Origin of the sequence: Pedobacter sp. MR2016-24, from assembly GCF_026239655.1 — a bacterium.
Classification (GTDB): Bacteria; Bacteroidota; Bacteroidia; order Sphingobacteriales; family Sphingobacteriaceae; genus Pedobacter.
On sequence record NZ_JAPIVO010000004.1, the window covers coordinates 57,672 to 115,342 of the forward strand.

General features: G+C 40.6%; 54 protein-coding genes (2 of these 54 cut by a window edge). 27 read left to right on the forward strand and 27 right to left on the reverse strand.

The features are described 5' to 3' along the window. From OQX62_RS11430 to OQX62_RS11445, 4 genes are all read right to left on the reverse strand, one after another. A protein-coding gene (locus tag OQX62_RS11430) for an aromatic amino acid hydroxylase (protein WP_265831667.1) crosses the window boundary here: on the reverse strand, positions 1 to 1,636 show its 5' portion. The gene continues 149 nt to the left of window position 1, outside the view; the window shows 1,636 of its 1,785 coding nt (coding positions 1-1,636); it begins with the start codon at positions 1,634 to 1,636; its stop codon lies beyond the left edge, outside the window. An 86-nt stretch (positions 1,637 to 1,722) separates the two neighbouring features. Further along, complete coding sequence (locus OQX62_RS11435) at positions 1,723 to 2,202, reverse strand: GtrA family protein (RefSeq protein WP_265831668.1); 480 nt, start codon at positions 2,200 to 2,202, stop codon at positions 1,723 to 1,725. A gap of 67 nt (positions 2,203 to 2,269) precedes the next feature. After that, on the reverse strand, positions 2,270 to 2,956 hold the full coding sequence (locus tag OQX62_RS11440; RefSeq protein WP_265831669.1) for a CAP domain-containing protein: 687 nt from the start codon (positions 2,954 to 2,956) through the stop codon (positions 2,270 to 2,272). A gap of 874 nt (positions 2,957 to 3,830) precedes the next feature. Beyond that, complete coding sequence (locus tag OQX62_RS11445) at positions 3,831 to 5,309, reverse strand: glycine--tRNA ligase (RefSeq protein ID WP_265831670.1); 1,479 nt, start codon at positions 5,307 to 5,309, stop codon at positions 3,831 to 3,833. 83 nt (positions 5,310 to 5,392) lie between these two features. On the opposite strand from OQX62_RS11445, the gene OQX62_RS11450 reads away from it, so the two are divergent. Together OQX62_RS11450 and OQX62_RS11455 are read left to right on the forward strand one after the other, a co-directional pair. Next, entirely contained in the window at positions 5,393 to 6,100 is a 708-nt protein-coding gene (locus OQX62_RS11450; protein WP_265832172.1) for an ATP-binding cassette domain-containing protein, read from the forward strand. A gap of 95 nt (positions 6,101 to 6,195) precedes the next feature. Next, a complete protein-coding gene (locus tag OQX62_RS11455) occupies positions 6,196 to 6,738 on the forward strand; it encodes an outer membrane beta-barrel protein (protein WP_265831671.1) in 543 nt (180 codons plus the stop codon). Between the two features lie 53 nt (positions 6,739 to 6,791). Here OQX62_RS11455 and OQX62_RS11460 read toward each other — a convergent pair whose 3' ends face one another. After that, positions 6,792 to 7,595 (reverse strand): M91 family zinc metallopeptidase, encoded by an 804-nt coding sequence (locus OQX62_RS11460; RefSeq protein ID WP_265831672.1) that lies wholly within the window; start codon positions 7,593 to 7,595, stop codon positions 6,792 to 6,794. Positions 7,596 to 7,824: 229 nt separating this feature from the next. Here OQX62_RS11460 and gldF point away from each other — a divergent pair, with 229 nt between their 5' ends. The 4 genes from gldF to OQX62_RS11480 all read left to right on the forward strand — a co-directional run bounded on the left by gldF (position 7,825) and on the right by OQX62_RS11480 (position 12,129). After that, a complete protein-coding gene (gene gldF / locus OQX62_RS11465) occupies positions 7,825 to 8,553 on the forward strand; it encodes a gliding motility-associated ABC transporter permease subunit GldF (RefSeq protein WP_265831673.1) in 729 nt (242 codons plus the stop codon). After that, positions 8,547 to 10,232, forward strand: coding sequence for a gliding motility-associated ABC transporter substrate-binding protein GldG (gene gldG, locus OQX62_RS11470; protein WP_265831674.1), 1,686 nt, complete (start codon positions 8,547 to 8,549; stop codon positions 10,230 to 10,232). Before gldF ends, gldG begins: the two co-directional genes overlap by 7 nt. A gap of 34 nt (positions 10,233 to 10,266) precedes the next feature. Then, the gene (dnaN, locus tag OQX62_RS11475; protein WP_265831675.1) at positions 10,267 to 11,391 is read left to right on the forward strand and encodes a DNA polymerase III subunit beta; all 1,125 of its coding nucleotides are present in this window, start codon (positions 10,267 to 10,269) and stop codon (positions 11,389 to 11,391) included. A 78-nt stretch (positions 11,392 to 11,469) separates the two neighbouring features. After that, positions 11,470 to 12,129 (forward strand): VTT domain-containing protein, encoded by a 660-nt coding sequence (locus OQX62_RS11480; protein ID WP_265831676.1) that lies wholly within the window; start codon positions 11,470 to 11,472, stop codon positions 12,127 to 12,129. Here OQX62_RS11480 and OQX62_RS11485 read toward each other — a convergent pair. From OQX62_RS11485 to OQX62_RS11495, 3 genes are read right to left on the reverse strand one after another with little or no spacing between them, the layout of a single operon-like run. Next, on the reverse strand, positions 12,126 to 13,082 hold the full coding sequence (locus tag OQX62_RS11485; protein WP_265831677.1) for a zinc dependent phospholipase C family protein: 957 nt from the start codon (positions 13,080 to 13,082) through the stop codon (positions 12,126 to 12,128). The two genes, OQX62_RS11480 and OQX62_RS11485, sit on opposite strands and share 4 nt — an antisense overlap. A 33-nt stretch (positions 13,083 to 13,115) precedes the next feature. Further along, positions 13,116 to 14,213 (reverse strand): DUF3810 domain-containing protein, encoded by a 1,098-nt coding sequence (locus OQX62_RS11490; protein WP_265831678.1) that lies wholly within the window; start codon positions 14,211 to 14,213, stop codon positions 13,116 to 13,118. Between the two features lie 13 nt (positions 14,214 to 14,226). Further along, the gene (locus OQX62_RS11495; RefSeq protein ID WP_265831679.1) at positions 14,227 to 15,561 is read right to left on the reverse strand and encodes a dihydroorotase; all 1,335 of its coding nucleotides are present in this window, start codon (positions 15,559 to 15,561) and stop codon (positions 14,227 to 14,229) included. 194 nt (positions 15,562 to 15,755) lie between these two features. Here OQX62_RS11495 and OQX62_RS11500 point away from each other — a divergent pair, with 194 nt between their 5' ends. The 14 genes from OQX62_RS11500 (at position 15,756) to OQX62_RS11565 (ending at position 27,966) form a co-directional block, all read left to right on the forward strand. Then, positions 15,756 to 17,093 (forward strand): DEAD/DEAH box helicase, encoded by a 1,338-nt coding sequence (locus OQX62_RS11500; protein ID WP_265831680.1) that lies wholly within the window; start codon positions 15,756 to 15,758, stop codon positions 17,091 to 17,093. A 295-nt stretch (positions 17,094 to 17,388) separates the two neighbouring features. Beyond that, entirely contained in the window at positions 17,389 to 17,724 is a 336-nt protein-coding gene (gldC, locus tag OQX62_RS11505) for a gliding motility protein GldC (RefSeq protein ID WP_265831681.1), read from the forward strand. A 171-nt stretch (positions 17,725 to 17,895) separates the two neighbouring features. Beyond that, complete coding sequence (locus OQX62_RS11510; protein ID WP_265831682.1) at positions 17,896 to 18,303, forward strand: hypothetical protein; 408 nt, start codon at positions 17,896 to 17,898, stop codon at positions 18,301 to 18,303. Next, entirely contained in the window at positions 18,281 to 18,940 is a 660-nt protein-coding gene (locus OQX62_RS11515; RefSeq protein ID WP_265831683.1) for a heme exporter protein CcmB, read from the forward strand. The genes OQX62_RS11510 and OQX62_RS11515 overlap by 23 nt, the downstream gene beginning before the upstream one ends. A gap of 107 nt (positions 18,941 to 19,047) precedes the next feature. Further along, a complete protein-coding gene (ccsA, locus tag OQX62_RS11520; RefSeq protein WP_265831684.1) occupies positions 19,048 to 19,704 on the forward strand; it encodes a cytochrome c biogenesis protein CcsA in 657 nt (218 codons plus the stop codon). Positions 19,705 to 19,851: 147 nt separating this feature from the next. Then, positions 19,852 to 20,031 (forward strand): CcmD family protein, encoded by a 180-nt coding sequence (locus tag OQX62_RS25100; RefSeq protein WP_265832173.1) that lies wholly within the window; start codon positions 19,852 to 19,854, stop codon positions 20,029 to 20,031. Between the two features lie 164 nt (positions 20,032 to 20,195). After that, positions 20,196 to 21,617 carry a Glu/Leu/Phe/Val family dehydrogenase gene (locus tag OQX62_RS11530; protein ID WP_265831685.1) on the forward strand — a complete coding sequence of 474 codons (1,422 nt, stop codon included), beginning with the start codon at positions 20,196 to 20,198 and terminating at the stop codon, positions 21,615 to 21,617. Positions 21,618 to 21,742: 125 nt separating this feature from the next. Continuing rightward, positions 21,743 to 22,417, forward strand: a complete 675-nt coding sequence (gene msrA / locus OQX62_RS11535; RefSeq protein WP_265831686.1) for a peptide-methionine (S)-S-oxide reductase MsrA — start codon at positions 21,743 to 21,745, stop codon at positions 22,415 to 22,417. Positions 22,418 to 22,571: 154 nt separating this feature from the next. Then, positions 22,572 to 22,982: a cytochrome c maturation protein CcmE gene (locus OQX62_RS11540; protein WP_265831687.1), complete on the forward strand. Its 411-nt coding sequence runs from the start codon at positions 22,572 to 22,574 to the stop codon at positions 22,980 to 22,982. A gap of 5 nt (positions 22,983 to 22,987) precedes the next feature. After that, on the forward strand, positions 22,988 to 25,459 hold the full coding sequence (locus OQX62_RS11545) for a heme lyase CcmF/NrfE family subunit (protein ID WP_265831688.1): 2,472 nt from the start codon (positions 22,988 to 22,990) through the stop codon (positions 25,457 to 25,459). Then, the gene (locus OQX62_RS11550; RefSeq protein ID WP_265831689.1) at positions 25,460 to 26,224 is read left to right on the forward strand and encodes a Rossmann-like and DUF2520 domain-containing protein; all 765 of its coding nucleotides are present in this window, start codon (positions 25,460 to 25,462) and stop codon (positions 26,222 to 26,224) included. An 84-nt stretch (positions 26,225 to 26,308) separates the two neighbouring features. Then, a complete protein-coding gene (locus tag OQX62_RS11555; RefSeq protein ID WP_265831690.1) occupies positions 26,309 to 26,836 on the forward strand; it encodes a KdsC family phosphatase in 528 nt (175 codons plus the stop codon). 89 nt (positions 26,837 to 26,925) lie between these two features. Further along, entirely contained in the window at positions 26,926 to 27,324 is a 399-nt protein-coding gene (locus OQX62_RS11560; protein ID WP_265831691.1) for a hypothetical protein, read from the forward strand. A 72-nt stretch (positions 27,325 to 27,396) separates the two neighbouring features. Further along, positions 27,397 to 27,966, forward strand: a complete 570-nt coding sequence (locus OQX62_RS11565; RefSeq protein WP_265831692.1) for a Maf family protein — start codon at positions 27,397 to 27,399, stop codon at positions 27,964 to 27,966. Here OQX62_RS11565 and OQX62_RS11570 read toward each other — a convergent pair. The 9 genes from OQX62_RS11570 to OQX62_RS11610 all read right to left on the reverse strand — a co-directional run bounded on the left by OQX62_RS11570 (position 27,942) and on the right by OQX62_RS11610 (position 36,380). Continuing rightward, positions 27,942 to 28,871, reverse strand: coding sequence for an exopolyphosphatase (locus OQX62_RS11570; protein WP_265831693.1), 930 nt, complete (start codon positions 28,869 to 28,871; stop codon positions 27,942 to 27,944). The two genes, OQX62_RS11565 and OQX62_RS11570, sit on opposite strands and share 25 nt — an antisense overlap. Before the next feature lie 24 nt (positions 28,872 to 28,895). Beyond that, the gene (locus OQX62_RS11575; protein ID WP_265831694.1) at positions 28,896 to 30,221 is read right to left on the reverse strand and encodes an ABC transporter permease; all 1,326 of its coding nucleotides are present in this window, start codon (positions 30,219 to 30,221) and stop codon (positions 28,896 to 28,898) included. Between the two features lie 4 nt (positions 30,222 to 30,225). Next, positions 30,226 to 31,131, reverse strand: a complete 906-nt coding sequence (locus OQX62_RS11580) for an ABC transporter ATP-binding protein (RefSeq protein ID WP_265831695.1) — start codon at positions 31,129 to 31,131, stop codon at positions 30,226 to 30,228. A gap of 175 nt (positions 31,132 to 31,306) precedes the next feature. Continuing rightward, positions 31,307 to 32,398 (reverse strand): AI-2E family transporter, encoded by a 1,092-nt coding sequence (locus OQX62_RS11585; protein WP_265831696.1) that lies wholly within the window; start codon positions 32,396 to 32,398, stop codon positions 31,307 to 31,309. Positions 32,399 to 32,511: 113 nt separating this feature from the next. Continuing rightward, entirely contained in the window at positions 32,512 to 33,690 is a 1,179-nt protein-coding gene (gene dnaJ, locus OQX62_RS11590; RefSeq protein WP_265831697.1) for a molecular chaperone DnaJ, read from the reverse strand. Between the two features lie 2 nt (positions 33,691 to 33,692). After that, positions 33,693 to 34,277: a nucleotide exchange factor GrpE gene (locus OQX62_RS11595; protein ID WP_265831698.1), complete on the reverse strand. Its 585-nt coding sequence runs from the start codon at positions 34,275 to 34,277 to the stop codon at positions 33,693 to 33,695. Positions 34,278 to 34,397: 120 nt separating this feature from the next. Continuing rightward, positions 34,398 to 35,081 (reverse strand): cell division ATP-binding protein FtsE, encoded by a 684-nt coding sequence (locus OQX62_RS11600; protein WP_265831699.1) that lies wholly within the window; start codon positions 35,079 to 35,081, stop codon positions 34,398 to 34,400. Positions 35,082 to 35,084: 3 nt separating this feature from the next. Continuing rightward, complete coding sequence (locus tag OQX62_RS11605) at positions 35,085 to 35,288, reverse strand: fructose-6-phosphate aldolase (protein ID WP_265831700.1); 204 nt, start codon at positions 35,286 to 35,288, stop codon at positions 35,085 to 35,087. Between the two features lie 72 nt (positions 35,289 to 35,360). Then, positions 35,361 to 36,380, reverse strand: coding sequence for an acyl-CoA reductase (locus tag OQX62_RS11610; RefSeq protein WP_265831701.1), 1,020 nt, complete (start codon positions 36,378 to 36,380; stop codon positions 35,361 to 35,363). Between the two features lie 77 nt (positions 36,381 to 36,457). On the opposite strand from OQX62_RS11610, the gene OQX62_RS11615 reads away from it, so the two are divergent. Then, entirely contained in the window at positions 36,458 to 36,808 is a 351-nt protein-coding gene (locus OQX62_RS11615) for a 4Fe-4S dicluster domain-containing protein (protein ID WP_265831702.1), read from the forward strand. A gap of 61 nt (positions 36,809 to 36,869) precedes the next feature. On the opposite strand, the gene OQX62_RS11620 is transcribed toward OQX62_RS11615, so the two are convergent. After that, the gene (locus tag OQX62_RS11620) at positions 36,870 to 37,319 is read right to left on the reverse strand and encodes a universal stress protein (protein WP_265831703.1); all 450 of its coding nucleotides are present in this window, start codon (positions 37,317 to 37,319) and stop codon (positions 36,870 to 36,872) included. 325 nt (positions 37,320 to 37,644) lie between these two features. Between OQX62_RS11620 and OQX62_RS11625 the strand changes: the two genes are divergently transcribed. Further along, positions 37,645 to 38,421: a C40 family peptidase gene (locus OQX62_RS11625; protein WP_265831704.1), complete on the forward strand. Its 777-nt coding sequence runs from the start codon at positions 37,645 to 37,647 to the stop codon at positions 38,419 to 38,421. 37 nt (positions 38,422 to 38,458) lie between these two features. After that, on the forward strand, positions 38,459 to 44,164 hold the full coding sequence (locus tag OQX62_RS11630) for an alpha-2-macroglobulin family protein (protein ID WP_265831705.1): 5,706 nt from the start codon (positions 38,459 to 38,461) through the stop codon (positions 44,162 to 44,164). Position 44,165: 1 nt separating this feature from the next. On the opposite strand, the gene OQX62_RS11635 is transcribed toward OQX62_RS11630, so the two are convergent. From OQX62_RS11635 to hisG, 9 genes are all read right to left on the reverse strand, one after another. Continuing rightward, complete coding sequence (locus OQX62_RS11635) at positions 44,166 to 45,062, reverse strand: WD40 repeat domain-containing protein (RefSeq protein WP_265831706.1); 897 nt, start codon at positions 45,060 to 45,062, stop codon at positions 44,166 to 44,168. 9 nt (positions 45,063 to 45,071) lie between these two features. Beyond that, positions 45,072 to 45,659, reverse strand: a complete 588-nt coding sequence (gene hisIE, locus OQX62_RS11640) for a bifunctional phosphoribosyl-AMP cyclohydrolase/phosphoribosyl-ATP diphosphatase HisIE (protein ID WP_265831707.1) — start codon at positions 45,657 to 45,659, stop codon at positions 45,072 to 45,074. Then, complete coding sequence (gene hisF, locus OQX62_RS11645) at positions 45,656 to 46,411, reverse strand: imidazole glycerol phosphate synthase subunit HisF (RefSeq protein WP_265831708.1); 756 nt, start codon at positions 46,409 to 46,411, stop codon at positions 45,656 to 45,658. Before hisF ends, hisIE begins: the two co-directional genes overlap by 4 nt. 3 nt (positions 46,412 to 46,414) lie before the next feature. Then, complete coding sequence (gene hisA / locus OQX62_RS11650; RefSeq protein WP_265831709.1) at positions 46,415 to 47,164, reverse strand: 1-(5-phosphoribosyl)-5-[(5-phosphoribosylamino)methylideneamino]imidazole-4-carboxamide isomerase; 750 nt, start codon at positions 47,162 to 47,164, stop codon at positions 46,415 to 46,417. A 4-nt stretch (positions 47,165 to 47,168) separates the two neighbouring features. Next, positions 47,169 to 47,759: an imidazole glycerol phosphate synthase subunit HisH gene (gene hisH / locus OQX62_RS11655; protein ID WP_265831710.1), complete on the reverse strand. Its 591-nt coding sequence runs from the start codon at positions 47,757 to 47,759 to the stop codon at positions 47,169 to 47,171. A gap of 2 nt (positions 47,760 to 47,761) precedes the next feature. Next, positions 47,762 to 48,895, reverse strand: coding sequence for a bifunctional histidinol-phosphatase/imidazoleglycerol-phosphate dehydratase HisB (gene hisB, locus OQX62_RS11660; protein WP_265831711.1), 1,134 nt, complete (start codon positions 48,893 to 48,895; stop codon positions 47,762 to 47,764). Then, positions 48,895 to 49,941 (reverse strand): histidinol-phosphate transaminase, encoded by a 1,047-nt coding sequence (gene hisC / locus OQX62_RS11665; protein WP_265831712.1) that lies wholly within the window; start codon positions 49,939 to 49,941, stop codon positions 48,895 to 48,897. The genes hisB and hisC overlap by 1 nt, the downstream gene beginning before the upstream one ends. After that, positions 49,931 to 51,229, reverse strand: coding sequence for a histidinol dehydrogenase (gene hisD, locus OQX62_RS11670; RefSeq protein WP_265831713.1), 1,299 nt, complete (start codon positions 51,227 to 51,229; stop codon positions 49,931 to 49,933). The genes hisC and hisD overlap by 11 nt, the downstream gene beginning before the upstream one ends. 90 nt (positions 51,230 to 51,319) lie before the next feature. Next, positions 51,320 to 52,171 carry an ATP phosphoribosyltransferase gene (gene hisG / locus OQX62_RS11675; protein ID WP_265831714.1) on the reverse strand — a complete coding sequence of 284 codons (852 nt, stop codon included), beginning with the start codon at positions 52,169 to 52,171 and terminating at the stop codon, positions 51,320 to 51,322. 285 nt (positions 52,172 to 52,456) lie between these two features. Here hisG and OQX62_RS11680 point away from each other — a divergent pair, with 285 nt between their 5' ends. The 4 genes in view from OQX62_RS11680 to OQX62_RS11695 are tightly spaced (at most 19 nt apart) and all read left to right on the forward strand, a layout consistent with a single transcriptional unit that may run on beyond the window. Beyond that, complete coding sequence (locus OQX62_RS11680; protein ID WP_265831715.1) at positions 52,457 to 54,034, forward strand: L,D-transpeptidase family protein; 1,578 nt, start codon at positions 52,457 to 52,459, stop codon at positions 54,032 to 54,034. A 19-nt stretch (positions 54,035 to 54,053) separates the two neighbouring features. Beyond that, positions 54,054 to 56,093 (forward strand): BatA domain-containing protein, encoded by a 2,040-nt coding sequence (locus OQX62_RS11685; RefSeq protein WP_265831716.1) that lies wholly within the window; start codon positions 54,054 to 54,056, stop codon positions 56,091 to 56,093. Continuing rightward, positions 56,090 to 57,355 (forward strand): dihydroorotase, encoded by a 1,266-nt coding sequence (locus OQX62_RS11690; protein WP_265831717.1) that lies wholly within the window; start codon positions 56,090 to 56,092, stop codon positions 57,353 to 57,355. Before OQX62_RS11685 ends, OQX62_RS11690 begins: the two co-directional genes overlap by 4 nt. Next, positions 57,345 to 57,671 carry the start of a hypothetical protein gene (locus tag OQX62_RS11695; RefSeq protein WP_265831718.1) on the forward strand. 348 nt of this gene lie beyond the right edge of the window, so 327 of the gene's 675 nt are visible here — the first part of the coding sequence; its start codon is at positions 57,345 to 57,347; its stop codon lies off the right edge, out of view. Before OQX62_RS11690 ends, OQX62_RS11695 begins: the two co-directional genes overlap by 11 nt.

Here is a 57,671-nt window from a genome sequence, read left to right on the forward strand (position 1 = left end):
GCTGTAATATTTCGAGTATCTCCATTGCACACAGCCAGTCCTGACGATAATCTGTTTTTAGTGTTTCGAACAGCGTTGGTAACTGGCCGTAAGAATGTCCATTTTCTCTGATGAGGCGAATGCTTTTGTAAATTCTATGCAGACGCTCTGTATGATTATCATAGGTTAATTTTTCAGTTTTCTTGGTACTCATGTGTGTAATTTCCTCATAAGCTTCCTTGTCAGCCGCACCATTGAAAACTGAAATAATCTGCTCACCAACAGCCATATCGTAAGTTCCCCATTCGGGTTGGAATAATATGTTTCCGTTATCCCCTTTGACGGTACAGTTTTCCAAAGTGAGCAATACTATTTTGTCTGCGTTGCGCGTAACATGAGTTAAAGTCCCTTTTACAGAGATACCACTTTCCAAAAGAAGATCCGCATTTTGTCCTTCCTGAAGTCCGTATACTGCCAGATCTTCAGCTGAGAAATCTTCCAGAGATTTGTTACTGTTCCTCAACCTGCCTACCGGTGAGGAGAATCCATCTTTATGATAAGATTTTCCGTGTCCTTCTATTTGTTTGCCATTGATAGCCAGGGCAGAAGGGCCGGTTGTTTTGATAAAAGTGAGCTCATCTGAGGAATTAACCCCCATATCACTGAATATACCCGTCACCTGTAATCCCGAGCTGTATACCGCTGTAGCCGGGTTTTTAGAGTCGATCGCTTTCATGATACTTGCTGATCCACCCGTTCTAAAGGCCATCGTATCTGCATATTGCTCCAAAACGTCAATCAGATTCTGAAAAGTTTCCGTTACAAAAAGCTGTGGTTGAGTTTTAGTGATATCGTAGGCATATGTGATCGTGTCTATAGTATAGGGGATCTTTTTTACGGTATCCATCATACAGCTTGCACTTTCTCCAATAGATGAAAGCAGGCCGGCACCATATATTTTTGGATCATCCAGGCTTCCTATCAGTCCATATTCAACCGTCCACCAGTGCAGTCTGCTCAGCAATGCCATTTCTGATGGTTCGCCCATATTTTCGGCAATTCTGTTCAGATGTTGTTCTGCTTTCACTATATCATGTTCGGGCGCATCAACTGCTTCTTTCAATATGGAAAGTTCACGGATAGCTTCATACAATTCAAAATCTTTAGCAGAAAACATTGCTTTCGCACCAATAGACCCGATGTAACTTAGATAATTATTGTAATCAGCATCTGCAATAATTGGTGCATGGCCGGCAGATTCATGGATGATATCCGGTGCTGGTGTATATTCAATATGATTGATCTGGCGTATATCTGCTGCAATTACCAATACCCGGTAAGCCTGATACTCCATAAAGGCTGCGGGAGGAATGAATCCATCGACAGTAACAGCACCCCAGCCCAGCTTGCCCAGGTTATCATTCATGGTTTGCAGGTCAGGAATATACTCTATGCTCAGTCCGGCACGCTGCAATCCTTTGATATATGGATAGTAAGCTACGTCTTTTAAATAACTATAATTCTGACGCATTACATAGCGCCATACTGCCTGATCTACAGGTGTATATTTTTCGTAGTTCTGATCTACAATAAACTGCCTTAAATGCCTGGGTAGATTGGCTACCTGAGGGTTATTAAAATCATTAAAATCACTCATTACATTTTTATATTTGGAATCTGCCTAATATAAGGTGATCCATCACATTTATCAAGTAAATAATATTGGTTTTACCCCACAATGATTTACTTCTTTACACGGAATGAGAAGTGCGTTTGTATAAAATAGCTCATCACGGCCAGCAATATAGTCGTAATAAACTTGGATATAGTCGGATAAAAATTGAAGGTCTCTACCAGTAACTTAATCAGCGCGAAATTGAGTAATAAGTTTGTCCCTACTACAATGGCATACCGAAAGAGCTGGATTCTGCCTTTGAGATCTGATTTTGTAAATACCAGATATTTATTCAGCGTAAAACCGATGATAAAAGTAAGCGGTGCTTCAATAATTAATGTGGCTACAGGTGCTGTGATCATTCCAGGACGGAAGGGGAGTATGACATCCTGCTGTTGAAGTACGTAATTATAGATCAGAAAATAGAGTATAATTCCACTTGCCGTGTTGGTTCCGCCAGATACGATATACCTGAAAGTATGAATAGGTATCCAACGTGAAAATGGGGGGTAAAAAAAATCTATAAACTTAAGAAGGGCTTTACGCATATTAAAAACAGATGGTACCTTAAAGAGGGCAAGTTAGGAATAGATTCCCATTTACGGAAATCAGATCTTAACGGCTTACTGCGGGTGCCGAAATATAGTCTACAACCGCACAATAGCGATATCCGGGATGTTTCCTGATGTTTACACCAACAAGGCTCAGGTTATAGCTGGTGCCTAATATTGTTTTTCGATGACCAAGATCAGGCACATTTTTGTCCAGTAACAACATACATACATTAGCTAGGCCTTTGGAGAAGCCGAATGCAAGATTCTCGGAAATAGCGCGACCAGGATAGTATTTATAGATCCTGTCCTTAACCGTTCTGCCATCAAATGAATTATGCCCGGCAATATTGTTCTTGCTCAAATCTTTGGCATGCTGCTGCGCAATATAAGTCAGCGTTTCATCCGGACTAAATAACGTTAATCCTTTAATCTCCTGCAGATCTTCTTTCAGACCCCTGTAGTACTTGTCTTTCCTGTTTACGCGCAGGTCATCATAATTGCTGTATTGCCTCATATCGGCATTATAGGCATCCACAAAATCCTGGAAATAAGTATTGAAAAACTTTTCGCCATCTGTGCGTGCTAGGTTCATATAGAACACTATCTTTTTTTCTTCTTCATTCAGGTAAGGGGTGTTTTTAGCAGTATTCGCATTATCAAGCTCTTGCTTAGTCCACATATATGATTGTGCATGTAATCCGGGACTAAGCATGAAGAAAAATAAAAAGACTGCAGCGATAGATTTCATGTTCCTTAAACGTTGATGTGTATGTTTTTGTACAGAATAGACAAAAATACTCAGGAAAGGTTTAAGAAAACATCAATTGCCCCCTCGCGCTTAATAAATACACAGATCCTGGATTTCATTTTTAACTCTAAAGTATCGCTAAAGTTCATTGTGATTTTAAATGAATTAAATTATATTTGTTTTATTGTAATATTGGGGGGCTTACCGTTGCATATTTGCCTGGGGCACCTCATCAGGTGATTTTATTGTACAAAAAATATGAAAAAGTAACTCATAGAAGAGTTATTTGTCCGCCTGGAACAGGTAAAATATGAAAAAGATTTAATAGAGCACTGGAGTGCTCTTGATCCGCAACAAATTCTGAAATATGCCAAATGGCGTAATTTTATGAAGGTGATTAATAACGCGAAGACTGCATGCGAAAACAGCGCTGTAGCTATTCTGGATCATTTTGTTGACGTCAACAAAATGATCCCATTGGGCAAAGGAGGCACTAGACAAGTGGAAGATATTGCATGAACAAGGTATGCTTGCTACCTGATTGCACAAAATGGAGACGCTTCAAATAGCCAGATTGCATTTGCGCAGACCTATTTTGCTGTTCAGACCAGAAAACAGGAAATCATTGAACAGCGGTTACTGGATGTTGATCGTTTAAATGCAAGGACTAAACTGACACGTTCTGAGAAAAAACTATCTGGTGTATTGTATGAGCGAGGTGTAGATGAAAAGGCTTTGCTTTGATCAGAACTGCCGGGGATCAGATGAAAAAGGAAAAACGACATCCTTGTATGATGCTGTCATTTTTGCAATGCAAAGACAGGTTTCAGAACAGGGATGTCGCTTTTATAACAAATTAGGAATTAAATCGCTTTTATCTTAATAAGTTCTTCCAGCTCACTTTACTTGCGATCAGCGAATCAAGATCTTTGATATCAATTCTTTGCTGCTCCATGCTGTCACGGTGACGGATAGTTACACTGTCATCTTCCAGTGTCTGATGATCTACAGTAATACAGAAGGGTGTACCGATAGCATCTTGTCTGCGATAACGTTTACCAATAGAATCTTTCTCTTCAAAGACAACGTTATAATCCAGTTTTAAAGCGTCCATAATCTCCCTGGCTTTTTCCGGCAGACCATCTTTCTTCGTCAATGGTAAAATAGCAGCTTTTATAGGTGCCAGACAAGGATGCAGGTGTAATACTGTACGGCTATCCTGTTTTTCACCTTCACTTAAATCCTGCTCTTCAAAAGCATTGATCATAGTTAGCAAAAACATCCTGTCTAAACCAATAGATGTTTCAATAACGTAAGGAACATAATTCCCATAAGGTTTACCTTCTTCATTCAAGTCGTTATCGAAGTATTGCATTTTTTTGCCGGAAAACTCCTGGTGCTGTGTTAAATCGAAATCTGTACGGCTATGGATACCTTCCACTTCTTTGAATCCGAACGGGAATTCAAACTCAATATCTACGGCTGCATTGGCATAATGAGCTAATTTAGCATGATCGTGGTAACGGTATTTAGCTGCGTCAGTTCCTAAAGCAGTATGCCATTTTAGTCTTGCTTCTTTCCAGTAGGCGTACCATTTCATTTCCTCACCCGGACGAACAAAGAATTGCATTTCCATTTGTTCGAATTCACGCATACGCATAATAAACTGGCGTGCGATTACTTCATTTCTGAAAGCCTTACCGATCTGCGCAATTCCAAAAGGAATCTTCATCCTTCCGGATTTCTGTACGTTAAGGAAGTTTACGAAGATACCTTGTGCCGTTTCAGGACGGAGATATACTTCTTCAGCACCTTCTGCCATTGCACCAAACTGGGTGCTGAACATCAGATTAAACTGACGTACATCAGTCCAGTTTTTCGTTCCGCTAACAGGGCAGGCGATTTCATGCTCTTCTATCAATACTTTTAACTGCTGCAGATTTTCCGCTTTTAGCGCATCATCCATATCAGCCTGCAGTTTTGCAGCTTTATCTGTTTTGCCGTCTTTCTCATAACGCGCAATCTTATCTTCTAATAACTGGTCGGCACGGTAACGTTTTTTTGAATCTTTATTATCGATCATCGGGTCACTAAAACCATCAACGTGTCCGCTTGCTTTCCATACTTTAGGGTGCATAAATATTGCAGAATCAATCCCTACAATATTATCATGCATTTGAACCATTGATTTCCACCAATAGGTTTTTATATTATTTTTTAATTCTGCACCTAGCTGACCGTAATCATATACGGCACTTAATCCATCATAAATTTCGCTGCTTTGAAATACAAAACCATATTCCTTGGCGTGTGAGATCACATTCTTAAATTGTTCGTCGTTTGTTTTGGCCATAATATTGCAAAGATAGAATTTGAGGGGTAATTTTAATCTATATTAAAGGCTAATTATTACTTTTGAGCAGGAGAGCTTTCAGTATGAGTATAAAGGTAGAAGGATTGTCAAAATACTACGGACAACAAAAAGCGGTTAATGGAATGAGTTTTGAGGCAATGCCAGGTAAGATACTCGGATTTCTGGGGCCTAATGGCGCCGGAAAGTCTACTACAATGAAAATGCTCACCGGCTATCTGCAACCGACTTCAGGAAGAGCAACTCTTGGTGGATTTGATACACAGCTCCAAAGTCTGGAAATGAGACGCATTTTGGGATATCTGCCAGAAAATACGCCCTTGTATACGGATATGTATGTGCGTGAGTTTCTTGCTTTTGTCGCTGATACCTATCAGCTCGAGCATACTGCTGTGAAGGTTAAAGAAGTGATAGACAGGGTAGGCCTGGGTGAAGAACAGCATAAAAAAATAAATATGCTGAGTAAAGGTTATAAACAACGTGTAGGGCTTGCACAGGCAATCATTCATCAGCCTGAGATATTAATACTGGATGAACCTACTTCCGGACTGGATCCTAATCAGTTAAGTGATATCCGAACTTTAATAAAAGATCTTGGAGCCAACAAGACAGTTATTCTTTCCACACATATCATGCAGGAAGTAGAAGCACTTTGCGACCAGGTGATTATCATCAGGAAAGGAGAAATTGTTGCTAATTCTGCATTGACTGTTCTTAAAAGTCAACATCATACTGATTCTCTGGAAGATATTTTCAGAACGCTAACTAATTGAGAAATAGCAATTTGTTAAACAGTTGTTAAGATTGGCCAACTTTTTGTTTAGGAGGTCAGTAAATTAACCAACACTGTAAACTTAAAATAAACGTTATGAAAAAATTATTTTTACTAACAGCTCTCGCCGGAATGTTCGCAATCTCGAATGTTTCTGCTCAAACAAAAGACCCTGCTATGAGTGGTCAGAAATTAGGTATTGGCGCTGAATTTGCTTTTCCAACTGGTGATTTTGGTGATTACACTGACTTCGGATATGGTGGTTCATTACAATTTCAAACTCCAATTGCTGAAAAATTAAACTTTACGGCTACTGCTGGATATATCAATTTTAAATACAAAGACGTTACCATACCTGGTTTCGCCACTTTTGACGGTGGTAACTTTGGCGTTATACCTGTTAAAATAGGTGCAAGATACTTTTTGGCAGAAAATTTCTATGCGGGTGGTGAATTAGGTGCTGCGTTTACTACTGGAGATAATTCAGAAACTTCATTTGTCTACACACCAAATATTGGTGTTGAATTTCCTGTATCTGATAAAGGATCCATTGATTTAGGTGCAAGGTATGAAGCATGGTCAAACAATGGAACTGCGAAATTTATTGGTTTGAGACTGGCTTATAACTTTGGTCTTTAATCCTAATCATTTAAAAATTTAACATTATGGCCGGATCATCCGGCCATAATATTTTAAAGCTTATACCACAGCGGATAAATAGGTAAATTAGCAGACGTCAGCAACCTGTTACCGCTACCTTCAATAAAATTGCCTGATATGTCTACATTCCAGCTGTAATGTGTTCGGAGAGGTAAGCCTAACTGTCTTCTTAAGATATTTTCTCTGTAAACAGTTTGCCATTCGCTCTTGGCAATTCCATTTGCAGGTCTATCGTCCAGCATTCCACGATTGGCATCCAAACCATGAAACATATCATGAGCTAAATCCAGCGAAGGGTTTGCTTGTCCACCTTCAATTGTAGGGAGAACTGTTCCATAGGGATTCCATGATATAATCCCTCCTGAACCTCCATTAATTTCAATACCGGCTTGATTTAACGAAGTTCTTGTCGATTGCTGCTCCGGATCTGTCTTGAACTGGTTTGCATAAGCCTTACACACATCGTCAGCTCTGAAATATCCATTCCCTTGTTCTATCGTGAATTTGTTTGTAGACTGTTCAAGTTCATTGATCATAACCGATCCCTCGTTTCCCCTATAAATCTGACTCAAGGCGCTGACAGCATGCTTCAGAAAACCTTTCCTCTTTTTTGTGTACTGTAGTCCATTTTTATAAACATGACCAGATATATACAAATACTTATCTCCTTTATACTCGATCAGTAACGAGTCCAGACTAGTTTTATAGTATACTATATTTGTCTCAGGGATCAGATCCTTAACAACTGGTTGTGCATTTCCGCATAATATGGGAAGTTTAAAGGCTACGATCAGGAAAATCAGCTTTGCATTACCCATAGATTTAATTATTTTCATAGCTATAAGTTTTATGTTTTGATTATCAATTGATTATATAAATATAAATCAGGAATTTTCAGGTGATCTGTTCATCTTGTTTTTTCTTCTTTGCTAAAAGGATTAAATCATTTTTATAGCTGTTAATAAGCTGATATTTAGGTTATTGTGTCGTTGTGAATGCTTGGGCGGTTAAATTTTCTGATTTACCTGATATTTACATAACTTCGGCAGCATTATCCAATTAAGCATGTACGCAGTATTTAAACGTGAATTATTCAGTTTACTCAATTCCCTGATGGCCTATATTACTATCGGCGTATTTCTATTGGTTTCTGGTTTACTTTTATGGTTTTTTCCTGATACCTCTATTCTTGAATATGGTTATGCTGAATTAAATGGTTTTTTCAGTCTAAGCCCCTTCTTATTTATATTTTTAATTCCTGCCATTACCATGCGCTCATTTGCAGAAGAGCGAAGGGAGGGGACTTATATTTTGCTGGCGAGCAGACCGCTGTCCGACTGGCAAATTATACTGGGTAAATATTTAGCTTGTTTTGTGTTAGTCATTTTCGCCCTGATTCCTACTTTACTCTATTATTATTCAATAGTCCAGTTGGGTTTGCCCCAGGGAAATATTGATGGTGGTGCCGTTACGGGTTCCTATATCGGGCTGCTATTATTGGGGGCTGTTTTTGTTTCGATTGGCATATTTTCTTCAGCTATCACCAAAAATCAGGTAATTGCTTTTGCTGTAGCAGTTTTTATATCATTTATTGTCTACAGCGGCTTCGATGCGTTAAGCAAAATATTCTCGCTGAGTTTATTAGAATCGGTATTTGCCTGGCTTAGTATAAATGTGCATTTTCAGTCGATGAGCCGGGGAGTGATTGATACGCGTGATCTGATCTATTTTATTACATTTATTACCCTATTTTTAGGCATGACAAGATTGGTGATAGGAGGCAGGAAATGGTAAAAGAAGTCAGAAACAAATGGACCGGAACGGTAATTTTCTTACTCCTGCTGGTAGCTTTAAATATAGCAGCACAGTATACCTATACCCGTTTCGATTTCACCAAAGAGCATAGATTCACATTAAATTCAAAAACTAAAACAGTACTTGATAAATTGCCGGCAGACATTACCATAACCGTCTTTTTGGACGGAACACTTCCTGCAGCATTTAAACGGTTAAAAAATGCTACTGCAGATTTGCTTGACGATTACAAAGCGAACCAGAGCACACATATAAAAGTAGTGTTCGTTGATCCTATAGCTGGTTTGCCGCAAAACGAACAAACTACAGTTCTGAATAATTTGTATAACATCGGCATTGAGCCTACTAATCTGAACATCAAAAACGATGCTGGATTTGCTCAGAAGACTATTTTCCCTATGGCTATAGTGGCTTCGGGAGATAAACAAATCCCTGTAAAATTGCTACAGAACCTTGATGCTGGGGGCAACTATGAAGAGAATATCAACAATTCCATCCAGAACCTGGAATATGTATTTACTTCTGCTATTCAGAAGGTAATTACAGCTGAACATCCAAGAATCGGTTTCACTGAAGGGAACGGGGAACCATCCGATCTATATATTGGAGATGCAATGCGTGCGCTTGGTGATAGCTATGAGGTCGGTCGGGTAGACCTCAATGTCATTGATAAAAAAGGCCTGGATAAACTCAAAATATTGTTTGTTATCAAACCTCAAAAGGAATTTTCGGAAGCGGTTAAATACAAGATTAATTATTTTGTAATGAACGGCGGCAGGATAGTGTGGAGTATTGATCAGGTAAGTGCAGACCTTGATAGTCTGCAGGGATCGGGAGAACAATTGGCATTTAACAACAAACTTAATCTGGATGACATGCTTTTTATGTATGGCGCCCGGATAAACTACAACCTTATTGCAGACCTGAACTGCGCAGAAATCCCTGTTGCAATGAACGGCGGTCAGCAACGTGATATCCAGATGGCACCATGGATATATTATCCGGTTCTCCTTCCGGATACTTCCAGCAGTCTGGTCAAAAATATAGATGGCATCCGTTCGGAATTTGTCAGTTCTGTTGACACGCTGGGAGTAAAGGGTGTGAAAAAAACATTTATTCTCAATTCCTCTGCTTTTAATCAGCTGCACAATACACCAGAGGTTTTGTCCCTGCGTACAATTGCAGAAACGCCAGATCAGCGTCTGTTTGCTCATCCTCCACAGCATGCTGCGGTTTTACTGGAAGGGAGTTTTCCCTCAGTGTTTTTAAACAGGGGTATCCCACCGGGAATTACAGAGGATTATGATAGTCCGCAAACCAGTAAGTCGACAAAAATGATTGTGATTGGAGATGGAGATACCTTCAGAAACCAGGTAAGCAGTCGTGATGGTTCTGTTTTTCCGCTGGGCTTCGATCGTTATACCCAAAGAAATTTTGGAAACAAGGCATTCTTGTTAAACATAGCAGATTACCTGTCATCGGAAGTGAATTTAATTGATTTAAGGAATAAAGAGGTAAAGATCAGGCTATTGGATAAACAATTAGTGAGAACCGGGAAAACAAAGTGGCAGATCATCAATCTGATTCTTCCCCTTTTATTGTTAATATCCTTCGCAATTTTTCAACATTATTACCGCAAACATAAGTATACAAGGTAATTTTTATATTTTTGAGAACTGACAAGATCATATTATGAGATTTATTGTATCCACATCTACGCTTTTAAAACATTTACAGACGGTTAATGGCGCGTCTAGCAGCAGTACGGTTTTACCGATACTGGAAAATTTCCTTTTTGAGATTAAAGACGGAAATTTAACCATTTCTGCAACTGATTTACAGACTAGTATGACCACATCTCTGCCTGTAGAGTCTAAAGAAGGGGGTAAGGTAGCTGTTCCTGCAAGAATTTTATTAGATACTTTAAAAACGCTTCCGGATCAGCCTATTTCTTTCAATATCGACGATAGTACATTCTCGATTGAAATCAGTGCCGGAGATGGTAAGTACAAATTGAGTGGTGAAAATGGTGACGACTTCCCTAAAATACCTGTAGTTGAAAATGCTTCTTCAGTAAACCTTCCTGCTTCAGTATTGACGGAGGCGATTACAAAAACTATTTTTGCAGTGAGTAACGATGAACTTCGTCCTGCAATGACCGGAGTATATTGCCAGCTATCTGATCAGCATATCACATTTGTTGCTACCGATGCACACAAACTGGTAAGATACAGACGTATGGATAGCAAGGCTGATAAAACTGCATCTTTCATTCTGCCAAAAAAAGCACTTACCTTATTAAAAGGTGCTTTGCCATCAACGGATATCAGTGTTTCTGTAGATTACAATGCTACCAGTGCATTTTTCAAGTTTGAAAATATTAACCTTGTCTGTCGTTTGATTGATGAGCGTTATCCTGATTATGAGGCTGTAATTCCGGCTAATAATCCTAATAAATTGATTATCGACAGGGCCTTGTTCTTAAATACATTACGCAGGGTGGTGATCTTTGCTAATAAAACTACCCATCAGGTCAGACTAAAGATCAATGGCTCCGAATTGAATATCTCTTCGGAGGATCTGGATTTCGCTAATGAGGCTCATGAGCGCTTAAGCTGCCAATATGAAGGTGAAGATCTGGAAATTGGTTTCAATGCACGTTTCCTGATCGAAATGTTAAGTAACCTAAGTGGTGAGGAAGTGACTTTGGAGCTTTCTACTCCCAACCGTGCAGGTCTGCTGATCCCGCAAACTAATAATGAAAACGAGGACGTTTTAATGTTGGTGATGCCGGTTATGCTGAATAATTACAACTAATTAAAAAAAACATATCTTTGAACGTCATTACGGATGAATAAAATTCTATCGTAATGACGTTTTTTCATTCAGATACCTATGGAGATTATCAATCAGCTCATTCAATTTATTCTGCATACAGATGTAGAACTCGTTAAATTGGTAAATAATTACCAGACATGGACTTACCTCTTTTTATTTATCATCATTTTCGCTGAAACAGGTTTTGTGGTGACGCCATTCCTGCCCGGTGATTCTATGTTATTCGCAGTCGGTGCACTGATTGCAAAAGGCAATACAGGACTGGATATCTGGATCATGTTTCTCATCTTAACTATCGCTGCAATTGTTGGTAATAGTTTAAATTACAGATTGGGGAGTTATTTCGGGATCAAAGTTTTTAAAGAAGGAAATAAAGTTTTAAAGCTGGAATACTACAATAAATCGCATATGTTCTTTGAAAAACATGGTGGTAAAGCAATTATTTTCAGTCGTTTCTTACCTATCATCAGAACAATAGCACCTTTTGTTGCTGGTGTTGCAAAAATGCCTTTCGGTAAATTTACCTATTTCAATGTGATTGGTGGAATTGCCTGGATTGCAAGTTTATTGTTCGCAGGATTTTTACTGGGACAAATTCCAATCATCAAGAATAACTTTTCTATTGTGATTATCTTTATTGCGGTGGTGACATTTGTACCTGTTATCTATGCTGCAGTGAAATCAAGATTTAAAGCCAAAGAAGTGTTGGAGAGCTAAGGCTCACGACCAATAATTTTGCCCTTATTAAACTTTATATTCTGATCCGCTTCTGCTCTTTTATCAGCAGAAGCGGATCTTTTTTTTGGGAAGTTCTCCAGTTGCGGTTGTCCTGCGTCTACCCAGGCAGAAAACCAGTAGGAGCCAATCGCTAAAATGGCCAATTGCATCTGTTTTTCCACCATATTGTTCATTCTCTCGTGATAGGCCCTGGAATATGCTTCAGAATATTGTTTCATTACCTGTTGATTGCGTTCGCTATAACTATATTTCCTGTCAGCAGGAAACGCACGATTCAAATCTGCCTCTGTTAATAGCACACTATCTACGAGTAAATGCGTATGCCTGATAATTTTCCAGGCTTCTTTTAGAGGGTCATTTATATAAATCGCCTTTCCTACCAGGTAGTTGTATTTTGAGGCGTATAATTCTGGCAGGCGACTTTCCCAGAAGCCATGTATACCCACCTGATTAGTGAGTTGCCCGTTATGATTCTGAGTCGTATGCAAAGGAACATGCGCATCACCCAGATAATGCCCCAGATAAGCGGAATTGATTAATATACGCATGGAATCACGCTCTTTCATGGCATTGACAAGTTTGTAATAACTGCGCTGAATTTGCCAGGGTAAAATACCATTGTTATTCAGTTTCACTAGTCCGTATTTTAACACGGCAGCTTCCCACTTCATGGGAATACTATCTATATGGTTTTCGTACACTTCTACATCGAGATAATGCCTCGCAGCCTCAGCTGTATCTGCATATCTTCTTTTGTCGGGGTCTACCGCATGTTCGGTCACATAAGTAATATTATTTTTATAAAACCTGATCATTCCTGCAGGCAGCGTGAAGACTGCCAGACGATTGATGCGCATGTGGGCAAAGAAACCCCATGACCCGGTGACCAATGACAGGATCAAAAGAAGTATAACAATGAAAGGACGTTTCATTGCCTAATTTATCAGGAAAGCAGATTAAGATGGTTAATTATTTTTTAATTCTTTACGATGCAGGTTGAAAACCCATAAAACTATATCCTGGTAGCTATCTGTACCTTTTACCTGATTGTTAATTTTAAGGAATTTGTCCAGCGCTACATTCATATAAGCAGACATGTCGCCATTATATTGCATCCAGAATTCACGTTCTTTCCGAAAGTCATTGAGTGTAGCTGCATTGATTTTTTTATAAAGTATTTCAAAATCCTCAGGAGATTTCATCCGCATCTCAAAGAGCACGCTTCTTAAAATATTGTAATTACCCGAATACTGAAAGTCTACATCGGTACTATTTGTACTGACCATATAACCTATCAGGTTTGCTTCATCTTCTCTCGCTATACCCAGCTGGTGGGATATTTCGTGGCATGCTACAAACGGTAAAGTAAATTCGGGCAGTCTCATATTTATGTTTGCCTCGCCGGAGGGTGGACAGTAATAACCTTCGATACCTATTTTAGTAATGAGCCAGCTGAATAAAACTGGTTTTAAAGCAGGGGATCTGTAATTGAAAAATGGATTTAATTTTACCATTTTATCATATGCTTTCTTGGATCCGGCTGCTAATCCGGCTGCTGTATAAACTTTCTTCCCCTGATGATCAGGCTGGCTGGCCTTGATCTGATTCACACGTTTAATCAGGAAATCACCTAAGGCTACAAGATCTTTTGTAGTATATTTTTCATCACTTATACCTAATCTGCCGGTGATAGAAGGTCTGGAATAATTAAGTCCCCATAACAGTTTAAAAACGATATAAAGGATGAGCATAAAGTTAACAGGCTGGATCAGGAGTGTTTTATTTGATTTGCCGCCGAAATATTTTTTTGTTGTAATCAGCTTTTTTACCGCCCTGAAAATAGAAAACAGCACATACCCTACAAGGGCCAGATACATGAAGTCGCCCAGGGCAAAAGGGAACACTGAACTGATCAGTCTTTGTGCAACAGCACTCAACTGGTAAAAACCATCGGAGTACAAAAATTCAACAGCATTGCTGCTCATTCCAAACAGGAAAATCAGCAATGCTATGGCAAATAATATTGCCGTTTTTTTAAGTTGAGTTCTGATTTCAGGAGCCATCTGCTGTGGAGGTTTAGCGGTTAAATGCTAGTCTCTTTCCTGTTTCATTAGTCATAAATTTACCCTTATAATAAGCAAGATTACCCGAAATGAATGTATGTGTGATGTCTGCTTTAAAAGTCTGACCTTCAAAAGGTGACCAGCCGCATTTATAGAGAATATTGGTTCTGGTAACCTTAACGGGATCGTTTAGGTCAACCAATACCAGGTCTGCCCAATAACCTTCCCTGATAAAACCTCTTCTGTCTATCTGAAAACAGGTAGCCACATTGTGTGCTGTCTTTTCAACAATTTGTTCTAAAGAGATTTTTCCATCGTGGTACATTTCCAGCAATGCAGATAAGGCATGTTGTACCAGTGGACCTCCCGATGGTGCCTGTAAATAGGGTAATGCTTTTTCTTCTATGGTATGTGGTGCGTGATCTGTTGCAATTACATCAATATGGCCATCCAGTACGCCTTTTAAAATCGCAGCTTTGTCCAATGCTGTTTTTACTGCAGGGTTCCATTTAATCAGGTTGCCTTTCTCAGTATAGTCGTGGTCATCAAACCAAAGATGATGCACACAAGCTTCGGCAGTAATTCTCTTGTCAATCAGCGGCGTTACAGCATCAAATAAGGCTACTTCTTTCGCTGTAGAGATATGGAGAATATGTAATCTTGTATTGTGTTTTTTAGCCAGGGAAACTGCCATAGAAGAAGAGAGGTAACAAGCTTCTGCCGAACGGATCAGCGGATGCATGTCTATAGTGATGTTTTCACCATATTTTTCTTTATAGGCAGCCATATTACGCTGAATAGTCATTTCATCTTCGCAGTGTGTGGCAACAAGCATAGGTGCTTTACTAAAGATATTTTCCAGCACCTGTTCATTATCTACCAGCATATTTCCTGTAGATGAACCCATAAATACTTTGATCCCACAAACATTTGCAGGATCTGTCTTCAGCACTTCCTCAATGTTATTGTTGGAGGCACCCATGAAAAAAGAGTAGTTGGCGAGCGACATTTCTGAGGCAATCTCATATTTATCTGCCAGTAATTCCTGTGTCAGCGTATTTGGAACCGTGTTCGGCATTTCCATAAAGGAAGTAATTCCTCCTGCTACAGCTGCCATGCTTTCAGAAAAGATATCCGCTTTATGTGTTAATCCCGGTTCACGGAAATGCACCTGGTCATCTATCATCCCCGGTAGCAAATGCAGACCTTCTGCATTGATCTCCTGATCTGCCTTACGGTCTATCACAGGGTTAATTTCTTCAATAAATCCGTCTTTTATATAGACATCAGCAACGAATGTTTTGCCTTCATTGACAAGTGTTGCGCCTTTGATAAGGATGGTTTTCATGGTGCCAAATCTATGATTTTTCACTAATAATTAATCGTTTTTTATAGGTTATGAAGCGATCATGATCTTTTTATTGCTGTTAGTGAGCTGTAAGATCATGATCGAGTCCTCAATGATGAGGATAAGAGAATAATCATCATTCGGTTAATTTTGTTTTTACCCTTCGCTAATACAGATTATAGTATATTTGCAAAATGCCAAAAACATTTGAAGAGTTTAACCTGAACAGACAGATTTTAAATGCTGTAGCTGATGCAGGTTTTACAGTTGCGACTCCTATACAAGAAAAAGCAATTGCACCTGTGCTATCCGGACAGGATATTTTTGGTATCGCTGAAACCGGGACGGGGAAAACGGCTGCCTATGTTTTGCCGATATTAATGCAGTTAAAATATGCTCAGGGTGATGCCGCGAGAGCTTTAATTCTGGCGCCCACACGCGAGCTGGCCATGCAGATTGCAGAACACGTGAAAATTTTCTCTAAATATACAGATCTGCGTTCAGTAGTTGTTTTTGGTGGAATCGGACCGAAAACACAGATCGAACAGATAAAAGCCGGGGTAGATATTATCATTGCTACACCAGGTAGATTCCTTGATATTTATTTAGCTGGTCATATCAATACGCAGTATCTGAAGTTCCTGGTACTGGATGAAGCAGATAAAATGATGGACATGGGCTTTATTGGTTCGATCCACAGGATCCTCGAAATTGTACCGCGCAGAAGACAAAACCTGCTTTTCTCGGCTACGATGAGTGAACTCGTACATAAAATAGCGGGTGACTTTCTTAAAAATCCTACCATTATTGAAGTGGGTGAACAGGCAACCCCTGCACAGACAGTTACTCAGGTATTGTATGATGTGCCCAACTTCAAGACTAAAATCAATCTCCTGCAACATCTGCTGAAGAACGATGTGGATTTTAAGAGGTTAATGATCTTCTGTAAAACCAAGACCGTAGCAGACAATATCCATAGCTTTATCGAGCGCCGCTTTGGTGCCGAAGCCGTACGTGTTATTCATGCCAATAAAGGTCAGAATACCAGGATCAACTCTATCAACGCTTTTAAAGAAGGTAACCTCCGTGTTCTTGTGGCTACAGATGTGGCCTCAAGAGGGATTGATGTTGCTGAAGTAAGTCATGTGATTAATTTTGATGTACCCATCATCATTGAAGATTATGTTCACCGTATCGGCCGTACTGGTCGTGCTTATGCTAAAGGCGATGCCATTACCTTCTGTACTGATGCAGAGAGATATTATATCAAAAAGATTGAGAAACTGATGCGTCAGAGCATTCCGGTGATTCCGGTTCCTGAGGAAGTATTTATAGAAGAAACTCCTTACGAAGAGCGTCAGTATATTGCGAGGGAGATTGATAACCAGAAGCGTAAAGACGATCCTGATTTTAAAGGTGCCTTCCATGAGAAAAAACATGCTGCTGCTATTGCTGCTTCAGCTGCCGCTGCTGCGAAGAAAAAAATGGATAAAACACCAGCCTGGAAGAAGAGGAAATTCAAAAAAACATAACGTTGAAACTAACACCACTTAATATTGTAAGCGCTATATGCCTGGTTACGGGGATTATGATGGTCATTCAACCTGCCACTGTCAATCCCGCCTATTCGGGAATGAATATTTTATGGGCGGGCTTATGTATTTTAACTGCAATAATTGCTTTCATCTCAGATCTAATTTTCCGGAAGTTTATACCTTTACTTCGTAAAATATGGATAGTAGAAGGTATGCTTATCCTGATCACAATAGTGCTGATGCTAATTTTACGAAGCACAATAGCTTAATTTTAAAAGACAATCAATAAATAATGAAGACAGCGGAAATTAAAATAACAGTAGAATTAGATGATAATAATGTACCTGAAAACCTGTTATGGGAATCTACAGATGCAGAAACGCAGGATAAAGTGCCCGTGAAATCTATGATGCTGGCTTTATGGGATCACAATTATAAAAACTCTATGCGTATTGATTTATGGACTAAGGATATGCCCGTAGATGAAATGAAAAGGTTTTTTTATGAGACTTTGCAAACGATGGGAGATAGTTTCTTAAAGGCAACTGGTGAAAAACTGATCATTGAAGATTTGCGTGACTATTGTGCACATTTTGCTGATAAAATGGGAATAGATCCCGGAAAGTAACAAGATAAAACCTGCATAAGCTTAGCGCTTACAATGAGATGAATAAAGCTTCTGCAAGCTCATAACCTTTAAAAACATATATTCTGATGAAACCTGCATAAGCTTACCGTCTATAAAAGAGATGAACAAAGCTTCTGCAAGCTCATAACCTTTAAAAAACAATATATTCTGATGAAAATTCAAGGTGTTATTGGTGCTGTAATTATGGCCGCTGGTGGATTATGTCCACTCGTACATGTCCCGGTTATGGGTAACTGGAATTATTTTGGTATTGACCCCGTAATGGGTGGAATATTTTACCTGATCGTGGTGCTCGCACTACGGTCAGCTGTTTACGATAGGGTAGGCATGTCCCGTTTTTGCGGATGGGCGGCCATTGTTTTCATGCTGCTTACGCTTGCTGCAGTATGGTTTAAGTCGCACGACTATTTCAGTTTTATTCATTTCAAAAGCCTGATCAATCTTGCATCGGGTATGGTGAAATACAAATGGGGTTGGTTTGTGATCCTTGCAGGAGCGCTGGCTTTGATTACAGTGAAAAAAACTTCAATTCCATATGCAGTTAATACAGGAAGTTAGGTATCTGATTAAAAAAGAACTGCTGTTAGAATGGCGTTCAAAATATGCCTTAAACGGCGTAGTACTTTATGTAGTTTCTACCGTATTTGTATGCTTTCTTTCCTTTGTGTCGCTTAGGGGTATCACCTGGAACGCACTGTTCTGGATCATTATGTTATTTGCATCAATTAATACTGTTTCCAAGAGTTTTCTGCAGGAAAGTAAGGGCAGGCAATTATACATCTATACCATTGCAAGCCCCCTGGCACTCATTATCTCAAAGACCATATACAATGTCTTCCTGATGTTGCTTGTCACACTAATTGCCCTGTTCTTTTATACGCTGGTATTTGATTATGTACCGGAAGACCTTGGCCTCTATATTCTGGCAACTATATTAGGAAGCCTGAGTTTCTCCACTATATTTACAATGATATCCGCAATAGCTTCAAAAGCGGGTAATGGGGGTATGCTGATGGCCATTTTAAGTTTCCCCGTGATTATACCAGTGATCACTGTGCTGGTTAAACTGACTAAAAATGCTGTGGATGGGCTGGACAGAAGTGTCAGTTTAGATGAAATAGGCATTCTTTTAATCATAAATGTACTGGTAGCGGCATTTTCTTTACTCTTATTCCCTTATTTGTGGCGTGATTAAGCACGATTTACACGAATCTTGCATAAAATATATAAAGCTTTATTTACCTTTGTCGACGCAAAATAAATCTGATAAAAGATTTGTATTTGCTTCTTAAAACTGAAAGAATGTATAAATCCTGGTGGAAAATTTTAGGCGCAGTACTGGTAGTGTATTCAACTATTTTTGGCTTTTTGTCGCCGGTCCCTGCTTTACCTATCCTGCATCAGGGAATCAGGAACCTTTACTTCCACGTACCCATGTGGTTCAGTATGATTGTTCTTTTTACGATATCAGTTGTGCAGAGTATCAAATATTTAAGCAATAGTAATCAGGAGAATGACCTTAAAGCTGTTCAAAGCGTTAATGCGGGCATTATCTTTGGTATGCTGGGTATTATCACTGGCGCGGTATGGGCCAGGTTTACCTGGGGACAGGCCTGGAGTTTTGATGTAAAACAAAACTTTGCAGCAATTGCGATGTTACTTTATTTCGCCTATCTGGTGTTACGAAATGCGATTGATGAGGAACAAAAGAGAGCCAAGATTTCAGCTATCTATAACATCTTTGCATTTCCGATGATGGTCGTGCTGCTTTTCGTGCTGCCCAGATTATCAGATTCCCTGCATCCGGGTAATGGTGGGAATCCGGGATTTAATTCATATGATCTGGATAGCCGCATGCGCATGGTATTTTATCCTGCTTGTCTTGGCTGGATCCTGATCGGCTATTGGATTTATACCCTTCTGTTCAGAGTGTCTGCCCTTGAAAATAAAGCGCATTAATACAAGCTTAATTACCTATAAAGATCAAATAAATAACCTATGAAACCTGCATAAGTTTACGCAAAACAATAACTAGCCTTATGCAAGCTTCATGACCTATAAATATCAAATAAACAACTTATGAAAAGATTATTCACAACAGCGCTGATGTTGCTAGTTACCCTGCAATTATTTGCACAAGACCAGGACTCGGCATTGGTAAAAGCCCTGTATAGTTCCGAAAGAATATACGTTGTTGTTGTTTGTGTAGCTATTATTTTGTTCGGTTTGCTGTTTTTCCTGTTCTCAATTGACAGAAGATTAAAAAAATTAGAAAAAAAATCTTAGGAAAAAAACCGAGATTAAACGATTTAAAGCATGTTTTGTAGCTTTAAATGCTGTGGTGTGTCCCATACACTAAGATATTCTTCATTTGCATTAATCACTTTTTTTAGTGCAATTTTGCAGCCTCAAGATAATTGAACAGAATTAAATTTCATAATTAACATACAATGGCTACTACAGCAAACGAGACAAATTTTTTTACAGATGTTTGTAAAAACTTTGACAACGCAGCACAATTCACCGGTCACCCAGAGGGCTTATTGTCCCAAATCAAAGCATGTAACAGTGTTTATCGTTTCCAGTTCCCTATCCGCAGAGGAAATGGTTTCGAGGTAATTGATGCGTGGCGTGTTGAACACTCTCACCACATGAGTCCTACCAAAGGAGGAATTCGCTACAGTGAGATGGTTAATGAAGATGAAGTGATGGCACTGGCGGCTTTAATGACCTACAAATGTGCTATCGTGAATGTTCCTTTTGGTGGTGCCAAAGGAGGGATTAAAATCACCCCAAAAAATTACACTACCGGTGAGCTTGAAAACATCACCCGTCGTTACACTACTGAGTTAATCAAAAAGAATTTTATCGGTCCCGGTATTGACGTTCCTGCTCCTGATTATGGATCAGGTGAGCGTGAAATGAGCTGGATTGCTGATACCTATATGACTATGAATCCTGGTCAGCTTGACGCATTAGGTTGTGTTACAGGTAAGCCGATTGCGCTGCACGGTATACGTGGACGTAAAGAAGCTACAGGACGTGGTGTTGCTTACGCTGTAAGGGAATGTGTAAGAGTTACTGAAGATATGCAGAAAATTGGCCTGACGGCTGGTTTGGGCGATAAAAGAGTAATTGTTCAGGGTTTAGGTAACGTAGGTTATCACTCGGCAAAATTCCTTACTGAATTCGGCGCTACAATTGTTGGATTATGCGAATTTGAAGGCGCAATCTACAATGCAAACGGACTGAATGTTGACGAGGTTTTTGCACACCGTAAACTGACGGGCTCTATTCTTGGTTTCCCTGGCGCCACAGAATTTAAAAATTCCATGGAAGGTCTGGAGCAACCATGTGATATTCTTGTGCCGGCGGCTTTAGAGAATCAGATCACCGCAGAAAATATTAAAAATATCAAAGCAAAGATTATTGCTGAAGGTGCAAACGGACCTTGTACTCCCGAAGCGGAGGAGATCTTTACGCAAATGGGAGGGATCATTATTCCTGATATGTACTGTAATGCCGGTGGTGTAACTGTTTCTTATTTTGAGTGGTTAAAGAACCTTTCGCACGTTGCTTTCGGACGTATGGAGAAACGTTATGCAGAAAACTCAAATGCTAACCTGATCAATACACTGGAAAGTTTAACAGGTCAGAGTATTCCTGCAGAACATCGCTTGATGATTGTTAAAGGTGCTTCAGAATTAGAACTGGTTAACTCTGGATTAGAGGATACTATGATTCATTCTTATCATGAGATCAGGGAAACAATGCTTTCTAAACCGGGTATAGAGACTTTGAGGACAGCTGCTTTTGTTGGATCAATCGACAAAATTGCAGTTTCTTACATGAACTTAGGTATCTGGCCATAAGCAGCCTTAATTTTATAAATTTGAAGAAGCCGCAATGTGTATCACGTTGCGGCTTCTTCATTTCTGAACCTGTAATATGACATAATCTTTAAAATCTGAGCGCTGCTGTTTTCGTATATTTAATCATGAAACTAAGGATAAGTTTTTTTTTCCTGATGACTGGTTTTGTCATCCTTGCAGGATGCTCAGGCAAGCATAGCCAGAAAATTTCCAGCAATAATGGCTTTGCCGTTTTACCGGCAGTCATGCGCAATGAGTCTGTCGCTACTTTTGCGGGTGGTTGCTTCTGGGCCATGCAGGAAAGTATGCTCCAGCTGAAAGGAGTACATACTGTGGTGAGTGGTTATGCAGGGGGGACGACATCCAATCCTACTTATGATGAAGTACTCACCAAAACTACTGGTCATGCAGAAGCGGTGCAGGTCTATTATGACCCTTCTAAAATCACATTCGAACAGTTAGTCACTGCATTTTTTTATGCGCATGACCCTACGGAGCTGAACAGGCAGGGACCTGATATCGGATCTGATTATCGGTCTATTGCTTTTTTTCGTTCTCCGGAAGAATTGAAAACCATCTCAAAAGTACTGCATCAGCTTGAGCTTAAAGCTCTTTATAATGGAAGTTTTGTGACAGCAATGGAGCCATTTGAAGTGTTTTATCCAGCGGAAATAAATCATCAGGATTACTACGGGAAAAATCCGTGGGATCCTTATATCCGCAGTGTTTCTAAACCAAAAGTGCTGCATGTTCGGGACAATCTGCGTTCTTTTATCAAACCATCTTACCTCAATAATTAATTATATTGACCTTACTGGTTTAAAGCCCTGATAATGTTGTTTTTTTGTCAGATAACTATCAATATTTTGTCATCTAACTGAATAGACAAGGTCTGTGAGATATTCAGTGCTTATATTTTTTATCTTTGTGTCATTCTATTAATTTGTTGTTTCTATGAGAAAAAGTGCAATCATTGGCTTAATTACTATTGCAATTTGTGTAGGTTTTCTGGTGAGCTTAAATGCAGACACCAGTAATTATTCAACCTTTACAGAAGCTGCAAAAGACTCGAGAGAGTTCCACGTAATGGGACATTGGGCTAAAGAAAAAGGTACTTATTATGATGCATTAAAAGATGCCAATCACTTCTCTTTTTACATGAAAGACGAAAAAAATGATATTAAAAAGGTCATTTACAGTGGTACCAAGCCACAGGATTTTGAGCGTTCAGAAAAGCTGGTTTTAATCGGTAAAATGAACAAAGATGTATTCTACGCCTCTAAAATTTTAATGAAATGCCCTTCGAAATACAACAATGACCTTGTAGAGATTAAGCAGGACGGAACGGTTAAAAAATACAAATAATCTTAATGGACATACAATTCACAGGAGAGACACTCCTTCCCGGCAAAGTTGGGCAGTTTTTTATTGTTTTAGCATTTGCTGCATCAGTGCTTTCTACTATTTCCTATTTCTTCGCAACGCGGAATAAAGATTTAGCAGACCGCTCATGGCAACGTTTAGGAAGAATCTCCTTCTTTGTAAACTGGGCCAGTGTAATTGGTATTGGTGTTACTTTGTTTTATCTGATCCTGAACCATTATAACGAATATTACTACGTTTATTCGCATTCATCAAAAGCACTTCCCGTTTATTATATTGTTTCTGCATTCTGGGAAGGCCAGGAAGGCAGTTTCTGGCTTTGGGCATTCTGGCAATCTTTATTAGGAGCCATCCTGATCTGGAAAGCAAAGACCTGGGAAAATGGTGTGCTTACAGTAGTTTCCTTTTCGCAGGTATTTTTAACATCCATGTTATTGGGCGTTCAGATTTTTGGCGAGCGTATCGGGAGTTCTCCATTCATTCTGTTAAGAGAAGCTGTAAATCTAAAAGAAATGGCACCGGTTGTATTTGCCGATCCTGAGAATTTTAAGAATTACCTGAAGTTTATTACTGACGGCAGGGGACTAAATCCACTATTGCAGAATTACTGGATGGTCATTCACCCGCCTACTTTGTTCCTTGGTTTTGCCAGTATGGTGGTACCCTTTGCTTACGTTATTGCTGCGCTATGGCAAAAAAGATATAAAGAGTGGGTTAAACCAGTAATGCCATGGGCTTTATTCGCTGTAATGGTATTGGGCACAGGAATTATCATGGGCTCATTCTGGGCGTATGAAGCTTTAAACTTTGGCGGTTTCTGGGCCTGGGATCCGGTAGAAAATGCATCTCTTATTCCATGGCTTACGTTAATTGGTGCCGTCCATGTCATCATTGCATTTAAAAATACAGGACATGCATTCTTTACCGCAATTGTACTGGTCCTGATCAGTTTTATCCTGGTACTTTATGCTTCGTTTTTAACCCGGAGCGGTATCCTTGGCGAAACCTCTGTGCATGCATTTACGGATCTTGGAATGTTTGGTCACCTGATCCTGTACAACGTTGTATTCCTGGTGATTCCTATCGTGCTGATCGTGCTCAGATGGAAAGAATTACCGATTACCAATAAAGATGAAGAGACCTACTCAAGAGAATTCTGGATGTTTATTGGTGCACTGGTTGTTACCGTAGCCTGTATTCAGGTCATCTTCTCCACATCGGTTCCTGTATTTAATAAAGCTTTCGGAACCAATTTTGCCCCACCAATAGATGCAATAAAATATTATAACCAGTGGCAGGCACCTTTTGCGATACTGATTACCATGATCTCTGGTTTTTCACAGTTTCTGAAATACAAGCGTACTGACCTGCGTAAATTCTACAGCAGCCTGATTGCTACATTAATTGTCTCTGTGATCATTACCGCTGTATTTGTATATGTAACTGATGTCTATAATAACCTGATTTATATTCTGCTTTCTTTCAGCTGTATGTTTGCCATCTTGTCTAATGCAAGGATATTATCGCAGGGATTTGGTGGCAAGAGTAAACTGATAGGTGCTGCGGTAGCTCACATCGGGTTTGCATTGTTACTGGTAGGTGCATTGGTTGCCGCTGCAACAAGTAAGGCTGTTTCTTTAAATGCGACGAACTTCATCCCTGTAAAGGATTTTGAAAAAGTAGAAAAACCGGGAGAGAATATGGTGCTGTATAAAAATGAGCCTAAAAAGATGGGCCGCTTTACAGTCACTTATACCAGCGATACGACTATTGCTCCCAATACTTTTTATAAACTGAACTTCAAGGTAATTGATGAGAAAACCGGGAAGGTAAAAGAAGATTTTGATTTGAATCCGCATGTGCAGACAAACCCTAAAATGGGTCTGATTGCTTCACCCGACACTAAGCATTATCTTACTTACGATATCTATACACATATTACCAGCGCGCCCGAAGCTAAAGAAGCTCATGATATTGAAAGTGAAGCACAGAGTGATGAACAAAACTATAAAAAGCCAAGGATCGTTAATGTAAGCACGGGTGACACCTTACATACCAGTAGCGGGATTATTACGGTAAAGGACCTGAACTTCAAGCCAACAGCCAAAAGCCTTGCTTTAGCGGAAGGTGACCTTGCTGTGGGACTTCCATTGGAAATAGACCTGAATGGTAAGATTTATAAAACTGAGCCGATCTTCCTGGTAAAAGGGAATAACACTTTTGATTTTGCAAGAAACATCAATGATCTTGGCTTAAGAGTAAGGTTTACCAAAATATTACCTGACCAGAAAAAGGTAGAATTACAGGTATTTGAAAAACCTCAGCAATCTAAAGACTGGGTAGTATTCAAATCCATCGAATTTCCTTATATCAACTTATATTGGGTGGGTTTAATCGTAATGGTAATCGGCTTCCTGATCTCTATTTTCAGGAGACAAAAAGAAATCAGATCTGTTTAGATGAAAATAGTTTGTATAGGCTCAGGAAATGTGGCGACACATCTGGCTATCGCTTTTAAAAGGATTGGGGCCGAGCTTGTGCAGGTTTGGAGCAGGGATAGGAGGAGTGCGGAAATATTGGCGGCGCTGACAAAGGCAAAGGCAATTACCGACTGGAAGGAGCTGGATTTAAAGGCTGACTGTTATCTTATTGCGGTTAAAGATGATGCTATCCCTGAAGTAGCAGCACATCTAAAGGATGTGTCTGGCATCGTTATCCATACTTCCGGCGCTACAGACATGAAAGTATTGGCTGGATCACCTGCGGGTTACGGCGTGATTTATCCTTTACAGACTTTTTCCAAAACTAAAGCTGTAGACCTTACACAGGTTCCGCTTTGCATAGAAGCTGATCAGCCTCAAGTCCTGGAAAAAATATCAGCCATTGCCCATTTGATCAGTCCCCTGGTATCTGAGGCGAGTTCGGAACAAAGACGTGTTCTTCATCTTGCCGCAGTCTTTGCCTGCAATTTCAGCAATCACTTGTATGCATTGAGTAGTCAGCTGTTGGAGCAGCATCAGTTGAAATTCGATCTGCTCAAACCGCTGATTCTTGAAACCGCCCAAAAGATTCAGTCTTCATTACCTGCAGATGTGCAAACCGGACCTGCGGTACGTAACGATCAGGAAACACTTAAAAACCATATGGCATTACTGAGCGGTTCGCCAGAGCTTTTGAACATTTATGAAGTATTAAGTGATAGCATTAAAAAAATGCATCTGTAAGCTGATTGCGCTTTCTGTTGTTTATTTTTGACTACCTTATAAATTTTCCGGGCATTAAGATGTGTCCGATTAACTCTTGATAAAATGCTGCTTCAAAAATTAAAATCCATTACAACCTTTATTTTCGACGTTGATGGGGTATTAACCACTGGTGATGTGATTGCATCGGAAACTGGTGAACTACTCAGGACATTTAATATTAAAGATGGTTATGCGCTGCAGCTTGCTGTAAAAAAAGGATATCATGTTTGTATCATATCTGGTGGTCGCGGTCAGGCCATGGAGAAGCGATTTGCTGGTTTAGGAATACCCGATGTCTATTTGGGGGTAGCAGATAAAGGGGCTGTTTTCCAAAATTACCTGGCACAAAACCGTATAGATCCTGAAGCAGTACTGTATATGGGGGATGATATTCCTGATTTGAATGTCATGAAATTAGTAGGCGTTCCTACCTGCCCGGCTGATGCCTCTACTGATATTAAAGCCATTTCTGCTTATATATCTCCATTCAATGGTGGAAAAACTGCTGCCAGGGATGTCATCGAGAAAGTACTGAAGGTTCAGGACCGGTGGTTTGATGAAAATCCTTCTGCGGCCGACTCCGGTAAATAGTTTTTGTTGGTTTAAACCTTATTGTGTTTTTATGCTCTATTTAAAAACAAAACAACAATACGGTTAGCGTAACATTAAAACAAAAACACATGAAAAAATTATTGATTATTTGCGGATTGTTATTCAGTGCAGTAACATTTGCTAATGCACAGGGTGGTAACCGCAATATGGGTACACCAGAAGAAAGAGCAGCTAAAATGACTGCTACATTAACGGAGAAGCTAACATTAACAGCTGACCAGCAAACAAAAGTAAAAGCCATTTTTGTAGATCAGAATACCAAAATGAGCAAAGTGAGAGAAGAAGCCGGAGAAGACAGAAAAGCAATGCGCGAAAAGATGATGGCTTCCATGAAAGATAGCAATGAACAGATCAATGGTTTATTAACTGAGGATCAGAAAAAAGCATTTACAGCTTATCAGGAAGAAAGAAAAGCTGCCATGCAAAAAAGAGGCGGCAGACCAGGCAACCGCCCGGCGCAAAACTAGAAAACAATATTTTTTTTTATAATGGAAGCGGCTTTAGGCCGCTTTTGTTATTTTAGCGTTTTAATTTCTATCATGTATCAGCAGCCATACCCACTTATATTAGCTTCAAAATCTCCGCGTCGTCAGGAATTACTGGCAGCGATGGATCTTGAATTCCAGGTTTTATTGAAAGAAGTAGATGAAAGTTATCCTGAAGGTCTGGAGCCAGCCCAAATTGCAGTTTATATCTCAGAGAAAAAAGCGATGGCCTTTGTGGAAGAACGTATAAACAGCCTGGTGATTACTGCGGATACCATCGTTTCCTATCAAGGTGAAATTTTGGGTAAACCGGCAGATAAAAACCAGGCGCGTGAGATGCTGCAAAAGCTTTCGGGTACCAAACATGAAGTTTATACCGGTGTAAGTTTAGCACATGGCAGTAAAATGGAATCGTTTTTTGACCTGACGGAAGTTTTTTTCAAAACAGTAACTGAAGGTCAGATAGAACATTACATTACGCAGTATAATCCTTATGATAAAGCCGGAGGCTATGGCATCCAGGACTGGATCGGCTTTATAGCCGTCGAAAAGATTATTGGCTCCTATACGAATGTAATGGGGCTGCCTACCGAAAAGCTCTATACAGCGTTGTCAAAATTCTGATCTGCCAGTAAGGTATATAAAACGCCCATCTTCAAATCGTAAGTGGATAAACTCATCGAGTCCAGTCCAATTTCATTGATGATATAGTCAGTCAGGACTGCCGCAATTACAATCATATCTACCCGCAATGGGATCAGATTCGGCATCGCCAGTCTATCTGCATGAGTAGAGGCAATCAGTTTTGCAGAAAGGCTTTTATAGGCAGTTACATCCAGCGAAGCTGAGGATATGGTATCAATAGCTATATCATTCAGTAACATTGCTGTAAAGGTCTCAAATGCACCGGCAGAGCCAATTAATGTCTGAGGTTGGTGCATTGCACAGGCGGCTTTGAGTTCTCCGAGCTGGCTGTTAAGTTGCGCTATAATCCCTTCTTTTTCTTCATTGCTAATCGGATCTGAATGAAACCAGGCCTGCATCAGCCGCGCTGCGCCTATGTTATAGCTTTTTTTCCATAACAATTGTTCCCTGCTACAAATAATAAATTCTGTGCTGCCGCCACCGATATCCATAATAAGTGAGGGCGCTTTAATTACCCCTGTCGCTTTTACCCCGTTAAAAATATAAGCTGCTTCTTCGTCGCCACTGATGATTTCAATTTCTATGCCTGTGTGCATTTTAGCAGAAGAGGCAAAATCCCGACCATTAGCGGCACTTCTCACTGCAGAGGTGGCAATAGCCCTGACCAGTTGCACTTCCTGCTTTTCCAGTTCCACTTTGAAAGCTTTCAAAGTCTGAAGCCCTCTTTCGAAGGCTTCAGGTATAATTATATTTTCGTTAATTCGCCCTTCGCCTAAGCGTACAGGAACATTCGTTTTATAAAGTACCTCTACACCCTTAACAGACAAATCTGCAATAATCAGGTGAAAAGTATTGGTGCCAAGATCAATAACAGCTACTCTCATAGAATAAATATAGCTGTAAAGCTATTAATTTTTATATGTAAACCATTTGATCATTTCCTTCAGGCTTGGTTTTTTACCATACATCAGGATACCTACCCGATAGATTCTTGAAGCCATCCAGACGGTACCAACGAAGCCGAGAATCAACAAGGCAATGGAGAGTGCCAATTGCCATTCGGGCACGCCGTAAGGTAACCTCACCATCATTGCAATAGGGGAGGTGAAAGGAATAATGGATAACCAAAAGGCCATACTGCCATAAGGGTCATTCGTCACTACGCTTAGTGACAGGGAATAGCCAAGTAACAGTGGCATCATCACAGGGAACATGAATTGCTGGGTTTCTGTCTCGCTGTCGACCGCCGAGCCGATTGCTGCGTATAATGCACTATAAAAAAGGTAACCACCAATAAAATAGAACACGAACATACTTACGATCTTAGTCACGTCCAGATTGGCAAGTGCTTTCTGTACGTTAGCAACAGGACCATTGTCTACCGCTTCTCTTATTTTTTTGCTATTGTCTTTTACCTGTGCATTTGCTGATACTTCCTTTTTGTCTTTCTCGGACAAAAACACTTTCACTACCCCGGTAGAGATTGCCGTTGTTAAGATAATCCATAGAATAAACTGCGTCAACCCCACTAATGCGATACCAACAATTTTACCCATCATCAGCTGGAAGGGTTTCACAGAAGAAATCATTACTTCAATAATCCTGCTCGTTTTTTCTTCAATTACGCCACGCATTACCTGTATCCCGTAAAGCATAATAAACATGAACATGAGGATACCGGCTACATAAGCAATAATAGTGCTTGCACCGGCACTTGAATCCTCCTCTTTTCCGCTTTCACCGATCTTTTTGGTATCTATACTCACTGATGATTTTAACTTGTCCAGATCTTTCTGCGCGAGGCCGCTTTCCTTCAGTTTCTGGATCCTGATCAGATCTTCTATTCCATCTGATAACTTATTATTCAGGGTTAGTCCTGCTTGTTTGGTACCTAATATTTGTATACCCTGCGGATTATCCAGTTTAAAATCAGGCAGGTAAAGGATATAATCGAAATCGCTTCCTTTTAAGGAGGCCTTCATTTGGACTAATGACTGATCCACATAAACATAAGTATTGTTTTTTGTTGAAGACAGTCTTTCCGTTAAGGTCTTATTCTCGTTTACTACCGCGATTTTATTCACCGAACCTGAAAGACCCTGAATTGAAAAATAGATGATCAAACCATAAAAACCGGCGACAATTAGTGGTGTGAGTAAAGTCATGATAATGAATGACTTCTTTTTTACGCGGGAAAGGTATTCTCTCTGTATAATGAGTAAGATTTTATTCATGGCTTTAGTTTTTTTGTTTAACCTGATCAATAAATATGTCATTCATGGTGGGAATCACTTCATCTAAACGGTGGATAGCTACTGAGGGGAGCAGGGCTGCCAACAACTGATTTGCATTCTTGTCCGGTCTAAGCTGTACTTTTAAAGTGGTTTTACCTTTTACTTCCTGCTGTTGCAGTACTTCAAAAATATCGGATGCTAATGAAGTATCATATTGGCCTTCGTATTCTACCCGGTACGTATTATTCCGATACTGCTCCTTAATGCCCTCAACCGTTCCATCTAATATTTTCTTAGAGCGATGGATCAACGCAATGTTATCGCACAACTCTTCAACAGATTCCATACGGTGTGTAGAAAAGATAAAAGTTGATCCCTGTTTATTCAGTTCCAGAATTTCATTTTTGATGATGTCTGCATTTACGGGGTCGAAACCAGAGAAAGGTTCGTCCAGAATAATCAGTTCAGGATTATGCAGTATCGTGGCCACAAATTGTACTTTCTGCTGCATACCCTTACTCAGGTCTTCTACTTTTTTGTTCCACCAGCTGCCCATTTCCAGCTTTTCAAACCAGTATTTGACACGCTTCGTCGCCTCTGCCGTACTTAAACCCTTTAGTCTGGCCAGATATAATACCTGCTCACCGATTTCCATCTTTTTGTATAATCCGCGTTCCTCCGGCAAGTAGCCGATTTGTGCGATGTGGTTTGCATTTAAGCGTTCCCCATTGAAAATTACTTCGCCACTGTCCGGCGCCGTAATCTGGGTAATAATTCTGATGAGGGATGTTTTTCCTGCTCCATTTGGTCCCAGAAGACCGAAAATCTTTCCTTTTTCAATCTCCAGACTCACGTCATCAAGCGCACGGTGTGCAGCATATTGCTTCACAATGTTTTTTATGATCAACATAGTTTAGTTTTTAGTTTCGTTTAAGTTAGACTAAAAAACTTTAAAATGTTACAAGATGATTATGCGGCAGATTTGTTAAATAAGTAGCTTGCTTTGATTTCGAAAAACAGCATTTCCTTATTTAAGATTTGGCTTTTAATGAAATTTACGATTAATCAATTCAATATTTTATGCACTACGCTTTTGTGAATACCTGTTTGATTTTATCTATCACGCCCGTTTTTTTATTGCGCTGTTTTTCTGTGCCGATCAGAAATCCGTACGGTTGCAGTTTCGGTACATGATCACAGATAATCTTCACAATGCCAAGTAGCGGGATGGCTAAAATCATACCTGCAATTCCCCAGACCATCTCTCCGAGCACAATCACAAGAATGGTAAAGAGGGGATTGATATTTACCTGTTCACCAACAATCAGCGGTTCCAGTATGTAAGTTTGAATAAACTGTACCAATGCATAAGTAATCAGTACACCGATAATCATTTTAGTATCGCCGCCTTGCGCCACAACAGCCAGCACGGTAATGCTTGTGCCGGTAAGATTGCCGATAAATGGAATAATCTCCAGAATACCGCATAATACCGCAAAGAAAATGGCGCTTTCTACGCCAACAATACTAAAGCCTATACCATACATTACCCAGAGCATAAAAATCATAGCCCCCAGACCACTGAGATAGTTTTGTGCCACCTTTCCAGCCTCATGAACTACATCACCTGCTGTATCTTTCTCATCTCTGGGAACAAGTTTCAGAATGAATTTTTTGATATGGGAACGGTTAGCCAGAAACAAAAACATATAAACCAATACCAATATGGTATTCACCATAATTCCCATTACACCGCCTGCAAAGCTGGCCAGCATGCTTCCTGCGCCACCTCCGGCATCCTGTCCCTGCTGCTTAACAATTTCATCCTGCTGTTTTACGGTTACGCCTACCTGTCCGTGCAACCAGTGCTGCAGATTAGTAAACAAATTGACTACACGTTGTTTCATGCTATCCATATTTTCAGCCAGACCACTGAGCTGCCAGGAGAGCAGAAATACAATCAGCGCTATTGCGGAGATAAAAATGAGCATGCAGAATAATGAAGACAGCCCGCGACCAATGCCTTTGCTTTCAAACCAGTTACAGAGCCGGATAAATAACATGGAAAATACAGCAGCCAGTGCTACCGGAATCATAAATTCGGCTGCGAAGTATAAACCCGCGAAGACTAAAAAGAAAAATAATAAGATATAAACGCTGCGCTGAAGTTTTTCCATATGATAACCACAATAACAGTCCCGCAGGCTTAAAGTTTGAAATTGACAAATAAACAAAAAGGCCATCTTCCATTTTCTATGGAGACGGCCTTTTCTAAAATTAATCAATAGAATTATTCAAAATATTCTTTCATCTTCTCGAAGAAGCTTTTGTCATTTTTACCTGGCTGAGGTTTGAAGTTTGGTGATTCTCTCAGTTTTTCCAGCATGCTGCGTTCTTCGCTGCTTAATGCTTTTGGTGTCCAGATGTTCACATGGATGATCTGGTCTCCACGGTGGTAAGAATTTACTTCAGGAATACCTTTACCTTTTAAGCGTAACAATTTGCCGCTTTGTGTACCGGGTTCAATCTTGATCTTAGCTTTACCATCAATGGTCGGAACTTCAGCACTATAACCTAAAGCAGCATCAATGATACTCAAATGTAAATCGTAAACTACATTATTACCTTCACGTTTCAGAGATTCATGCGGCATTTCTTCAATCAGGATGATCAGATCTCCGGGAATGCCACCATTTGGTGCTGCATTACCTTTGCCGCTCATACTTAACTGCATACCGTCACTTACACCAGCAGGGATGTTAATCGTGATCGTTTCCTCACCGCGAACGGTGCCTTCACCATGACATGAATTACATTTAGAAGTGATTTGTGAGCCAGAGCCATTACAGGTAGGACAAGTAGATGTGGTTTGCATCTGCCCAAGTATCGTATTGGTTACTCTGCGTACAGCACCACTTCCACCACAGGTTTTACATGTGCTGATAGAAGAACTGTCTTTAGCTCCTGAACCATCACAGGTTTTACATACTACCTGTTTGTTTACTTTTATTTTTTTCTCCGCACCATGTGCGATTTCTTCTAAGGTGAGTTTAACCTTAATGCGCAGGTTGGAACCCTTGGATACCCGTCTGCCGCCACCACCACGTGATTGCTGGCCGCCAAAAAAGCTGTCGAAAGGACTTCCGCCACCTCCGCCGCCTCCAAAGATATCGCCAAACTGGCTGAATATATCTTCCATATTCATGCCACCGCCGCCGTATCCGCCGCCACCGCCTGATGCACCACCAACACCAGCATGACCATAATGATCATAACGTTGTTTTTTCTCAGGATTACTTAAAATTTCATAAGCTTCAGCAGCCTCCTTAAATTTATCCTCAGCAGTATGGTCATCCGGATTTTTATCCGGGTGGTATTTAATGGCAAGTTTCCTGTAAGCTTTCTTGATTTCCTCAGCTGAAGAACTCTTGCTTACACCAAGCACATCGTAAAAATCTCTTTTGCTCATAATTAACTACCCACTACAACTTTTGCAAAGCGTATCACTTTATCATTTAAAGTATACCCTTTTTCTAATTCATCGATAACTTTCCCTTTCATCTCTTCATTCGGAGCAGGAACTTTAGTTATTGCCTCATGAAGATCAGTATCAAAAACAGTACTGATACTTTCCATTTCTTTTAATCCTTTCTGAACTAAAATGCTTTTCAGCTTCGAATGTACTAACTGAATACCTTCGCGGATTGCACTGATATCAACAGCATTCTCAGTTGCTTTATTTGCACGGTCAAAATCATCTAATACCGGAAGCATCGAAACGATTACATCTTTACCGGCAGTTTGTAATAACTCTACACGTTCTTTTTGGGTACGACGTTTAAAATTGTCAAACTCTGCAAAAAGACGCAGGTATTTATCATTCAGCGCTGCATTTTCCAGCTTTAACTTCTCTTCTTCGGAGATTTCCACTACAGGCTCAGCTGCACTTTCTTCATTTGCTGTGTTTTCTTCAGCAGTTTGTCCGGTTAACTGCTCTTCAGCTGTGTTTTCCGTTGTCGTATTTTCTGTATCGTTAGGTTTCTTCTTGCTAAACATGGTAAAGTAGAATTTTGGGAGTGGAACTCAAAAGTTTTGCCAATGAAATATATCAGCCATGCTGTCAGTAATGTTTGAACATCACTGTACAGAATGGCTGAAAAGGAATTTTTTGTCAGATTAGTTTATTGTAGCATCCTGATGTACGATGCCGCCTTCGCATTTGATAATTCTTGAAGGTAAGGTGCGGATAATATGATAATCATGGGTAGCCATCAGCACTGCAGTGCCACTCTGACTAATTTGTTTTAATAAAAGTACAATCTCTTCAGAAGTATCAGGATCCAGGTTTCCTGTAGGCTCATCAGCAAGAATAATCTCCGGATTATTCAGCAGAGAACGGGCAATAACCACACGCTGTTGCTCTCCGCCGGAAAGTTCATGCGGCATTTTTCTGATTTTTGAACGCAGGCCTACTTTCTCCAGCACATCTTTAATCCGTTCCTGAATCAGATTCTGATCTTTCCAGCCAGTAGCTTTCAATACAAAATCAAGGTTCTTTTCTACTGTCCGGTCAGACAACAACTGGAAATCCTGGAATACAATGCCCAGTTTTCTGCGTAAATAAGGAACGTCCTTATCGGCCAGCTTTTTCAGATCGAAACCAGCAATCAATCCATCACCGTTGCCGATATGGAGATCACCATAAATGATTTTCAGCAGACTGCTTTTTCCGGATCCGGTCTGGCCAATTAAAAACACAAATTCGCCTTTATCTATACTCAGGTTAACATTTGATAATACCAGGTGTTTTTGTTGAAAAACATCTACATTTTTTAAATTGATAACTGCGTTTCCTGTCATTTCTTAAATATCTAATTTTGCAATTTGACCAAAAGGGAGGTCCTTAACAATATCCATAATATAAGGCAGTTTATCCGCCAGACCTAATTTATCTAGTGATTTATCAGGTCGGTCTACCCTAAAATAAGCCAGTAAAGTGAATTTATCATCCCTTAACTGAACATAATCGGGTATTTTAGCGATGCCTTTTACTTTGATTACATACATTTCGCTCAAAAATAGTGTTTCAGATTGAGAAAATAAGAACAGATAGCATAAAGATCGTATTCGTCATGTGCCTTAAAGCTGATTCAGAAATGCAATCGTATCTACATTATCTGCATAGTCCCATAAACGGGGATGCTGACTATCGCCAAATGCGACTGTTCCGGTGCCCGGTGAAATAGCGGTATGCGTAACCACACACTGGATGTTTTCTTTCCCCGCTGAAAGCTCAGCACTCAGGTCATTCAAATCACTATAATACTCAAAGTATACTACTGAAAGCGGCGATGATAGTCCTTTGTCTTCTTTTAATAGCAGGAATCCATTATCAAAATGCTGAATCAGGTTGACCAGGTAAATTGACTTGTTATAGTCGTAATTATTATTGTATTTAAAATGGTTGTTGACAGGATGGAACTGCTCTAGAGGCTTAAAGAATTTTTCGATTTCATAACCTTCGGGAAGATAAATTTTGGATACATTTCTGCATCCCAGTCCAAAATAATCGAATATATCATGTCCCAGTAGCCTGATTTCCGCTTCGGTTTCTTTGCCATCCAGAACAGCCACACTGTTTCTGTTCTTTCTGATAATGTTAGGGCCCTTACCAAAATAATAATCAAAATATCTGGAGGTATTGTTACTGCCCGTAGCTATGATCGCATCAAAGTCCTTCAATCGTTCAATGTAAACGATACGGTCGGTCAGCAGTGGCTCATAGGATGTAAGTTCTTTCAGTAAAGCTGGTAAAAGCTGATCATCCGATGAAGATAATTTGATCAGCGCCGTGTTGCCGGTCGCAAGGACCGAAATTACATCATGAAAACCTACCAACGGAATATTTCCGGCTAATATTAATCCTATTTTTTTTGGTGCATCTGCAACAATAATATCCTCAAACCATTTTTCTAACGCAGGCTGATTTAACATTCCTTTTAACGCAGATAAAGCTTTTTTGACTTCCTCCAGGGTAAACCAGGCATTGTGGTTTGGGGCTGATTCAATTATATTGGTAAATTCAGGGCTGGGCTGATCCAGAAATTCACTTAGTTTACGGAATGCAATAATTAATTTTTCAGCAGTAAGGATTGGCATATTCAAGGCAATTTTAAAGTATAAATGTTATATTTGCAGCAGCAAAGGTAACTTTAGCAATAGATTTATACGAAGACATGGCTATTAAAATAACAGACGAATGTATTAACTGCGGAGCATGTGAGCCTGAATGCCCTAATAATGCTATTTATGACGCAGGCACAGCCTGGAGATTTTCTGATGGTACTAACCTAAATGGTATTATCGACTTTGGTGATCAGGAGGTTGATGCGGGTGCTGCACAGGAAGCAGGATCAGATGAAGTATATTATATCGTTTCTGATAAATGTACGGAATGTAAAGGTTTTCACGACGAACCTCAATGTGCTGCGGTTTGTCCGGTAGATTGTTGTGTGGATGATGAAGATATCCGTGAAACGGAAGAAGAACTATTGAAGAAAAAAGCCTGGTTACACCAGGAAGGCTAGTCCTTAATCATATGATAACAAAAAAGGACGCAACTAGCGTCCTTTTTTGTTATCTGAGTTTTTATATATCTGCTTTATTGGGAATGATCAATACCGGGCAGGCCGATTTTCTGGCTACATGCTCTGCTACGCTGCCCATTAAAAAATGATACAGGCCTGTGCGTCCGTAAGTACCGATGACAATAAGGTCGGAACCCCATTCATCTGACTGTTTAATAATTCCATGGGCTGCACTGTCAATCACACTCAGGTATGTTGTTGCAACACCCTGACCGTAAGTGGTCTCTATTTCTTTTAATAAAAGGTGGCTGTTTTCTTCACTATTGTCATAAGTTTCCAGAAAGACCGGTGCCAGTGTAAGGTCCTGGTTCATGGTTGCCGGAACAGGCTCTATAATGTTGACAAGGGCAACTTCTGCACCAAATGTCTTAGCCAGTTCATAGCCGGTCTTCGCTGCTTTTTCCGAGCAGGTACTGTTGTCGACCGCTATTAAAATTTTCCTGAGATTCATAACCAACGAAATTAAGTTTGATAGGTTTATAACAGTTTTCGCTATCAAAATGTTTCAGTATGTATGATGGAGACGTATAGGTCTGCCTGGGGAGGAGTGCTGATAAGTTCATGCTCCATGCATCGTAATTCCATGCTGAGTCCATGCTTTTGTATACATCTTCTGATTGGATTCACCATATAGCTATCAGGCAATAATCATGAAGCTATGATAACGACTCCCGGAGCCAACCTCTGTTGCTCTCAGATCTTTCAGTTTAAAAATTAAACTATAAATAGCCAATTTACAGAACAGGATGTTTATTTTTATAGACGAATATTTACTTATGGAACAAAAATTCGCGATTTGCCGGGTAGCAATTGCTCCTCTGAGAGCGGCTGCATCGGATAAAGCAGAAATAACTACACAATTGCTCTTTGGCGACACTGTAGAAATACTGGAACGGTCCGAACCCTGGTACCGCATCCGCAACCATTATGACGCTTATGAAGGCTGGCTGGATTTTAAACAGCTGAGTGGAATTACAGCGGAGGAATATAACAACTACAGCAATACAGCATATTTGGTGCCTGCAGGGATTAATAACAGCCTGACGGCTCCCGACGGAAGTCATTATTACCTTGCTGCGTCGAGCAGCTTACCTGGTTATGCAAACGGGTACTGCAGTATTGGTAACACAGCATACAAGCTAGGTTTTGAAGCACAGGCAACTCCCGAACCCTTTTCGGAAATCAGGAAGCTGGCGCTTTTTTTTCTCAATGCACCATATCTCTGGGGCGGACGTACATTGTTTGGGGTCGACTGCTCGGGATTTGTTCAGGCTGTATTTAAGCTTTTAGGCATTGCGTTGAAACGTGATGCTTCGCAGCAGGCAGAGCAAGGTGAGGTGGTCAACTTCTTACCAGAAGTGCGTGAAGGAGATGTCGCTTTTTTCGATAATGCAGAAGGCCGGATTATTCATGTGGGAATTATGCTCAGCAACAATGAAATTATACATGCCTCTGGCAGGGTCAGGATTGATCCTATGGATGATCAGGGCATCTATAACCATGAACTTGGACGCTATTCACATCAGCTCAGGATTATTAAAAGATTTATCTGACCCCTATTTTCTTAAGCCTGTCCGCAATCCAAATTCCATGAAGAAATTACTATCCATTATCTTACTCCTGATGGCGGTGTCGCAGGCTTTCGCTCAGAAGAAACTGACCAATAGCAGGCAGTCTGGTTATTATACCTATATCTATAAACTGAACGATAGTGAATCGCGCGCCATCGCCTTAAAAGCCAATGCAGCTATTGATGATACTTTTTTGCACACAGTAGTAGATTCCTTTTATTATGATGCTAAAGCCGTTTACAAAGAAAAATTGCCCTTTGGCAACTATTTATTTGTTACACCCGTAAAGAACCAGTTCATTTACAACCTTAAAACGGTCAGCAACTTGCAGCTGAATTTCATCAATGATCTGAAATATGTGCAGTTTAGCTTGACAGATCTGGCGGGCAAAGCGGTAACTGATGCCGGTGTGAAGATTGGTAAGCGGAAAAAGGTGAAATATGATCCTGAAGCACAATTATACCTGACAAAAAAAGTTCCTAAAGAAAAGTTTATAACGGTAAGTTATCAGGGGATAATTACCTATTTTAATTTCGACAAAATCAGCGTTTATCCTTATTACAGAAACAAAAAGGAACAAGGACGTTATGCTGCGCCGGTAGAGCAGGATCCGGACTATAAAGGTTACCTGGTATTTAATAAGCCGAAATATAAACCCCTGGATACAGTAAAGTTTAAGGCATATGTGGTGGATCGTAAAGGGAAAGAGCTGAAGAATGCTAAACGTTTAAGGGTGCAGCTGCGGGAAGCGGGTGACGAAGAGGGTAAAGTTGTGGGGTATGTCAATGCATACCGAAAAGGTGCATATAGTTTCGACTTTGTACTCGCCGATAGTCTTGATCTGGACCTGGACTACGATTATGTGGTGGCGCTCCAGGAACAAAATAAAACAGTCTGGAAAGACGTCTTCACTGGTCGTTTCCGTTATGAAGACTATGAACTTAAGGCCATAAATTTTGCTGTACGTACAGATCAGGAGGAATATCATCCCGGTACTCCGGTTACCGCTTATCTGTCTGCCAGAGATGAAAATGATCTCGCTGTCCCAGATGGCAGGGTAGAGGTAAAAGCCTATGCAAACAGGGTCAGCAAATACAGGAGTGATTATGTGTTTGTGCCGGATTCTTTATGGGAAACAAAAATCAACCTGGATCCTGTAGGAGAAACGAAGCTGGTCTTGCCGGACAGTATTTTCCCGAAGGCAGATCTGGATTTTTATTTAAGGTTTACATTCCTGAATAGTAACAATGAGCGTCAGGAAGCCAGTAAGTACCTGAGTTATAAGTTCAGAACTTTGAAAATTCAGGCGACTCTTCAGCATGATAGTCTGAAACTGGATTACCTGGTCAATGGGCAATCTACAGTGCAGAGTGCAAAATTGATTTCTTTCGTGGAAAGCGATGTAAAGAAGGATTCAATGCAGGTAAACCTTCCCCTGCTGATCAGACTCGATCCCCGCATCCCGCAATACCGGATAGAAACGAAAGATGGTTTTAAAACAGCTATCGCTTTAGCTAATCTCAGTCCAACGCTTAATATTGCCGCAAATCAAACTAAGGATTCACTGCAGGTCAGGGTTGATAATCCACAGAAAATTCCTTTTTGGTATACCTTTTTTTCCGGAGATAAAATTTTGCTGAAAGGCCATACGCTGAAGCTGGATACGGTGATCAAACATTCAGGTCATCAAATTGCTCCTATCAGAATCAATTACCTGTGGGGCGGACAAGTGAAGGAGCAGGAAATCAGTGCTGTTTTTAATGAAGGACAATTGAATCTGGAATTCACGCCACCAGATATGGTTTACCCGGGACAGCAGTTAACAATGAAAGTTAAAGTAACTGATGCCGCTAGCAAAGCAATTCCTTATACAGATGTCACGGCTTTTGCTTATACCTCTAAATTTAATAATGCTGGTTATGTCGATCTGCCCGATTTTGGTCCTGTTTACAAAGTAAGGAAACAAAACCCTGCACTGCAAAAGGTCAATTTGATTACCGATGGAAACATGGTAATCAACTGGCAGTTATGGGGTAGAAAATTAGGCCTGGATAGCATTAGTTATTATCAGTTCACACACCCTAAAGAATTTTATTATACCGAAGAACCACTCAAAGATACGTTAGCACAGGTATCGCCATTTGTGGTATTAGCAGGCGCGGTAGTTCCTGTTCATGTAGTTTATATCGATGAGATACCGGTATTTTTCAGCAAGACAGATCAGTTGCAGCATTATTCCTTTGAAGTTACTCCGGGGGAACACCAGATCAGGCTCCGTACAGCGAATCATATGGTTACTTTGCCCCCGTATAATTTTACAAGAGGGACAAAATCAATTCTGAGTTTAGCAGCTGATGTGAAAAATACAAAAGGGCAGGTGGAATCCGCGTTACCGGAATTGTCAACTTATGAAGCAGACTTGCTGATGAAATACCTGGTCAATGTCCAGGATAATTTTAATGAGGAGAAAACGATTATAGAGGCCGGAACCGCAAGTTATTTACTGAACCCACCACCATTGGAATATGGTAACAGAAACAGGCTGATTGGACCAATTGCTGAAAATTATCTGAAATTCATATCTGGTAATATTTCGCAGCCATTTATTAAAGAACCTGGTTACACTTATACTTTCGTCAAAGGATTGATCAGACAAAAATCTTATTCTTCCAAATTTGGTTTTGACCCCTCACTTGCTGTTGATGTAAGAAATCAAAGCGATGATTATACGCGGCAGGTAGTGAAAAAAAATGAAATAGATAGTGTTTGGGAAAATTACCTGAATCTGAGAAGTGCTACCACCAATCTGTTTAATAGCTATGAAAGTAACGGTGGATCTGCCGGCGAGTTAACTATAGAACTGGATACGATATACTTCAAAAAGACTTATGGTGTGAAAAATATCCTGATCTATAAAAGTAATCAACCCGAATATGGAAAGATCTACCCTGGCAGATCAGCATCTTTTTCTTATCTCGCTGCAGGTACTTACCGCGTAATGTATCTGTTTATGGATAATAGCTATTTCATTGAAAAAAATGTGCTGGTAAAACCAAATGGTAAGAATTACTTTAAATGGAGCGGACAGCCTATTTTGCCGGCAGATTCGCTGAGTATACAAATTGACCGTTTGATTAAATCTGCTAAACAGTATACCACTGTCAGCAATGAAGAGATAGAAATTAAGATTTCAGAACTATTTAATGCAAAATACTTTAGTCAGTCATTACTGACACAGAAAATCAAAGGTATAGTGCATGATGAAAATAAGAAACCTTTAGGTGGTGTTACCGTGAAGGTAAAGGGTCTGCAAGCGCCTGTGATAACCAATGTTAATGGAGCATTTGAAATCTATGCCGCTAAAAAAGGAACTGTTACGTTTAGCCTTCCTGGTTATATATTTAAAGAAGTACAGGCCGACTCAACGGATGTGGGGATAATCGTCTTAGGAAAAGCTGCTGATTTGTTATATGATAACGCGAATGTTATAGGTCTTGATAGAGCGAATCCGTCATTAAGCGAGACGGTAGTTAGCAAAATGTCCGCCTCCGCTGCGGGGATTCGGATCAGAGGTGTCAGTTCAGCTCCTGCTGCGTTAAAACCAATTGTGATTGTAGATGGCGTTCCCTTTGATGGTGATGTCAGTCAGCTCAATCCCGCAGATATTGATAAGATGGATGTGCTTAAAGGTGAACAGGCAACAGCTTTGTATGGCAGCAGGGGAGCATCAGGCGTAATTATCATCAAAACAAAAAAAGGGAATGTCGCGACTAACGCTGCTGGCGAATTGGTTGCTCAGCAGCAGACGATGAGAACCAATTTCTCTGATTATGCTTTCTGGCAGCCACAATTACTAACCAACGATGAGGGGATTGCCAGCTGGAAGGTGAAGTTTCCGGATGATATTACCAGCTGGAAAACGACTGTCATTGCGATGAATGGCCATAAACAGGCGGGACAGATGCAAACTATTATCAAATCTTTTAAGTCATTAAGTGCCAATTTCGTTTCTCCGCAATTTGCTTTAGAAGGAGATCGTATCAATGTGATCGGTAAGCTCATGAACTATACGCCGCTACAAGAAAGTGTAACGCGAAAATTCAGCTATAACGGGCAGGAACTCCTTAATAATTCAGTTGACGTAAAGAATGCCCGGATAGATACAATTCCCGTGGTGGCAACTGGAAAAGATAGCTTGTCATTCAAATATACGCTGGAACAGCAGAATGGGTATTTTGATGGTGAATTGAGAAAAATTCCGGTACTCAGGACTGGTGTCACAGAAACGAAGGGTTATTTTGATGTTTTGGCACAAGACACGACCTTGAATTATACATTTCCATCCTCATCCGGCAAAATCACTTTAAGAGCCGAAACATCTGTATTCCCTGCATTGCTGGATGAAATGGATAAGCTCCGCAATTATGAATACTTATGTAATGAGCAGCTGGCTTCGAAGTTGAAAGCACTTTTACTGGAAAAAAAGGTGAGGATTTATCTGACTACGCCTTTCAGACATGAAAAGGATATCAGTGAAATCATTAAAAAACTGCAGCTCAATAAAAGCCCTAAAAATACCTGGGGATGGTGGAAGGATAATCCGGAACAGCTATGGATCAGTCTGCATGTCACGGAAGCGCTGTTAGCGGCAGAGAAAGATGGATATAAGGTTAACCTGGATAAGGAGCTATTGTATAGTTATCTGGTGGGAGAGCTTGCAGGACAAACGATGGAAGACCGTATCTTATGTGTAAAGCTGATCAGGATGCTGAACCCTAAATTTTTTATCAAAGATTGGGTAAATTCTATTACTGCTGTTCAGGATAATCCAAAAAATAAGGTGGCACCGTCATTGTATCAAAAAATGCAATTATTGCAGCTGAAGCAATTTGCCGGCTTGCCTGTAGATATCAAAGCGCTGATGAACCTGCGTAAAAGTACCATGTTCGGAAATATCTACTGGGGTGAGGAAAGTTATCATTTCTGGAACAACAGCATTCAGCATACGCTGCTGGCCTATCAGATTTTGAAACAGGACGGTGGTCATACCAGGGAGCTGGATCTGATCAGACGCTATTTTCTGGAGCAGCGTAAAGACGGGCAATGGAGAAATACATATGAATCATCACTGATCCTGGAAACAATTCTGCCCGATCTGATGATGGGTGGCAAAACAGCAGTACCTGCTTCCCTGGTCATCAATAAAACGGAAACGGTAAAGGATTTCCCATATAGCAAAGTGATGGAGGTATCAGGACCGGTTGCTGTCAGCAAAAAAGGAAGTCTGCCAGTTTACTTCACCGCTTTCCAGCAGTTTACCAATCCAAAGCCGGAAAAGGTAAATAAAGATTTTAAGGTGAAGACCTCTTTCTTACAGCAGGGTAAAGAGGTGACTTCGTTAAAGGCAGGTACCAGAACAATTCTAAAAATTGAAGTTGAGCTGCGTGCAGACGCAGACTATGTCATGATTGAAGTGCCCATTCCGGCAGGATGTTCTTATGACAACAAACCGCAGCCTTATTGGGGAGTGGAAACGCACAGAGAATACTTCAAACACAAAACCGCCATTTTCTGTACGCAACTGAAGCAGGGAAAACATATCTTCAACGTTGAGCTGATGCCAAGGTATTCAGGGGACTATATACTGAACCCTGCAAAAGCGGAGATGATGTATTTTCCTGTATTTTACGGCAGAGAGGGAATGAAAAGAATGGGGATAAACTAATTTATTCCCATTCCCATAAGATCACCAGTTTATCGTCTCCGGTAGTGAGCAGGTATCTCCCGTCAGAGCTCCAGACCAGTTTATTGATAGAATGGGTATGTCCGTGGGTATTCTTTTCTATACTGAGTATTTTATACAGCTTCAGGTCATCACTGCCCCAGAGTTTGATGCTCTTATCCTGACTTGCAGTCGCGAAATAGGGCAGGGTAGGATGAAACGCAATCCCATAAATACTGAACAGATGTGCAGTAATGGATTGTTGTAAATGATAATCCGGGAGCGACCAAAAATTTAACTGTGCATCTCTGCCACCGGAAATCAGGTATTTCCCGTTGGGCGCATAAGCTACTGCAGTTACCGGTAAAGTATGTTTTTCGAGTTCATGCTGTAAAGCATAATCATTCAGATCGTAGATCCTTACCAGACCGTCTTTACAGCCAAAAGCAGCCTGCTGGCCAGTCGGGCTGATGGCGATTGACCTTACAGTATCATTTGATACATGAATACGGTATAAGAGCGAAAAATCGTCGAGCGACCAGATACCTACAGTACCATCTTCACTGGCTGTCAGGAATTCTTTTTTTCCAGGGATGGTAACAATGTCAAAAACAGGCTTTTCATGTGCCTGAAACAGTGCGGTTACAGACTGTTTGTTCAGATCGAATATACTCACCTCGCCGCTGCGCAGACCGGTAAACAACAGGTCGTTGTAATAATGCAGGCTATATACCGAAGTTTTAACCGGCATCAGTACTTTAAGGAAGGTCATTGTTTCCAACGACCATTCCACTATACCTTTGTCGTTCCCTCCGGTAAAAAATATACCAGGTTTTCCGGAATTTGCGAGGGCATAAACCGGGTTCTGGTGACCGCTCAAGGATTTTAAATGTTTCAGCATAGCTGTTGATTACTTATGTCTGCCTTCAAGGTTGATACCTATATCAGCCAGTGTTTTACCCTTTTCTCTCAGTAATACCAAAAGATGGAATATCAGATCAGAACTCTCGTTCACAAAATCAACATCAGTTTCATTTAATGCGGCAATTACTGTCTCTACACCTTCTTCGCCAACTTTCTGTGCTATTTTGTTCAGTCCTTTCTGACGCAGTTTGTTAACATAGGATTCCTCTGAGGGGTGATCGTATCTGTCGCCAATAATCTTTTCCAGTTCAAATATGAAGTTCTGGTTAAAGTTTGTTTTAAAACAGCTTCTGCTGCCGGTATGGCAAGTCGGGCCAACGGGTGTGGCTTTGATCAGTATCGTATCGTTATCACAGTCAATATGCGTTTCTTTCACATATAAAAAGTTACCGCTCTCTTCTCCTTTAGTCCATAATCTGCTTTTGGAACGTGAGTAAAAGGTTACTTTTCCTTCCTGCTGTGTTTTAGTCCAGGCCTCCTGGTTCATATAACCCAGCATTAACACTTCCAATGTCTGTACATCCTGGATAATTACAGGAACCAGTCCATCGGTTTTCTCAAAATCTATATTCATAACCTTACTGGTATGTTGTGTTTTTTTAATTCGTTTTTAAGGTGGGGGATAGGGATCTCACCGAAGTGAAAAACTGAGGCAGCGAGAGCCGCGTCAACACCTGTTGTGGTAAAAACTTCCGTGAAATGTGCTGTTTTTCCGGCTCCTCCCGAAGCAATGACAGGGATGTTGATCATCGAGCTGATGCTGTTCAGCAATTTACAGTCAAAGCCCTGTTTCGTGCCGTCATGGTCCATGGAAGTCAGCAGAATTTCTCCTGCACCCAAATCCTCCGCTCTTTTGATCCAGTCTTCTGTCTGAATTTCCGTAATCAGTCGGCCGCCATTCAGGTGCACCATATTTCGGCCCGCTACCAGTTTGGTATCTACGGCAACTACCACAAATTGTACACCGAAAACTTTAGCCAGGTCGGCAATCAGCTGCGGATTTTTAACGGCTGCGGAATTGATGCTGATCTTATCTGCACCGGCATTTAACAATGCTTCAGCATCAGCAATTTCAGTGATGCCGCCACCGATGGTGAAAGGAATATTCAGTTGTCTGGCCACAGATTTCACCATCTCAATCATCGTTTTGCGACGTTCATGAGTAGCGGTAATATCTAAAAAAACCAGTTCGTCGGCTCCTTGCTGAGCATATTGCCAGGCCAGTTCCACAGGATCACCTGCATCTTTTAAATCCACGAAGTTGACACCCTTTACTGTCCGGCCGTCTTTCACGTCCAGACAGGGAATAATGCGTTTGCTTAACATGAATTAGAGTGTGCTCAGCGCTTTAAGATTCCATTCTTTGATCTCTTCAATCGTAATGCGGTTTTCATAGATCGCTTTACCTACTACTACAGATCTGACGTCAAGTTTAGACAGCTCAACAATGTCTTCCATAGAACTCACTCCACCAGAAGCAATCAGCTTGATAAATGGAGAATGTTCCAATAGTTTTTTATAGAGGTCAATAGCAGCACCACCTAATTTACCATCTTTGTTGATATCCGTACACAGGAACCTGAAAAAGCCCAGTTGCAGACATTTATCCACATAATCCATGAGTTTAATCGGTGAGCTTTCCATCCATCCTGAATACTTGATGACTTCATCCAGCACATCAATAGCAACCACTATACGGTTTGCATAATCATATTTCTTACCAACTTCTTTGCTTAAGTCTGAGAGGAAATCCGGATTGGTAATCGCCTGGGTGCCTACAATCACACGGTGAATACCAGCATCCAGCAGATTGGTTACCTGCTCAATTGTACGTATACCACCGCCGTATTGCACACGCATATCTGTTCTCTTGATGATATCAAATAACTCGGCCTGGTTACTAAAATCACCTTTTGCGCCGTTGAGGTCGATAATATGTATAAATTCTGTACCGTTAGACCGATAAGTTTCGATCATTTCAGCGATTGAAACTTCGTATACTGTTTTCTGGCTGTAGTCGCCCTCTCTGAGGCGGACTACCTTACCATCTAAAATATCAATAGCAGGTATAATGTACATTATCTTATTTTAAGTTTGAAAAATTCATTAATAAACGTTCTCCGGCGGCTCCCGACTTTTCAGGGTGGAACTGCACGCCGTAAAAATTATCTTTTTGTATGGCTGCAGAATATTGTAAACCATAGTCGACAGTCGCAATGTCAAAAATAGCGTTATATTCAATAAAGTACGAATGCACAAAGTAAAATTGTGTCTGATTTTCAACACCTTCGAATAGTGAATTGTTTTTCAGCGCAATATTATTCCAGCCCATATGAGGAATTTTGATGTTCAGCGCTTTATCAAACAACTTTGTCTGCAGGGGAAAGATATCCATCATCCTGGCATCTCCCTCCTCAGAATGGGCAGTAAGTAACTGCATGCCCACACAGATACCCAGTACAGGCTTCTTTAAGGCCTTTATGGTATCCACCAAACCTGTTTGCTGTAATTTCTCCATCGCTGCCCCGGCATGTCCCACACCCGGGATGATAATATGTGAATACTGGTCAAATTCTTCGGCAGCGTTAATCATCCCGTAAGTGATGCCTATGCGTGACAGGGCGGATGTTAAGGAGAATATATTCCCTGCGCCGTAATTTACAATTCCTACCATGGCTATAATAAACCTTTAGTACTTGGTAAAACTAATTTTTCTGCATCTCTTTTGATGGCCATCTTGATGGCTTTAGCGAAAGCTTTAAAGATAGACTCAATTTTATGGTGCTCATTTTCCCCTTCAGCCTTGATGTTCAGGTTGCACTTTGCAGCATCGCTGAAAGATTTAAAAAAGTGGAAGAACATTTCGGTAGGCACGTCACCCACTCTTTCCCGCTTAAATTCAGCATCCCAAACGATCCAGCTGCGTCCTCCAAAGTCGATTGCCGCCTGTGCTAAACAATCATCCATCGGTAAACAGAAACCATAACGTTCCAGTCCCAATTTATTGCCTATAGCCTTTGCGAAAGCTTCACCCAGCGCAATCCCGGTGTCTTCCACTGTATGGTGTTCATCAATATGAAGGTCGCCTTTAGCAATAACCTTAAGATCAATCCCGCCATGACGGGCAATCTGATCCAGCATATGGTTAAAGAAGTTCAGTCCGGTTTCGATTTCACCTTTCCCGGTTCCGTCAAGGTCGATCGTAATTTCTATATCCGTTTCATTGGTCTTTCTGATGTGGTGAAACTGTCTGCTGCCTGCTTTCAGGAAAGTATAAATATCCACCCAGTGCTGCGTTTGCAAAGCAATATAATCTGTCAGTGTTTCTGCTTTTTCCATTAACTCATTTGCACCCAGCAGATCGTTGTTGCGTAACCAGATCGCTTTTGCACCCAGGTTTTTGGCCAGGATTACATCGTTTAGCCGGTCGCCGATCACAAAAGAATTGGCCAGGTCATATTCGCCAGTCAGAAAATGCTGTAACAGACCTGTGTTTGGTTTACGCGTAATCGCATTTTCATGCGCAAAAGTTTTATCTATAATCACTTCACTGAACACTACACCCTCTCCCGCAAAGGTGTCCATGATGAAGTTGTGTACCGGCCAGAAATTGGGTTCCGGATGTGAATCTGTACCCAGTCCGTCCTGATTGGTCACCATCACCAGGTCGAAATCCAGTTCTGCAGCAATCTTAGCCATGTAGTACAGTGATTTCGGGTAAAATTTAAGCTTGGCAAATGAATCAATCTGTTCATCTTCCGGCTCTATATTCAGGGTGCCGTCGCGGTCAATAAAAAGTATCTTCTTCATTAGTTTTTTAACGATTTTAATGCGGTTAATAGTATGTCGTTTTCTTGTGGGGTACCTACCGTAATACGCAGACAGCCTTCACATAAGGTCACTTTTGAGCGGTCGCGGATAATGATTCCCTGATCTACCAGTGCATTATAGGTAAAGCTGGCATCATCTACTTCAGCAAGGATAAAGTTTGCGTCAGAAGGATACACTTTTTTCACCATTGGCAGTGCCGCAAGATCAGCACTGAGTTGTTCGCGACCAGCAACGGTCAGTTTTATCCATTCGTTTACCTGAGCAATATTTTTCAGTGCTTCCAATGCCAGGTCTTGTGTAGACTGGCTGATGTTATAAGGCGCTTTTACCTTATTCATAATATCAATCACTACGGTAGAAGCGAAAGCCATACCCAGACGCAATCCTGCCAGTCCCCATGCTTTAGAAAAAGTCTGCAGAATGACCAGGTGAGGATATTCTGTCAGTTCCTGTATAAATGTACGCTGTCTGGAGAAGTTGATATAAGCTTCATCAATCACTACCAGCCCTTTAAAATTCGCCAATATGGTTTCTATATCCGTACGGATAATAGAGTTCCCTGTCGGATTGTTTGGTGAGCAGATAAAAATCAGTTTGGTATTTTCATCAATCGCCTCAGCAATGCCTTCCAGATCCAGTTGAAAACCAGGCAGGAGGTCTACTTTGCGCACTTCCACATCATTGATATTTGCAGATACTTCATACATGCCGTAGGTAGGAGGCAAGATGATCACATTGTCTTTGCCGGGATTACAAAAAGCCCTGAACAACAAATCGATTGCCTCATCGCTGCCATTGCCTAAAAACGTATGTTCAATAGGTACGCCTTTAATTTTGCTGATTGCATCCTTCACATCCAGCTGAAGCGGATCAGGGTAGCGGTTAAAGTTTTCCGGCAGGGGAGAGCCAAAGCTGTTTTCATTGGCATCTAAATATACACTTGCCTGTCCTTTATATTCATCCCTCGCTGTAGAGTAAGGGCGTAAGTTTTTGATATTCTCGCGTTGTAAATTCTTAATATCCATCTGTTGAGTTTAAACGAATAGTGATTGCATTTTTGTGTGCCTGCAGACCTTCTGCAGCAGCCAGTATTTCTACTGTTGGGCCTATTGCCGTTAAGCCCGCCGGACTAATGTGCTGAAAAGTGATTTTTTTGATAAAGGAATCTATTGACACGCCAGAATATGCCTTGGCAAAACCGCTGGTAGGCAGCGTGTGGTTGGTTCCTGATGCGTAGTCGCCCGCACTTTCTGGTGTCAGATTTCCTAAAAATACCGAGCCTGCATTGATGATCAGCGGTATCAGCTCTTCAAATGAAGCTGTTGCCAGAATCAAATGTTCTGGTGCATAGATATTGCTGAAATCCATTGCCTGTTCCAGGTTTTCTGTCAGTACCGCATAAGAATTGGCAATTGCTTTTTCCGCTACATCCTTTCTCGGTAAGTCCTTCAGCTGAATGCCAATTTGTAAAAGAGTCTGATCAATCATCTCCTGAGTAGCAGATACCAATATGGCCTGACTATCTGCACCATGTTCAGCCTGCGCAAGCAGGTCGGCCGCCACAAATGCCGGATTAGCCGTTTCATCAGCAATCACAAGTACTTCTGAAGGGCCTGCAGGCATATCAATGGCAGTCATTCCCGAAGCGAGTACCAATTGTTTGGCCTGGGTTACATAACGGTTCCCCGGTCCGAAGATTTTATATACTTTAGGTACGGTCGCTGTTCCAAAAGCCATTGCTGCAATGGCCTGTGCGCCACCGGTCATATAGATTTTCTCAATACCCAGTAAAACAGCACAGTAAGCAAGGTAACAGTTGGTTTTACCATCCTTCTGCGGAGGAGAACAGACTACAATTTCTTTGCATCCTGCCAGTACAGCCGGGATACCCAGCATTAGAAACGTACTCGGCAATACTGCTGATCCGCCGGGAATATATAAACCCACTTTTTCTATTGCCCTTGCCTCCCGCCAGCAGGAAACACCCGGCATGGTCTCTATTTTCTGTTCTTTAACCAGCTGTGCCGCGTGAAAAGTCCTGATATTTGCGTAAGCAGTATCAATCGCCTGTTTCGCTTCAGCAGGTATAGTAGCAGCAATTGCAGCTATTTCTGATTTTTCAATAAAAAGCTGGCTCAACGCTACGTTATCAAATGCTGCTGCATAGTCAAATAACGCAGCATCACCTTTTGCTTTTACCGTATTAATAATGTCCTTTACACGGTCAGCAATTGTATCATCGTCCGATAATTGTCTTGTACAAAGTTCTTCAATACGCTGTTCAGACAGATCGGTATAATTATAGGTTTCCATTAGTCAGTAATTGTTTTAATCGGTAATGCAGCTATCATGATCTTTTGCTGTAGATCAGCGGTATGATCTGACGGTTTCAAAAAAATAATATTAAGCGATAATCTTTTCAATTGGCATCACCACAATTCCTTCTGCACCTGCAGCTTTAAGGCTATTGATTTTTTCCCAGAAGTCCTGCTCAGCAATAACAGAGTGAACAGCCACCCAATCCGGTTCAAAAAGTGGTACAATTGTCGGGCTCTTTACGCCGGGTAATAAACTCACCACTTTTTCAAGATTTGATTTTGCCACATTCAATACCACGTATTTTGTTTCTTTAGCCCGCAGAACCGAACGGATCCTTTGCAGTAATTCCTGTACGTCTTCATTCAGTTCAATACCTTTATTGCCAATTAATACTGCTTCAGATTTCATCACCTCAGCAAATGGCTTTAATCCGTTGCTTTTTAGTGTGCCGCCTGTAGAAACAATATCGCAGATTGCGTCACTTAATCCTAAACCAGGACCAATTTCTACCGATCCTGAGATGGTGCGCACTACGGCATTTACATTATTTTCTTTAAGGTACTTTTCAAGGATAACAGGGTAGGAGGTTGCGATCGCTTTACCTTCAAGTCCGGCGATATCGGTAATCTCGCTTTCGTTTGGAATAGCAATTTTTAGCGTGCATTTACCAAAACCCAGTTTTTGCAGGTAATTCACTTCAGCGTTCACCTCAGTGATTACATTTTCACCAACGATACCTAAATCTGCAATACCATCCTGCACATATTCAGGAATATCGTCATCTCTGAGAAAAAGGATTTCCAGCGGGAAGTTGGTAACAGTTGATATCAGGGAACTTTTATAGTTTTCGAAAGAAAGACCACAGTTTTTAAGAATCTCTACAGATTTTTCGTTTAATCTACCAGATTTCTGGATAGCTATTTTAAGTGTTTTCAATGAGTTGAAATTATTGAATGATCAGGAAAATTTATAAGTCGGAAACAAGTTTTGAAGTACAAAACATTACATATACATCGCCAACTGGCGATGGTGCAAATGTAAGTGATGGTTCAAATGTTTGTTCATATTAAATTTTATATTCCTTTGTTCAATAATGCATTGCATCAGGAGGAACGCAAATATAGAAATTGAAATCAGAAAACAAAAAATATGTGGCATTTTATTTGAGTTAATGAAAATAGCAACACAATTTTAACCCCGTTGGCATTAATAACGCTCGTTTTGAAAAAGATATTCTACCTCATTTTACCCTTCATACTGTTCCTTTCATCTTGTAACTGGTTCAAAACTACGCCTGAAGTGGGAGTGGTACTGGCTGAGCATTTCAAAGACAAACTTTATAAGGATTTTGATACCGCTGCCTATAATGTCATTTTTAACAGACATCTTGACTCATTGAAGGATAAGCTGAATAACGTTTCCGTAATAAGAAGTTTTTATGCTGATGATACCAGAAAAGCTGCTTTTGTGACGCAGTTTTACGCCAACGGTGGATTGGATACGCTGAAGAACTTCATCAGCAGGAGCAAATTACATGGTTTTAATCCGAAAGTATTCGGCTATACCCATCTGGATCAGGTGTTGACCAAATTGAATGAGCACCATTTCAAATCAATCGCCGAGGTATATCCCGTGGTAGCAGCACTCGAACTTTATAGTGCTTCATCGCTGCTTAAATACGATACCTTCATCGGTTATGGAAGTGTCAATCCCCGTAAATTGCTGAACCGTTATTATGTGACGGCAAAAAGGCCTGACAGTGTGAGCATGTCTAAAGTAATGGCTACAACTGACCTGGTGAAATTGCTCAATACTATTCAGCCCGCTACGGAAAACTACAAAACTTTACAAAAGAATTTATTGCTTTTAGAAAGTGATCCTGCCAGAAATGCTGCCGCAATAAAAGCGATTGAAGTAAATATGGAGCGCTCACGCTGGAAACTGCCGGACCTGGGTGAAGAATATGTAGAGGTTAATATCCCTGATTACACCCTTACCTGGTTTAAAAAAACCGATACGGTTACACACATGAAGGTTTGTGTGGGTGGCAGAAGGGAAAAAGATTATGAAGCAAAGCTAAAGACCTACCTCAAAACACATAGTCTGGACGATAAACCTAAGAATCACCAGACGCCTATTCTGATCAGTAAGTTTGATGCAATACAGGTGAATCCTATCTGGAATATCCCTGTGAGCATTGCTAAAAGCGAAATTTACTACCAGGCTTCACGTGACCCCTACTATTTATCGAACAGCAATATGCGTGTTTATTATAAAGGTAAATTGGTGAATGATCCGGATACCATACAATGGAACAGGTATTCAAGGGAAAAACTACCTTTTCAATTTAAGCAGGGTTCCGGTGCCGGTAACGCTTTAGGTAAATTTAAATTTGTGTTTGATAACGGGTCGAGCATATACCTGCATGATACGAACAATAAATCGGCATTTAATCTGGCTAAACGTGCAATCAGTCATGGTTGTGTACGTGTGGAACGTCCTTTGGAATTTGCAGAAAAGCTGGTAGGTAATAAATATCAGTATGACCAGTTAAGAATGGACGTCAATCTGCCGCCGATAGATACGACAAAGATGAATGTCTACAGAAAGAAACTGGCTAAAAAAGCAGATACACTGAATGTTTTCCAGTTGAAGCCAACCTGGTTCGGTGCAAAGAAAAATGTAGCTATATTTATCAACTATAAAACTGCATGGGCATCAAACGGAAAAATAGAGTACCGTGAGGATGTTTATGGTCTGGATGAAAACTTATATAATGCGATGAAAAAATATAAATAATTTCTACCTTTGGTTTTTAATGAATTTCCTATACCCAGGTTTTCTTTTTTCTCTGCTGGCAGTAGCCATTCCTGTCCTTATTCATCTATTTAATTTCCGGAGATTTAAAACTGTATACTTTAGTAATGTCCAGTTTTTAAAGGCAGCAAAAGAGCAAAATTCATCCAGGGAAAAGCTGAAAAACCTGCTGATCCTGGCTTGCAGGATACTCGCTATAGTCTTTCTTGTGATGGCCTTTGCCAGACCCTATCTTTCTTCAGATGCAGCAGCTACATCTGGTCTGAATACTATAGCTGATATTTATATTGATAATTCCTACAGCATGGAAACGCTGAATAAAGAAGGGACTTTATTGGATGAAGCAAAGAGAAAAGCGAAAGAAATTGCAAAGGGATTTGGTCCCAATGATAGATTCAGACTAACCACCAATGACTTTGAGGGGAGGCACCAGCGACTCGTCCGCTATGATGAACTCCTGCCGCTGATAGATGAAATCAAAATCTCTCCTGTACAGCGTAGTTTGCAGCAGGTGCTGAACCGGCAGCAGGCTGGTAAAGAAAATAACAGTAACTCTTATAGTTATATCCTGTCAGACTTTCAACTGCATTTTGCAGGTACAGCAGCACTCCATACAGATGAGCATACGCGTGTGTCTCTTATTCGTTTTGATGCCAATCCAACGGCGAATCTTGCAGTAGATAGTATCTGGTCGCTTTCACCGGCCCATCAGCCTGATGATGTAGAAAAGTTTGTGGTGCAGCTGCACAATTATGCGGATGAAGACAGCCGGAATTCAGGCATCAGGCTAACCATCAATAATCAGCAAAAAGCATTGGCCACTGCAAATATTCCTGCGGGTAAAACAATAAATGATACACTTTCTTTTAGCGGACTAAGCGCCGGCTGGCAAAAAGGAACAGTTACATTAAAGGACTACCCGGTTACATTTGATGATCAGCTGGATTTTACTTTCAAGGTGAATAGCGGTTTAAATGTATTACAGGTTAGCGGTAATCCATCAGAAAAATATATCAGTTCACTTTTTGGGGCCGACCGCTATTTCAGGCTGACCAAAATGCCGGAGTCGACTATTGATTATTCTGCTTTTTCCCATTACCCCCTAATTGTATTGTCAGATTTAAAGTCGCCCTCCAGCGGACTTGCCCAGCAACTTAAAATATACCTGCAAAACGGTGGCACGATTGTCATCTTTCCGGATTTGGATGTGAATCAGTCAGCTTTCTCCACATTCCTCAACAGCCTTTCCCTGCCGGGAGTGAACACCTTGAACAAAGACACCATTAATGTAAAATCGATCGCATTAAAAAGCAGCCTTTTCAGTGATGTTTTTGAGAAAATTCCTGAAAAGCTGGATTTGCCAAAAGTAAACAGACGATTTATTTATACGCAGCGGAACCAAAGCAACAGTGAAGAGATCATGGGACTGCCTTTAAATCAGTCCTTTTTTACCCGATACAGATTTGGTGGCGGACAGGTTTATCTTTCTGCAACCTCGCTCAGCAATAAAGACAGTAATTTACCTCAGCATCCTGTATTTGTGCCCCTGCTCTATAAAATTGCTTTCTCCAGCGTTCGGGAACAGCCCTTGTATTATACCTTAGGTAAAGACGTTGTATTAGCTACTGCCCAAATCAATCTTCATTCAGGTGAATCATTAAAACTGGCTGCCGGAAATACAGAAATTATCCCGGAACTCAGGCAAACGCCAGGCAAAACATTGCTATATGTAGCAGACCAGGTTAAAAAAGCCGGATTTTATGAATTAAAAAAAACAGATTCCCTGGTTAACCTTTATGCTTTTAATGAAGACCGGGCAGAATCTGATCTGCACTATACCAGCGCAGTAGCATTGGAAAAGCTTTTTGGCACTAAGAAGATCAACATAAATAATGCAGAGGCTGATTCGTCTGTCGCTGCGGTTAAAAATAACAACACAGAGTTATGGAAACTTTGCCTAGTTTTGTGTGCTGTTTTTTTAGCCGTTGAAGTTGTACTGATTCGATTTTTTAACCACCCTAAAAACATACAAAAGACATGAACCTTCTCCTCAAAGGCGTAACCATAGCCGACCCGAATAGCTCTTTTAATCATAAAACATGTGACGTGCGTGTAGCAGAGGGAAAGATAACAGCTATAGGTGATGCTTTAAAAACAATTCCTAACGAAGAAGTTATTGAAGGTAAGGGCGCCTTTTTATCTCCGGGATTTTTTGATCTGAACTGTTCCATCGGAGATCCTGGTTTTGAAACCAAAGAAGATATTCAGACGGCTACCGCAACTGCTCAGGCAGGAGGGTTTACCGGACTTGCTGTTTTACCACATACAAAACCAGTTGTTCATTCGAAAGCTGAGGTGCAGTATATCATCAACAAGGCAAAGAACAATTTAGTGGATGTGCATCCTATCGGGGCTATCAGTCATGATCTTGAAGGCAAGGAAATGGCTGAAATGTTCGATATGCAGCAGGCAGGAGCAGTAGCTTTCTCAGATGGTACGAGACCGGTAACTGACGACGGTTTTATGAGTCGCGCGCTCCAGTATGCCAAAGGCATTAACGCTTTACTGATTGTTTACCCGGAAAACAAATCCATTGCTGGTAAGTCTCAGATCAACGAAAGTAAAACCAGTGTATTGCTGGGTATGAAAGGTATTCCTGCCCTGGCAGAAGAGATGCATATTTCAAGAGATATATTTCTGGCTACCTATCTTGATGCACCTGTACATGTCAGTAATATTTCTACTGCCGGTTCTGTTGCACTCATCAAAAAAGCTAAAAAGGATGGCGTAAAAATCACCTGTGATGTGGCAGCACACCACCTGGTTTTCACAGAAGAGCTGTTAAATGATTTTGACAGCAATTATAAAATAAAACCGCCTTTACGTAGTAAAGCAGATAATAAAGCGCTAATCACAGGCTTAAAAGACGGAACTATTGATGCTGTTGCTTCACAGCACCGCCCACATGAACCTGAATTTAAAAGTGTAGAGTTTGAGATTGCTGCATATGGTATTATTGCCCTGCAGACCGTGTTACCTCTACTGGTAAAAGCGGGTTTCGATGCAGCACAGATTGCAGAAAAGCTGGCCGTAAATCCCCGTAAATTATTGAACTTACCTGTACCGGTAATTGCAGAAGGAGAACCGGCGAATTTCACATTGTTCAACCTGACAGAGAAATGGTTGTATGATGCGAAAAGTAATCAATCAAAATCTAGAAATACCCCTTTGCTGAACCAGACCCTGACGGGAAAAGTACAGCTCGTTTATAATAATAATCAATTTCAAGAATATGGACAGTAAAGTAAAAAACGCATTAGTAGCATCATTAAATAAATTTGCAGCGATCTCAGGTATTGATGCTGGTGAGATGGAACAGGAGCTGATCGTTGTTTTCAGTAAAGAGCTTGGCTTTTTGGAGAAGGTAGCTGAGTTTGATGCCGTATTTGATGCGCATGCTTCATTTGAAGATTTGAGAGAGGTTTTCTTTGATCTGCTGATGATCAACTTTTTCGCAAGTGATGTGCAGAAACTGGAAGAAGATTACCTGGAAACAGATGAATGGGCAGATATCGAAGAAGAAACAATCGACCGCGGTACAGAATTGCTGAACCTGTTG

Excerpts from the sequence above, each read along its gene's own strand:
- OQX62_RS11435 (WP_265831668.1), bottom strand. The coding sequence starts at position 2,202 with ATGCGTAAAGCCCTTCTTAAGTTTATAGATTTTTTTTACCCCCCATTT.
- OQX62_RS11440 (WP_265831669.1), bottom strand. The coding sequence starts at position 2,956 with ATGAAATCTATCGCTGCAGTCTTTTTATTTTTCTTCATGCTTAGTCCC.
- OQX62_RS11445 (WP_265831670.1), bottom strand. The coding sequence starts at position 5,309 with ATGGCCAAAACAAACGACGAACAATTTAAGAATGTGATCTCACACGCC.
- OQX62_RS11450 (WP_265832172.1), top strand. The coding sequence starts at position 5,393 with ATGAGTATAAAGGTAGAAGGATTGTCAAAATACTACGGACAACAAAAA.
- OQX62_RS11455 (WP_265831671.1), top strand. The coding sequence starts at position 6,196 with ATGAAAAAATTATTTTTACTAACAGCTCTCGCCGGAATGTTCGCAATC.
- OQX62_RS11460 (WP_265831672.1), bottom strand. The coding sequence starts at position 7,595 with ATGAAAATAATTAAATCTATGGGTAATGCAAAGCTGATTTTCCTGATC.
- gldF (WP_265831673.1), top strand. The coding sequence starts at position 7,825 with ATGTACGCAGTATTTAAACGTGAATTATTCAGTTTACTCAATTCCCTG.
- gldG (WP_265831674.1), top strand. The coding sequence starts at position 8,547 with ATGGTAAAAGAAGTCAGAAACAAATGGACCGGAACGGTAATTTTCTTA.
- dnaN (WP_265831675.1), top strand. The coding sequence starts at position 10,267 with ATGAGATTTATTGTATCCACATCTACGCTTTTAAAACATTTACAGACG.
- OQX62_RS11480 (WP_265831676.1), top strand. The coding sequence starts at position 11,470 with ATGGAGATTATCAATCAGCTCATTCAATTTATTCTGCATACAGATGTA.
- OQX62_RS11485 (WP_265831677.1), bottom strand. The coding sequence starts at position 13,082 with ATGAAACGTCCTTTCATTGTTATACTTCTTTTGATCCTGTCATTGGTC.
- OQX62_RS11490 (WP_265831678.1), bottom strand. The coding sequence starts at position 14,213 with ATGGCTCCTGAAATCAGAACTCAACTTAAAAAAACGGCAATATTATTT.
- OQX62_RS11495 (WP_265831679.1), bottom strand. The coding sequence starts at position 15,561 with ATGAAAACCATCCTTATCAAAGGCGCAACACTTGTCAATGAAGGCAAA.
- OQX62_RS11500 (WP_265831680.1), top strand. The coding sequence starts at position 15,756 with ATGCCAAAAACATTTGAAGAGTTTAACCTGAACAGACAGATTTTAAAT.
- gldC (WP_265831681.1), top strand. The coding sequence starts at position 17,389 with ATGAAGACAGCGGAAATTAAAATAACAGTAGAATTAGATGATAATAAT.
- OQX62_RS11510 (WP_265831682.1), top strand. The coding sequence starts at position 17,896 with ATGAAAATTCAAGGTGTTATTGGTGCTGTAATTATGGCCGCTGGTGGA.
- OQX62_RS11515 (WP_265831683.1), top strand. The coding sequence starts at position 18,281 with ATGCAGTTAATACAGGAAGTTAGGTATCTGATTAAAAAAGAACTGCTG.
- ccsA (WP_265831684.1), top strand. The coding sequence starts at position 19,048 with ATGTATAAATCCTGGTGGAAAATTTTAGGCGCAGTACTGGTAGTGTAT.
- OQX62_RS25100 (WP_265832173.1), top strand. The coding sequence starts at position 19,852 with ATGTTGCTAGTTACCCTGCAATTATTTGCACAAGACCAGGACTCGGCA.
- OQX62_RS11530 (WP_265831685.1), top strand. The coding sequence starts at position 20,196 with ATGGCTACTACAGCAAACGAGACAAATTTTTTTACAGATGTTTGTAAA.
- msrA (WP_265831686.1), top strand. The coding sequence starts at position 21,743 with ATGAAACTAAGGATAAGTTTTTTTTTCCTGATGACTGGTTTTGTCATC.
- OQX62_RS11540 (WP_265831687.1), top strand. The coding sequence starts at position 22,572 with ATGAGAAAAAGTGCAATCATTGGCTTAATTACTATTGCAATTTGTGTA.
- OQX62_RS11545 (WP_265831688.1), top strand. The coding sequence starts at position 22,988 with ATGGACATACAATTCACAGGAGAGACACTCCTTCCCGGCAAAGTTGGG.
- OQX62_RS11550 (WP_265831689.1), top strand. The coding sequence starts at position 25,460 with ATGAAAATAGTTTGTATAGGCTCAGGAAATGTGGCGACACATCTGGCT.
- OQX62_RS11555 (WP_265831690.1), top strand. The coding sequence starts at position 26,309 with ATGCTGCTTCAAAAATTAAAATCCATTACAACCTTTATTTTCGACGTT.
- OQX62_RS11560 (WP_265831691.1), top strand. The coding sequence starts at position 26,926 with ATGAAAAAATTATTGATTATTTGCGGATTGTTATTCAGTGCAGTAACA.
- OQX62_RS11565 (WP_265831692.1), top strand. The coding sequence starts at position 27,397 with ATGTATCAGCAGCCATACCCACTTATATTAGCTTCAAAATCTCCGCGT.
- OQX62_RS11570 (WP_265831693.1), bottom strand. The coding sequence starts at position 28,871 with ATGAGAGTAGCTGTTATTGATCTTGGCACCAATACTTTTCACCTGATT.
- OQX62_RS11575 (WP_265831694.1), bottom strand. The coding sequence starts at position 30,221 with ATGAATAAAATCTTACTCATTATACAGAGAGAATACCTTTCCCGCGTA.
- OQX62_RS11580 (WP_265831695.1), bottom strand. The coding sequence starts at position 31,131 with ATGTTGATCATAAAAAACATTGTGAAGCAATATGCTGCACACCGTGCG.
- OQX62_RS11585 (WP_265831696.1), bottom strand. The coding sequence starts at position 32,398 with ATGGAAAAACTTCAGCGCAGCGTTTATATCTTATTATTTTTCTTTTTA.
- dnaJ (WP_265831697.1), bottom strand. The coding sequence starts at position 33,690 with ATGAGCAAAAGAGATTTTTACGATGTGCTTGGTGTAAGCAAGAGTTCT.
- OQX62_RS11595 (WP_265831698.1), bottom strand. The coding sequence starts at position 34,277 with ATGTTTAGCAAGAAGAAACCTAACGATACAGAAAATACGACAACGGAA.
- OQX62_RS11600 (WP_265831699.1), bottom strand. The coding sequence starts at position 35,081 with ATGACAGGAAACGCAGTTATCAATTTAAAAAATGTAGATGTTTTTCAA.
- OQX62_RS11605 (WP_265831700.1), bottom strand. The coding sequence starts at position 35,288 with ATGTATGTAATCAAAGTAAAAGGCATCGCTAAAATACCCGATTATGTT.
- OQX62_RS11610 (WP_265831701.1), bottom strand. The coding sequence starts at position 36,380 with ATGCCAATCCTTACTGCTGAAAAATTAATTATTGCATTCCGTAAACTA.
- OQX62_RS11615 (WP_265831702.1), top strand. The coding sequence starts at position 36,458 with ATGGCTATTAAAATAACAGACGAATGTATTAACTGCGGAGCATGTGAG.
- OQX62_RS11620 (WP_265831703.1), bottom strand. The coding sequence starts at position 37,319 with ATGAATCTCAGGAAAATTTTAATAGCGGTCGACAACAGTACCTGCTCG.
- OQX62_RS11625 (WP_265831704.1), top strand. The coding sequence starts at position 37,645 with ATGGAACAAAAATTCGCGATTTGCCGGGTAGCAATTGCTCCTCTGAGA.
- OQX62_RS11630 (WP_265831705.1), top strand. The coding sequence starts at position 38,459 with ATGAAGAAATTACTATCCATTATCTTACTCCTGATGGCGGTGTCGCAG.
- OQX62_RS11635 (WP_265831706.1), bottom strand. The coding sequence starts at position 45,062 with ATGCTGAAACATTTAAAATCCTTGAGCGGTCACCAGAACCCGGTTTAT.
- hisIE (WP_265831707.1), bottom strand. The coding sequence starts at position 45,659 with ATGAATATAGATTTTGAGAAAACCGATGGACTGGTTCCTGTAATTATC.
- hisF (WP_265831708.1), bottom strand. The coding sequence starts at position 46,411 with ATGTTAAGCAAACGCATTATTCCCTGTCTGGACGTGAAAGACGGCCGG.
- hisA (WP_265831709.1), bottom strand. The coding sequence starts at position 47,164 with ATGTACATTATACCTGCTATTGATATTTTAGATGGTAAGGTAGTCCGC.
- hisH (WP_265831710.1), bottom strand. The coding sequence starts at position 47,759 with ATGGTAGGAATTGTAAATTACGGCGCAGGGAATATATTCTCCTTAACA.
- hisB (WP_265831711.1), bottom strand. The coding sequence starts at position 48,895 with ATGAAGAAGATACTTTTTATTGACCGCGACGGCACCCTGAATATAGAG.
- hisC (WP_265831712.1), bottom strand. The coding sequence starts at position 49,941 with ATGGATATTAAGAATTTACAACGCGAGAATATCAAAAACTTACGCCCT.
- hisD (WP_265831713.1), bottom strand. The coding sequence starts at position 51,229 with ATGGAAACCTATAATTATACCGATCTGTCTGAACAGCGTATTGAAGAA.
- OQX62_RS11685 (WP_265831716.1), top strand. The coding sequence starts at position 54,054 with ATGAATTTCCTATACCCAGGTTTTCTTTTTTCTCTGCTGGCAGTAGCC.
- OQX62_RS11690 (WP_265831717.1), top strand. The coding sequence starts at position 56,090 with ATGAACCTTCTCCTCAAAGGCGTAACCATAGCCGACCCGAATAGCTCT.